General features: G+C 38.4%; 54 protein-coding genes and 1 riboswitch (1 of these 55 running past the window's edge). Of the genes, 31 read left to right on the top strand and 23 right to left on the bottom strand.

What is annotated here, in order from left to right:
* Positions 1 to 218, bottom strand: partial view of a YkgJ family cysteine cluster protein gene (locus DS885_RS10570; protein WP_113819400.1) — the 5' portion only. Its footprint begins 103 nt before the window's first position; the window shows 218 of its 321 coding nt (coding positions 1-218); its start codon is at positions 216 to 218; the stop codon falls past the left edge of the window.
* 75 nt (positions 219 to 293) lie between these two features.
* Positions 294 to 818 carry a ubiquinone anaerobic biosynthesis accessory factor UbiT gene (ubiT, locus tag DS885_RS10565; RefSeq protein WP_309472389.1) on the bottom strand — a complete coding sequence of 175 codons (525 nt, stop codon included), beginning with the start codon at positions 816 to 818 and terminating at the stop codon, positions 294 to 296.
* Between the two features lie 204 nt (positions 819 to 1,022).
* Between ubiT and ubiU the strand changes: the two genes are divergently transcribed.
* Complete coding sequence (gene ubiU, locus DS885_RS10560) at positions 1,023 to 2,018, top strand: ubiquinone anaerobic biosynthesis protein UbiU (protein ID WP_113819398.1); 996 nt, start codon at positions 1,023 to 1,025, stop codon at positions 2,016 to 2,018.
* 15 nt (positions 2,019 to 2,033) lie between these two features.
* Positions 2,034 to 2,918 carry a U32 family peptidase gene (locus DS885_RS10555; RefSeq protein ID WP_113819397.1) on the top strand — a complete coding sequence of 295 codons (885 nt, stop codon included), beginning with the start codon at positions 2,034 to 2,036 and terminating at the stop codon, positions 2,916 to 2,918.
* Positions 2,919 to 2,924: 6 nt separating this feature from the next.
* Here the strand turns inward: DS885_RS10555 and modC are convergent, their stop codons facing one another.
* From modC to moaA, 9 genes are all read right to left on the bottom strand, one after another.
* Positions 2,925 to 3,998: a molybdenum ABC transporter ATP-binding protein gene (gene modC, locus DS885_RS10550; protein WP_113819396.1), complete on the bottom strand. Its 1,074-nt coding sequence runs from the start codon at positions 3,996 to 3,998 to the stop codon at positions 2,925 to 2,927.
* On the bottom strand, positions 3,991 to 4,677 hold the full coding sequence (modB, locus tag DS885_RS10545; protein WP_113819395.1) for a molybdate ABC transporter permease subunit: 687 nt from the start codon (positions 4,675 to 4,677) through the stop codon (positions 3,991 to 3,993). Before modB ends, modC begins: the two co-directional genes overlap by 8 nt.
* Positions 4,677 to 5,399, bottom strand: coding sequence for a molybdate ABC transporter substrate-binding protein (gene modA / locus DS885_RS10540; protein WP_113819394.1), 723 nt, complete (start codon positions 5,397 to 5,399; stop codon positions 4,677 to 4,679). Before modA ends, modB begins: the two co-directional genes overlap by 1 nt.
* An 83-nt stretch (positions 5,400 to 5,482) precedes the next feature.
* A complete protein-coding gene (gene moaE / locus DS885_RS10535) occupies positions 5,483 to 5,932 on the bottom strand; it encodes a molybdopterin synthase catalytic subunit MoaE (protein ID WP_113819393.1) in 450 nt (149 codons plus the stop codon).
* Positions 5,933 to 6,181: a MoaD/ThiS family protein gene (locus tag DS885_RS10530; protein ID WP_113819392.1), complete on the bottom strand. Its 249-nt coding sequence runs from the start codon at positions 6,179 to 6,181 to the stop codon at positions 5,933 to 5,935. It lies immediately after the preceding gene.
* Between the two features lie 11 nt (positions 6,182 to 6,192).
* Positions 6,193 to 6,684, bottom strand: a complete 492-nt coding sequence (moaC, locus tag DS885_RS10525; protein WP_113819391.1) for a cyclic pyranopterin monophosphate synthase MoaC — start codon at positions 6,682 to 6,684, stop codon at positions 6,193 to 6,195.
* Positions 6,684 to 7,202 (bottom strand): molybdenum cofactor biosynthesis protein B, encoded by a 519-nt coding sequence (moaB, locus tag DS885_RS10520; protein ID WP_113819390.1) that lies wholly within the window; start codon positions 7,200 to 7,202, stop codon positions 6,684 to 6,686. Before moaB ends, moaC begins: the two co-directional genes overlap by 1 nt.
* A 79-nt stretch (positions 7,203 to 7,281) precedes the next feature.
* A complete protein-coding gene (mobA, locus tag DS885_RS10515) occupies positions 7,282 to 7,905 on the bottom strand; it encodes a molybdenum cofactor guanylyltransferase (RefSeq protein WP_113819389.1) in 624 nt (207 codons plus the stop codon).
* 100 nt (positions 7,906 to 8,005) lie between these two features.
* Positions 8,006 to 8,983, bottom strand: a complete 978-nt coding sequence (gene moaA, locus DS885_RS10510; RefSeq protein WP_113819388.1) for a GTP 3',8-cyclase MoaA — start codon at positions 8,981 to 8,983, stop codon at positions 8,006 to 8,008.
* Positions 8,974 to 9,127: riboswitch (molybdenum cofactor riboswitch) on the bottom strand. Its footprint overlaps the gene before it by 10 nt.
* Positions 9,128 to 9,294: 167 nt before the next feature.
* Between moaA and DS885_RS10505 the strand changes: the two genes are divergently transcribed.
* The 6 genes from DS885_RS10505 to DS885_RS10480 all read left to right on the top strand — a co-directional run bounded on the left by DS885_RS10505 (position 9,295) and on the right by DS885_RS10480 (position 15,379).
* Positions 9,295 to 10,881 carry a histidine kinase gene (locus tag DS885_RS10505; protein WP_181817758.1) on the top strand — a complete coding sequence of 529 codons (1,587 nt, stop codon included), beginning with the start codon at positions 9,295 to 9,297 and terminating at the stop codon, positions 10,879 to 10,881.
* Positions 10,882 to 10,986: 105 nt separating this feature from the next.
* A complete protein-coding gene (gene narL, locus DS885_RS10500; RefSeq protein ID WP_113819386.1) occupies positions 10,987 to 11,622 on the top strand; it encodes a two-component system response regulator NarL in 636 nt (211 codons plus the stop codon).
* 193 nt (positions 11,623 to 11,815) lie between these two features.
* Entirely contained in the window at positions 11,816 to 13,873 is a 2,058-nt protein-coding gene (gene dinG / locus DS885_RS10495) for an ATP-dependent DNA helicase DinG (RefSeq protein WP_113819385.1), read from the top strand.
* On the top strand, positions 13,874 to 14,662 hold the full coding sequence (locus DS885_RS10490; RefSeq protein WP_113819384.1) for a TSUP family transporter: 789 nt from the start codon (positions 13,874 to 13,876) through the stop codon (positions 14,660 to 14,662).
* Positions 14,641 to 15,204, top strand: a complete 564-nt coding sequence (priC, locus tag DS885_RS10485; protein WP_113819383.1) for a primosomal replication protein PriC — start codon at positions 14,641 to 14,643, stop codon at positions 15,202 to 15,204. The genes DS885_RS10490 and priC overlap by 22 nt, the downstream gene beginning before the upstream one ends.
* Positions 15,197 to 15,379 carry a YbaM family protein gene (locus tag DS885_RS10480; RefSeq protein ID WP_113819382.1) on the top strand — a complete coding sequence of 61 codons (183 nt, stop codon included), beginning with the start codon at positions 15,197 to 15,199 and terminating at the stop codon, positions 15,377 to 15,379. Before priC ends, DS885_RS10480 begins: the two co-directional genes overlap by 8 nt.
* A gap of 112 nt (positions 15,380 to 15,491) precedes the next feature.
* Here DS885_RS10480 and cysS read toward each other — a convergent pair whose 3' ends face one another.
* A complete protein-coding gene (cysS, locus tag DS885_RS10475) occupies positions 15,492 to 16,889 on the bottom strand; it encodes a cysteine--tRNA ligase (protein ID WP_113819381.1) in 1,398 nt (465 codons plus the stop codon).
* A 255-nt stretch (positions 16,890 to 17,144) separates the two neighbouring features.
* On the opposite strand from cysS, the gene DS885_RS10470 reads away from it, so the two are divergent.
* Together DS885_RS10470 and DS885_RS10465 are read left to right on the top strand one after the other, a co-directional pair.
* The gene (locus DS885_RS10470) at positions 17,145 to 17,639 is read left to right on the top strand and encodes a peptidylprolyl isomerase (RefSeq protein WP_113819380.1); all 495 of its coding nucleotides are present in this window, start codon (positions 17,145 to 17,147) and stop codon (positions 17,637 to 17,639) included.
* A gap of 6 nt (positions 17,640 to 17,645) precedes the next feature.
* Positions 17,646 to 18,386 (top strand): UDP-2,3-diacylglucosamine diphosphatase, encoded by a 741-nt coding sequence (locus DS885_RS10465; protein WP_113819379.1) that lies wholly within the window; start codon positions 17,646 to 17,648, stop codon positions 18,384 to 18,386.
* An 80-nt stretch (positions 18,387 to 18,466) separates the two neighbouring features.
* On the opposite strand, the gene DS885_RS10460 is transcribed toward DS885_RS10465, so the two are convergent.
* From DS885_RS10460 to proQ, 3 genes are all read right to left on the bottom strand, one after another.
* Complete coding sequence (locus DS885_RS10460) at positions 18,467 to 20,125, bottom strand: AMP-binding protein (protein ID WP_113819378.1); 1,659 nt, start codon at positions 20,123 to 20,125, stop codon at positions 18,467 to 18,469.
* Positions 20,126 to 20,193: 68 nt separating this feature from the next.
* The gene (gene prc, locus DS885_RS10455) at positions 20,194 to 22,188 is read right to left on the bottom strand and encodes a carboxy terminal-processing peptidase (protein WP_113819377.1); all 1,995 of its coding nucleotides are present in this window, start codon (positions 22,186 to 22,188) and stop codon (positions 20,194 to 20,196) included.
* A 12-nt stretch (positions 22,189 to 22,200) separates the two neighbouring features.
* Positions 22,201 to 22,830: an RNA chaperone ProQ gene (gene proQ, locus DS885_RS10450; RefSeq protein WP_113819376.1), complete on the bottom strand. Its 630-nt coding sequence runs from the start codon at positions 22,828 to 22,830 to the stop codon at positions 22,201 to 22,203.
* 266 nt (positions 22,831 to 23,096) lie between these two features.
* On the opposite strand from proQ, the gene trhP reads away from it, so the two are divergent.
* From trhP to tpiA, 11 genes are all read left to right on the top strand, one after another.
* The gene (trhP, locus tag DS885_RS10445; RefSeq protein WP_113819375.1) at positions 23,097 to 24,440 is read left to right on the top strand and encodes a prephenate-dependent tRNA uridine(34) hydroxylase TrhP; all 1,344 of its coding nucleotides are present in this window, start codon (positions 23,097 to 23,099) and stop codon (positions 24,438 to 24,440) included.
* Position 24,441: 1 nt separating this feature from the next.
* Positions 24,442 to 24,690: a YfhL family 4Fe-4S dicluster ferredoxin gene (locus tag DS885_RS10440; RefSeq protein ID WP_113819374.1), complete on the top strand. Its 249-nt coding sequence runs from the start codon at positions 24,442 to 24,444 to the stop codon at positions 24,688 to 24,690.
* 2 nt (positions 24,691 to 24,692) lie between these two features.
* Complete coding sequence (locus DS885_RS10435; protein WP_113819373.1) at positions 24,693 to 26,021, top strand: MATE family efflux transporter; 1,329 nt, start codon at positions 24,693 to 24,695, stop codon at positions 26,019 to 26,021.
* 124 nt (positions 26,022 to 26,145) lie between these two features.
* The gene (locus DS885_RS10430) at positions 26,146 to 27,750 is read left to right on the top strand and encodes an ABC transporter substrate-binding protein (RefSeq protein WP_113819372.1); all 1,605 of its coding nucleotides are present in this window, start codon (positions 26,146 to 26,148) and stop codon (positions 27,748 to 27,750) included.
* 1 nt (position 27,751) lies between these two features.
* The gene (locus tag DS885_RS10425; protein ID WP_113819371.1) at positions 27,752 to 28,726 is read left to right on the top strand and encodes an ABC transporter permease subunit; all 975 of its coding nucleotides are present in this window, start codon (positions 27,752 to 27,754) and stop codon (positions 28,724 to 28,726) included.
* Positions 28,716 to 29,606 (top strand): ABC transporter permease subunit, encoded by an 891-nt coding sequence (locus DS885_RS10420; RefSeq protein ID WP_113819370.1) that lies wholly within the window; start codon positions 28,716 to 28,718, stop codon positions 29,604 to 29,606. Before DS885_RS10425 ends, DS885_RS10420 begins: the two co-directional genes overlap by 11 nt.
* The gene (locus DS885_RS10415) at positions 29,606 to 30,616 is read left to right on the top strand and encodes an oligopeptide/dipeptide ABC transporter ATP-binding protein (RefSeq protein WP_113819369.1); all 1,011 of its coding nucleotides are present in this window, start codon (positions 29,606 to 29,608) and stop codon (positions 30,614 to 30,616) included. Before DS885_RS10420 ends, DS885_RS10415 begins: the two co-directional genes overlap by 1 nt.
* A gap of 2 nt (positions 30,617 to 30,618) precedes the next feature.
* On the top strand, positions 30,619 to 31,398 hold the full coding sequence (locus tag DS885_RS10410) for an ATP-binding cassette domain-containing protein (RefSeq protein WP_113819368.1): 780 nt from the start codon (positions 30,619 to 30,621) through the stop codon (positions 31,396 to 31,398).
* Between the two features lie 377 nt (positions 31,399 to 31,775).
* Positions 31,776 to 33,614 carry an EAL domain-containing protein gene (locus DS885_RS10405; RefSeq protein ID WP_113819367.1) on the top strand — a complete coding sequence of 613 codons (1,839 nt, stop codon included), beginning with the start codon at positions 31,776 to 31,778 and terminating at the stop codon, positions 33,612 to 33,614.
* 103 nt (positions 33,615 to 33,717) lie between these two features.
* On the top strand, positions 33,718 to 34,647 hold the full coding sequence (gene ttcA / locus DS885_RS10400; RefSeq protein ID WP_113819366.1) for a tRNA 2-thiocytidine(32) synthetase TtcA: 930 nt from the start codon (positions 33,718 to 33,720) through the stop codon (positions 34,645 to 34,647).
* A 172-nt stretch (positions 34,648 to 34,819) separates the two neighbouring features.
* The gene (tpiA, locus tag DS885_RS10395) at positions 34,820 to 35,572 is read left to right on the top strand and encodes a triose-phosphate isomerase (protein ID WP_113819365.1); all 753 of its coding nucleotides are present in this window, start codon (positions 34,820 to 34,822) and stop codon (positions 35,570 to 35,572) included.
* A 23-nt stretch (positions 35,573 to 35,595) separates the two neighbouring features.
* Here tpiA and DS885_RS17535 read toward each other — a convergent pair whose 3' ends face one another.
* Complete coding sequence (locus tag DS885_RS17535) at positions 35,596 to 35,760, bottom strand: hypothetical protein (protein WP_181817757.1); 165 nt, start codon at positions 35,758 to 35,760, stop codon at positions 35,596 to 35,598.
* 312 nt (positions 35,761 to 36,072) lie between these two features.
* Here DS885_RS17535 and DS885_RS10385 point away from each other — a divergent pair, with 312 nt between their 5' ends.
* Positions 36,073 to 36,729 (top strand): Bax inhibitor-1/YccA family protein, encoded by a 657-nt coding sequence (locus tag DS885_RS10385; protein ID WP_113819363.1) that lies wholly within the window; start codon positions 36,073 to 36,075, stop codon positions 36,727 to 36,729.
* A 97-nt stretch (positions 36,730 to 36,826) separates the two neighbouring features.
* Positions 36,827 to 37,429, top strand: a complete 603-nt coding sequence (locus DS885_RS10380) for an arylesterase (RefSeq protein ID WP_113819362.1) — start codon at positions 36,827 to 36,829, stop codon at positions 37,427 to 37,429.
* Between the two features lie 30 nt (positions 37,430 to 37,459).
* On the opposite strand, the gene lolE is transcribed toward DS885_RS10380, so the two are convergent.
* From lolE to DS885_RS10365, 3 genes are read right to left on the bottom strand one after another with little or no spacing between them, the layout of a single operon-like run.
* Entirely contained in the window at positions 37,460 to 38,701 is a 1,242-nt protein-coding gene (lolE, locus tag DS885_RS10375) for a lipoprotein-releasing ABC transporter permease subunit LolE (protein ID WP_113819361.1), read from the bottom strand.
* The gene (gene lolD, locus DS885_RS10370) at positions 38,701 to 39,384 is read right to left on the bottom strand and encodes a lipoprotein-releasing ABC transporter ATP-binding protein LolD (RefSeq protein ID WP_113819360.1); all 684 of its coding nucleotides are present in this window, start codon (positions 39,382 to 39,384) and stop codon (positions 38,701 to 38,703) included. Before lolD ends, lolE begins: the two co-directional genes overlap by 1 nt.
* A complete protein-coding gene (locus DS885_RS10365) occupies positions 39,377 to 40,603 on the bottom strand; it encodes a lipoprotein-releasing ABC transporter permease subunit (RefSeq protein WP_113819359.1) in 1,227 nt (408 codons plus the stop codon). Before DS885_RS10365 ends, lolD begins: the two co-directional genes overlap by 8 nt.
* A gap of 204 nt (positions 40,604 to 40,807) precedes the next feature.
* On the opposite strand from DS885_RS10365, the gene DS885_RS10360 reads away from it, so the two are divergent.
* From DS885_RS10360 to DS885_RS10350, 3 genes are all read left to right on the top strand, one after another.
* Positions 40,808 to 41,365 carry a PilZ domain-containing protein gene (locus DS885_RS10360; RefSeq protein ID WP_113819358.1) on the top strand — a complete coding sequence of 186 codons (558 nt, stop codon included), beginning with the start codon at positions 40,808 to 40,810 and terminating at the stop codon, positions 41,363 to 41,365.
* A 91-nt stretch (positions 41,366 to 41,456) separates the two neighbouring features.
* Positions 41,457 to 44,936 carry a transcription-repair coupling factor gene (gene mfd, locus DS885_RS10355; protein ID WP_113819357.1) on the top strand — a complete coding sequence of 1,160 codons (3,480 nt, stop codon included), beginning with the start codon at positions 41,457 to 41,459 and terminating at the stop codon, positions 44,934 to 44,936.
* A 23-nt stretch (positions 44,937 to 44,959) separates the two neighbouring features.
* Positions 44,960 to 45,832: a CsiV family protein gene (locus DS885_RS10350; protein WP_181817756.1), complete on the top strand. Its 873-nt coding sequence runs from the start codon at positions 44,960 to 44,962 to the stop codon at positions 45,830 to 45,832.
* A 98-nt stretch (positions 45,833 to 45,930) separates the two neighbouring features.
* Here DS885_RS10350 and DS885_RS10345 read toward each other — a convergent pair whose 3' ends face one another.
* Genes DS885_RS10345 through rluC form a run of 3 tightly spaced genes read right to left on the bottom strand, consistent with a single transcriptional unit; the run spans position 45,931 to position 48,544 of the window.
* A complete protein-coding gene (locus DS885_RS10345) occupies positions 45,931 to 46,938 on the bottom strand; it encodes a glycosyl transferase family protein (protein WP_258546893.1) in 1,008 nt (335 codons plus the stop codon).
* Between the two features lie 21 nt (positions 46,939 to 46,959).
* Entirely contained in the window at positions 46,960 to 47,604 is a 645-nt protein-coding gene (locus DS885_RS10340) for an HAD family hydrolase (protein ID WP_113819355.1), read from the bottom strand.
* A gap of 1 nt (position 47,605) precedes the next feature.
* Positions 47,606 to 48,544, bottom strand: coding sequence for a 23S rRNA pseudouridine(955/2504/2580) synthase RluC (gene rluC / locus DS885_RS10335; RefSeq protein ID WP_113819354.1), 939 nt, complete (start codon positions 48,542 to 48,544; stop codon positions 47,606 to 47,608).
* A 333-nt stretch (positions 48,545 to 48,877) separates the two neighbouring features.
* Between rluC and rne the strand changes: the two genes are divergently transcribed.
* Positions 48,878 to 51,814 (top strand): ribonuclease E, encoded by a 2,937-nt coding sequence (gene rne, locus DS885_RS10330; RefSeq protein WP_113819353.1) that lies wholly within the window; start codon positions 48,878 to 48,880, stop codon positions 51,812 to 51,814.
* A 182-nt stretch (positions 51,815 to 51,996) separates the two neighbouring features.
* Entirely contained in the window at positions 51,997 to 52,950 is a 954-nt protein-coding gene (trxB, locus tag DS885_RS10325; RefSeq protein ID WP_113819352.1) for a thioredoxin-disulfide reductase, read from the top strand.
* A gap of 88 nt (positions 52,951 to 53,038) precedes the next feature.
* Here trxB and folD read toward each other — a convergent pair whose 3' ends face one another.
* Positions 53,039 to 53,893 carry a bifunctional methylenetetrahydrofolate dehydrogenase/methenyltetrahydrofolate cyclohydrolase FolD gene (gene folD, locus DS885_RS10320; RefSeq protein WP_113819351.1) on the bottom strand — a complete coding sequence of 285 codons (855 nt, stop codon included), beginning with the start codon at positions 53,891 to 53,893 and terminating at the stop codon, positions 53,039 to 53,041.
* A gap of 307 nt (positions 53,894 to 54,200) precedes the next feature.
* Between folD and yccS the strand changes: the two genes are divergently transcribed.
* From yccS to efpL, 3 genes are all read left to right on the top strand, one after another.
* Positions 54,201 to 56,396, top strand: coding sequence for a YccS family putative transporter (yccS, locus tag DS885_RS10315; protein ID WP_113819350.1), 2,196 nt, complete (start codon positions 54,201 to 54,203; stop codon positions 56,394 to 56,396).
* A 93-nt stretch (positions 56,397 to 56,489) separates the two neighbouring features.
* Positions 56,490 to 56,816 carry a TusE/DsrC/DsvC family sulfur relay protein gene (locus tag DS885_RS10310; RefSeq protein WP_113819349.1) on the top strand — a complete coding sequence of 109 codons (327 nt, stop codon included), beginning with the start codon at positions 56,490 to 56,492 and terminating at the stop codon, positions 56,814 to 56,816.
* A gap of 23 nt (positions 56,817 to 56,839) precedes the next feature.
* Positions 56,840 to 57,406: an elongation factor P-like protein EfpL gene (gene efpL, locus DS885_RS10305; RefSeq protein WP_113819348.1), complete on the top strand. Its 567-nt coding sequence runs from the start codon at positions 56,840 to 56,842 to the stop codon at positions 57,404 to 57,406.
* Positions 57,407 to 57,671: the final 265 nt, after the last annotated feature.

Here is a 57,671-nt window from a genome sequence, read left to right as displayed (position 1 = left end):
CGATCGACACAAATACACCAACCATCATCTAATTTTTTCATTGTTTCACCACCCCATTGATCACGATCGATATATTGCTCAGGTACACCTGTCTCGGTAATCAACATCACCTCTAACTGACAGCAAGCAGCATTACATTTAGCACAAGTTAATTCACTTTTATCTATATTGGTCACTGATATCGATTCAGTAGTTGGGATTGAGTTATCGTTTGGCATCTGTCCACTAGGATTGAATATAAAATGTTAAGCCTATAGACCTTAGCGTGTAAAAGATACCCATAATATAATTGTTTATTCTACCGCTGGTATAAAACGATTAGGTGACTTAACTCCCTGTTGCACAAACTCAGAAAATTGTGCAATTAATCTTTGCATAAAAGGTGATAAATTATCAAAATCAATATTGTCTAACAGGTTTTTAACTTCTAATCCCAGTTCAGTGTCTCCCTCAATGTTTAAACGACGTTGAAAAAACAGAGTATCAGGATCTTCTTTGCGCCCTGCAATTAGGATCAGGTCATTAACATTAGCAGTAAAACTTACATCTGATATCCCATCATCTGGTTTTATAATTAGTTGGTCAGTAAAACTGACTTGCCAACGTACCGATAAATCATCGATGCTAATGGTTAGCCACTTACCCTTTAAAAAAGCGAGTTCCCCTTCTTTAATTTCTTCAGAAAATAACTGATTTAATATTAAACTTAGCCCTTTTTGTTGCACATAAAAAGGTATCAAGCGAGAAGGAAACGATAACGCTCTGGGTGCATTTATAACAAGTTGATGGTGTATCTCTTTTTTAAATAAGGCCAACATGATCATTACTCTTAGTCAGTGAGAAGGAGAATGATTACTTTAATCTGTTCCGCTAAAAACAACTTGCTGTACATCAATTAATCATGGTTTATCTGATGACTTTATTATATAGATTATCACTATTAACCCACTAATATATGCCCTACATCAATAAAAACATTCACTTACTGGCTACAATAAGCCATTTAAAAATGGGAGTAAGCGATGGAATTATTATGCCCCGCAGGCAGTTTACCTGCGCTAAAGACAGCTATCGACTGCGGTGCCGATGCAGTTTATATCGGCTTAAAAGATCAAACTAATGCCCGTCATTTTGCAGGCCTTAATTTTAACGCCTCTAAGCTCAGCAAAGGCGCACAGTACGTCGCTGATCACAATAAACACTTACATGTTGCTATCAATACTTTCGCTCACCCTGGCCAAGAGAAACGTTGGTTTAATGCCGTTGACCAATGTGTTGACTTAGGCGCCAATGCAGCGATTATTGCAGATATCTCGACCTTAGATTATGCCACGCAAAAGTACCCAGATTTAGCGCTGCATTTATCAGTGCAAGCATCCGCGACCAATACGGCTGCCATCGATTTTTATCAGCGTAACTTTAATATTAAACGCGTGGTATTGCCGCGTGTTTTATCACTACATCAAGTGAAACAACTAACGCGTAACAGTGATATGTCACTGGAAGTATTTGCCTTTGGTAGTTTATGTATTATGGCTGAAGGCCGATGTTATTTATCCTCTTATTTCACTGGCGAATCACCGAATACCGTTGGTGCTTGTTCACCCGCTAAGTTTGTTCGCTGGCAAGAAACAGCGCAAGGTTTGACCTCTCGTTTAAATAATATCTTAATCGACCGATACCAAGACGATGAAAAAGCCGGTTACCCTACTTTATGTAAAGGCAGATTTAGTGTTGATAACCATCTTTACCATGCCTTAGAAGAGCCAACCAGTTTAAATACCCTGTCGCTTTTACCGGATTTAATTGAGATGGGTATTAGCTCAGTAAAAATTGAAGGACGACAACGAAGCCCCGCTTACGTAGAGCAAATCACCAGCGTCTGGCGAGCAGCTATTGATTGTTACACTCAACACCCTGCTCACTATCAAGTTAAAGCACAATGGAATCAACAATTAGCTAACCTCTCCGAAGGCAATCAAACCACGCTAGGTGCCTATCACCGAAACTGGCAATAAGTGTTAAGGACATATATGAAATTATCATTAGGCCCCATCTTATATTATTGGCCAAAACAGCAAACGATAGATTTTTACCAACAAGCTATAAATAGTGACGCTGATATCATTTACTTGGGTGAAACCGTCTGCAGTAAGCGACGAGAATTAAAAACCAGAGACTGGATTGAATTAGCTAAATCACTGAATAAGCATAATAAAGAGATCGTGTTATCAACCATGGCTTTATTAGAAGCCCCTTCTGAACTCAGTGTGATCAGAAAATTATGTGAAAATGGCGAAGTCAGTATCGAAGCTAACGATTTTGGTGCAATCCAACTATTAACAGAGAAAAAGTTGCCCTTTGTATGCGGCCCCGCTATCAACTGCTATAACGCAAATACGTTAAAGATATTAGTTAATCAAGGCATGCAACGCTGGGTGATGCCCGTTGAGTTATCGAGGGATTGGTTATCTAACATTGTTGAAGATACCCATAAAATGCAGTTTCGAGATCAATTTGAGGTGGAGCTATTTGCTCATGGCCACTTACCCTTAGCTTATTCAGCACGTTGTTTTACCGCTCGCTCTGAAAATAAAGCCAAGGATGATTGTGGTTTAACCTGCATCAATTACCCTCAAGGTCGCATCGCTAGCACTCAAGAAGATCAACAGGTTTTTATACTGAATGGTATCCAAACCCTTTCTGGTTACTGTTACAACTTAATTAATGAGCTGCATAGTATGCAAGGGTTAGTCGATATTATAAGGATCAGCCCCGACTCAACGAGTAGTTTAGCGACAGTCTCAGCGTTCAAAAAACAGATAAATCAATTACCAAACCAACAACAATACTGGCGGCTGGACAGCCTACAATGTAACGGTTATTGGCATAATATTGCCGGCCTAGCGCAGAGCTGATGGATATTAATTAACAATGCTCATGGTTTTAACATGAGCATACACGTGACTGCCTACCGCTAACTGTAATTTGTTAAAAGAGCGTAACGTGATGTATGCATACATATATTGCTCACCTAGCTGTAACGTCAAAATCACCGCTTTTTGCGCATCCATGTGTACCTCTTCCACCGTTACCGATAAACAGTTAAGTAAGGAGCTCCCGACAATAGGTTGTAATGCAACAATCACATCTCGACTGTTTATTTTGACTTGGATCTGCTCGCTATCGGGTTGTGATTCTGCGGAAACATAAAGCGTTTGTAGCTCTAAACACCCCTTGATTAATCCTTCACTCTGATCATAACCTTTTACTGACACATTCAAAATCAAGCCTTGATGTGCAAATTTAATCAATGATAAATCACTGTTTAAAAACAGTTGTTGTGGTTCGCCACTGGCTTCTATTTTGCCATCGTTAACCAACAACATATGACGACTTAAATAAAACAGCTCTTGTTCAGAATGGGTAATATACAAAATAGGGATCTGTTGGCTGATCGCTTTAATAAAGGGTAATAACAACTGCTTACTACCTTGATCTAATGATGAAAGCGGCTCATCCATGACTAATAACTGAGGATCCGTTAATAAAGCACGGGCAATGGCCACTCGCTGTTTTTGTCCACCCGATAATTGTGTTGTTTGATGCGAGAGTAATTCACTAAAACCTAATTTATCAGCTAATTGCTCAATGGAAAAACCAGTATGACCCGCTTTATTCACCGCCAACTGAAGGTTTTGTTGCACATTTAGATGCGGAAATAATCTTGGTTCTTGAAATACCACACCAATACGGCGTTTTTCCGTTGGCAATAACTGTTTTGAGTCAGTAGATAGCCAAGTTTTGTTAGAAAATTGAATGGCACCAGTACAAGGCTCTAAGCCAACTAAACAACGTAATAAGGTAGTTTTTCCTGCCCCCGAATCACCGAAGATAGCGCAAACACCAGACAAGTTAACCTGAGCCTTAAAATGCAGCTCGCTGGTTTGCCCTGTTTGCTTGTGGGTAAATGACTTTTGAATATCAAACTTAAGCATTTAATATCCTCTGTTGACGTTTTTGTAAAAAGCCATAGATCAACACCAACCATGAAACAGAAAAGGCTAGCAACATAAAAGATAATTGATGTGCTTCACTGTACTGTAGGGACTCAACATGGTCGAACAATTGAATTGATAACACCTGTGTTTCGCCTGGAATATTCCCACCAATCATGAGGACCACACCAAATTCACCAATGGTATGTGCAAAGCCTAATGCTCCAGCAATAATAAAACTGGGTAATAGCATGGGAAAGATTATTTTGTATAACCGTTCATACTTTCCATAACCTAAAGTGGCACTTACCTCTAAATAACGTTTATCTAAATGTACAAAGGCACTCTGCAAAGGTTGCACCACAAAAGGCAAAGAGTAAACGACAGAGGCAATCACTAGCCCGGAAAATGAGAAAGCTAATGAGTGCTCATTGAAGCTTAACCACCAACGCCCTAAAAAATGATTGGGAGAAAAGGCTATTAATAGATAAAAACCTAATACAGTTGGCGGTAAAATTAAAGGCAATGCGACTAAGGATTCGACTAAAGGACGGATCTTAGCTTGGCTTCTTGCTAACCACCAGGCTAGCGGTGGTGCAAACAACATTAACAATATAGTTGTAACACTCGCTAGTTTTAAGGTTAGCCAAATAGCTTGTAGATCACCCTCACTGAACACTAGTTATAACCCTGTGAATGAATTAACTGTTGAATCGGCTTCGACTGTAAATAGTCACGAAACAAGTTTGCTTGCTCTGCTTGTGCAGTGCCTAATACCACACCTGCCTGAATAATTGGTTGATGCCATTTAGTAGGGATCAAAAGATAATGTTGTTGTTTTTTTTGCACTAACGCTGCATAAGCCACCAAGCCTGCTTTGACATTATTAGACTCAACAAACTGGTAAGTTTGGCTAATATTACTGCCTTGAATGTATTGTAGATCTTCCCATTTACCTACGGAAGTTAACGCTTGCTGCGCAGCCACTCCGTAAGGTGCAAATTTAGGGTTAGCAATCGCTAAACGACCTGTATAAGCTATAAAATCTTCGATACTCGGATTTGTCTCAGCGGAAGGCATCCAAAAACCTAATCGCCCTTGTGCATAAACAAAAGGTTGATTGTCACCGACTTTGTTAGCCTGTAGCAAAAGATCAACATGCTTTTGATCCGCAGATAAAAACAGATCAAAGGGTGCACCATGTAATATTTGTTGGTACAAGGTTCCTGTTGATGCACTAGATATATTGACGTCAATGTTGTATTCATGACTAAACTGATCAGCGATATCCTGTGCTGATACTTTGAAGTTACTGGCAACAGCAACATTGATCGTCGCTTGACTAGCAACACTAAAACAACTTAAACCAACAAAAATAACAGAAACTAACAACCTAAGCATAATGGAAAAACCTTAATTTATACCCAATCTCTAGGACGAGTATGAATAGAAAAAAACAAAAATTAATTACAAACAAAGCCCAATTATTCAGCCCATTTAGACAATGTTTTTTGATCGCTTTCCCTAGCATCAACCCATTTTGTCTGACCGTTTTCCATGGTCTCTTTTTTCCAAAATGGTGCTTCCGTTTTTAAATAATCCATAATAAATTCACAGGCAGCAAAGGCATCGCCACGATGTTGGCTGGCTATCCCAACAAATACAATTTGGTCTGTAACGCTTAACTGTCCGACACGATGGATCACTGTGCTAGCAATAATATGCCAACGTGCTTTCGCTTTTTCTACAATGTCGACTAAGCACTTCTCAGTCATGCCAGGATAGTGCTCAAGAGATAAATCACTCACTGCTTGGCCATCGTTAATGTCTCTCACTAAACCAGTAAACGTAACGATCGCACCAATTGAAGACTGACAACGTAAACGTTCATGTTCAACCTGTTGATTGAAATCTTGCTGTTGTACACTAATCATTTAACCACCCGTTACCGGTGGAAAGTACGCCACTTCATCACCCGATTTTAAAGTGACATTAGTGTTAACCATGGCTTGATTAACCGCTTTTAAACAAGGTTGTGAGTTTAAAATCGAAGACCATTCTGCTTTGTATTGCGTCAAGTATTGAAAAAGTTGGTCGGTATCTGCAGCTTGTGATGCTTCAACCTGTAAGCTTCTTTCACCTAATTGCTCACTGAGTTTGGCAAAGAATAAAACCGTAATCATTTTACCTCCCCCTATTGACCATGTTGTTGTGAAGAGAAATGCCCGGATTTACCACCGGTTTTTTCAAGTAACTTCACCGCAGAGATAACCATATCTTTTTGAATGGCTTTACACATGTCGTAAATAGTTAAGGCTGCAACCGATGCCGCGGTTAACGCTTCCATCTCAACACCCGTTTTACCTGATAGTTTACATAAGCTTTCAATTCTCACTCGATTTGATTCTGGCTCAGCGGTAATATTTACTTCTACTTTAGTTAAGGCTAACGGGTGACATAACGGGATCAAATCTGACGTTTTTTTCGCCGCCATAATGCCCGCAATACGGGCAGTAGCGAATACGTCACCTTTATGGTGTTGGCCATTAATAATCAAGGATAGCGTTTCTTCTGACATCTCGATATAAGCTTCAGCAATGGCTTGACGGACTGTACCTTCTTTATCTGTCACATCCACCATATTTGCTTTACCGTCTTGGTTAATATGGGTAAAACCGCTAGACATTATTTCGCTCCTACATGTGGCATAAAGTTACAAGGTTTATGCTGAGAATTGATCTGTTCTGCAATAATATTTGTCCAAGCTGTTTTACAAGCCCCCGTTGAACCAGGCATACAGAAAATGACCGTATTATTAGCAAAACCAGCCAGAGCACGACTTTGAATCGTTGATGATCCAATCTCTTGATAAGAAACAGCACGGAATACTTCACCGAAACCTTCAACCTGTTTGTCGAATAACACCGACACTGCTTCTGGCGTAGTATCACGGGCAGTAAAGCCAGTTCCACCTGTCGTTAAAATAACTTCTATTGTTGGGTCTGCAATCCATTGAGAAACCACAGCACGAATTTTATAAGGGTCATCAATGACGATTTTTTTATCGGCCAGTTGGTGCCCGGCTGCTTGTAATGATTCCACTAAATATCCACCTGAAGTATCTGTCGATTCGTCACGTGTATCTGATACGGTTAAAACAGCAATATTAGCGGCAGTAAATGCGTTAGTTGATAGATGGCTCATGATGTTCCTTGTCGTCTACTTAATAGTCTATGTAATGTTCTACTTAATGGTCTACGTAATTAAAATAATATCTATTGTTCTATTTTGTTGGCTTAGCCTGGCTTAATCTTGAATAAGTGGTTAAACAATCTTGCCATTGTTCTGGTGTATTGGTGTTTTCAAAGCGCACTTTATCAGTCTCATTTGCAGATACCCCTTCAATACCAAGGGTTTCAAACAAGCGATATAAAGAACGGTATTTTTTATGTGGAGTTTGCATTATGTTGGTCAAATAGGTTTTTAGCGCCCTATTTAAGGTCAAAATAAGCGGAAAAATAGCCTCTTTATAATATAGACCAGCAGCTTGGGGTTGATGAGATAACCTGTCCAAGTAACGATCAATTAGCTCAGTACAATCCTGCTCCGCTAGCAGTGGCATATCTACGGGAATAATAAACAAGGCATCATAATCAGCCGATAATTGCTCCACACAAGCAGCGATACCTGCCAATGGCCCTAACCCTGCATATTGATCTACAATACAGGGGAAATTAGGGTAATCGCCGCTCACAAAACATTGTTCTATTCCAGCCTGTTTTAATAGCGTAAAGGCATGTACCAAGAGTGTATGTTGATCAAGAGAAAGCATCGCTTTATCCTGTCCCATCCTTGATGACTCACCACCGGCTAATACAATACCAGCTATTTTTAACTTCTCGCTCATGACTTTCTCAATATCCGCGACTACTCACCATCAGTGAATAGCAACCAACTAGCCCAAGGAAAAGTGTGACGTTTTCTTTGGACTGCAAACATACAGCTATTTAACCGCCAATAGAGGCTAAATGAGGTGTCCCACCGGTTAACCCTAAATCCAGAAAATGTGAAGATTTTTTCTCTTTTAAAGCGGCTAAGATGGTGCTTTTAAGTTCTGCTTTATCTTTACTATCTTGTAATAGGTGTCTTAAATCAACACCTTCTTCACCAAATAGACAAAGATGTAAACGTCCCACCGCAGAAACACGTAGACGATTACAATTATCACAGAAATCTTTACTGTAGGGCATAATTAACCCTATCTCACCTGTATAATCAGGGTGAGAAAACACTTCAGCTGGGCCATCATTAATCACACGGGGTTTCTGTTGCCATTGCTGCGCTAATAAGGTTTGTTTAATGGTCTCACCAGACAGGTGATAACGATTAAAAAAATCATTATTATCATCGGTTTGCATTAACTCAATAAAACGCAGTTGTATTGGTTGGGTTTTGATCCAATTAAGGAAGGTATTAAGGTCATTATCATTCAAGCCTTTCATCAACACACTATTGACTTTGACTTGATCAAATCCGGCGTTTACGCACGCGTCGACCCCTTCCATCACTTTATGGAAGATATTCTTACCGGTAATAATATTGAAGGTATTGGCATCTAAGCTATCAACACTGACATTAATGGCACTTAATCCAGCTTGATACCAATCCACGGCATGTTTACTCAGATTAAAACCATTAGTGGTTGTCACCACTTTTTTAATACCAGGTGTCTCGGCGATTTGCTCAATAATACCAGAGAAATCTCTGCGCAAGCTCGGCTCACCGCCTGTGATCCTTACTTTACTGGTACCTAATTCTGCAAAAGCATTGATTAGGTTTTGTATTTCACTTTGTGATAAAAATTGTTTTTGATGGGTCCGTTGGTAACCATCGGGTAAACAATAATTACATTTGAAGTTACACTCATCGGTGATCGATAGACGCAAGTATTCAAACTTTCGATAATATTTATCGACTAATTGCATGGTCAGTTCCTTTCCAAACACGGGAGGCAAACCCATTTCTAAGTTTACCCTTCTTAACCAAACACTTAGTTAAGCGGCTAGTATCACATATTTCACAAAAAACATGTTAAACTTAGTGATAAAAGCTCGGAGCTAAATTATATATAAATGACATCCATTCCCTACTCGGGTCTTTCAATCAACTGGTAACCTTTTATTCTTAACTATCTATGAAGATTAATCTACTATTACACTCACTTTCTATAACAAAAGTGATTTCGACAATCGCTTTACTGATTTTAATACTATCAGGTACACACGTTTTCATTTTTATGACAACGACGCAAAGCCAAAGTAGTAATCATGATGCTATCAAAAGTTTAACAGCACTTCGACATGAAGCTGATAGTTTTATTAATCCCAATCAACTTGATCGACAACAGATTCAACTTACCGCTACCGAATATTCTCCATTAGTGGCTAATCAACTATTACAAAATAAATTTTTTGATGTTAATCAGATACATGAGGCGAATATAGAATTAAGGTTTGAGTTAATAGCGATTCAACAACAACTCGATCAATTATCCGACCAAGCACTAACCTTAAAACTCAAGCAACTGGTCAGCAGTATTGAATATACCATTAACCAATATCGCACATTAATTGATAAAGAGTCTTCAGTTATCTTTGTTTCACAGATTATAATGTTTACCTTTGTTGCACTGAGTGCTCTATTTCTGCTGTTTTACTGCCGACACTGTATTGTTAGACCACTTAATAGGCTCGAAGAAAACGTTTACTCTATCTCTAATCACCACTTTAATGTGGATTTTATTGAGAGTAATAACGAAGTTGGTTTTTTATCAACAGGTTTAAAAAGCATGTCAGAAGAGTTGGAATCATTAATTACTGCCATGCAAAAGAAAGTATTCGATAAAAAAACCGAATTAGAAACAGCCAATGAAAGTATCCAATTCTTATTTACGATTTCACAAACCCTAAGTACAGTGAAGTTAACTCACCCGATCATTATCGAAGCCTTAAATGCCCTCGCGACACAAACTAATTTAAGTAAGTTATGTTTAGAGTTGGTTAATGGCGTGGAAATAGACAGTGATTATGGCTGTGCGACAAGAGATAGTAGAAGTAATAAACGTATCCCGATCATGATTAACGGGGAACCTTTTGGATATTTAAATTATATTCAAGCCACACCTATGTCTGAGAACACTTCTATCATAGTGAGCTTTAGCAGCTTGCTCGCACGTGCTTTATATCAAGAAGAGTACAGCTTACAAGAGCAGAAATTATTGCTAATGGACGAGCGTGGTGTGATTGCTCGTGAATTACATGACTCTATTGCACAAGCATTATCATTCTTGAAAATTCAATGTGCCGTGTTAAATAGACAAATTGATGCTGATAGTGAAAAAAATGACGTTAAAGAATCTGTCAGTAATATTAAAGAAGCGGTCGGTGATGCCTATGTGCAACTGCGCTCACTGCTCTCAACCTTTCGGTTAAACATCAGTGAATCGGACTTTAAAGAAGCAGTATTAGTGATGATTTCGCAACTACAGAAACAAACCACGGCTAAAATTCAATTAGGTGACTTTGAATCAAACTTTCAAACTCATGCAAATCAGCATATACATCTATTGCAAATTATTCGTGAAGCTATGGTTAATGCAATGAAACATGCAAACTGTAGCAATATTATTGTAAACTGTGTCATTATAGATCAAAAAGTTATCATAAGTATTATCGATGATGGCATTGGCATTAAAGAAAAGCCTGGCAAAGATAATCACTACGGCATTGAAATTATGAATCAGCGTGCAGCTGAGCTAAATGCTAAGCTTGAGATTAAAAATTTACCGCTAGGCACTGAAATTAAACTCATATTTGAAATCTAATTTTCACAAAAATCACTTATATTTCATTTTTTTAACTATTTTTAATTTACATTATATTGTTTTCGATTATTGTATTTTAACTATGACTCGATAAAGGAATCGCAAATGAACAATGTATCTACCGTTATTGTTGTTGATGACCACCCGCTAATGCGTAAAGGCGTTACACAACTACTCAGTATTGACCCCAATTTTGTGGTAATAGATGAAGCAACCAACGGCATTGAAGCTGTGAGCATGGTTAAAAAGCAACACCCAGATATGGTACTGCTAGATTTAAACATGAAAGCCGTGTCTGGCTTAGAAACTCTAAAAGCACTTCGCAATGACGGCATTAGCAGCAAAATCGTTATTTTAACGGTATCCGATGCTAAACAGGATGTTATTTCATTAATTAACCAAGGTGCAGATGGTTATCTTTTAAAAGATACTGACCCAGAGATTTTATTAGAAAATTTACACCGTATCCAACAGGGTAAATTAGTAGTAAGCGAAGAGTTAACGGAATACTTAGATTGCTTAGACCAAGAAAATAACATCAGAGAGAAGATCTCGACATTAACGCGTCGTGAAAATCAAATTATGGGTGAAATTTCAAAAGGCTTAAGTAATAAAGAGATTTCAGATAACCTTAATATCTCTGAAGGTACTGTAAAAGTGCACGTTAAAAGCTTGTTGAAAAAGCTTGAAATTAAATCCCGTGTTGAAGCAGCGGTATTGTTTTTAGAACAGCCTAAATAGCTGGCTTTTAAGTTGTTTTAAGTAACTAATTAACCGTTACAACTCCTTCAATATCAAACAATATCGTCATATCATATAGCGATATTGTCGCAGATAGTAAACCTTTATTTTGGTACACTACCAAGTAAAGGTTTTTTGCGTTTAATGCCACCCCACTTTCTGAACCACAACATGAGATACAATAATAATAGCTATGCTTTCAGACTCACTAAAAAAAGAAATTCGTAATAATTACGAACTCATCACCCAAGCTTTGCCGCAATTTAAAGCGCGTAAAGCACAAAACTATTTAGTGGCAGAAATAGCAAAAGTATTAGCAGGCAATTATGATAAATCTCGTCGTATTTTGGTGGCTGAAGCAGGTACAGGCATTGGTAAGTCTCTCGCTTATATTTTAGCGGGGTTACCAGTGGCATTGCGCGCTAATAAAAAACTGATTATCTCAACGGCAACAGTGACACTACAAGAGCAATTAATCACTAAAGATCTGCCCTTCTTTCTCCGTCATAGCGACTATAAATTTACTTTTACGCTTGCCAAAGGTCGGCAGCGTTATTGTTGTGAGCATAAATTACTTAACCAACAGACTGATAATCCAGAACAAACACAATTATTCACTGAAAAACCACAAGTGGGTGATCGCGAGTTATTAGATCGACTTAAAAATGCTTATTTAGATGGTAAATGGGATGGCGATCAAGATAGTTGGCCTAAACCTATTCCACGACGTGTTTGGCAGCAGATTGTCTCCGATAAACATAGTTGTAAAAAAGCCTTGTCGAATCACCGTCAATGCCCTTTTCACCGTGCCCGAGACAATATCAATAAAGCAGATGTGATTGTGGTCAATCATGCTTTGCTATTAGCTGATTTAGAGTTAGGTGGCGGTGTCATATTACCTGAGCCAGATGCCTCCTTTTATGTATTAGATGAAGCACATCACTTGCCAAAAATTGCACGTGACTTCTCTAGCGCCAATGTGAATATAAAAACCAGTCAAGAGTGGCTTAAAAAGATTAAACAAGTTAGTACTCATGTAAATCGTGTGGTACATCGCCAAACGACCATCACACCAGGTATTAACATGCTGGAAAGTGCCAATGAGATGGTCAAAGATTTAAATGATATTGAGCTCTACTTTAGAAATAATCCACCCAATTACAATAAATCCAATCAATACCGCTTTAGCATGGGGGAGGTGCCACAAGGCATTGTTAACTCTCTCATTAGTTTAAAAGAAGAGACTAAAAAATGTTTAAGCGCTGTTAATAAACTATCTAACATCACCTCTGAAGAGTTAAAGGATGACAATATTAAACTCAGTGATGCAGAGCCGTTATTAGTAGAGACAGGCTTTTATATACAGCGCTTAGAGGCACTTTCTGACCTGTGGAAAATGCTATTAAAAGAGCGCAGCTCACACCAAGCACCAATAGCGGCTTGGATAAACAATGAAAATGAAGCTTATACTTTGTGTGCAAATCCTTTAGAAGTCGGTGGTTTATTGGAATATATGTTGTGGTCGCAGGCTGCAGGGGTGATCTTGTGTTCAGCAACACTAACTTCCTTGAATAGTTTTGATTATTTTATGCGCCAAGCAGGTTTAACCCAAAATGATGGCACGCAGTATTTACGTTTAAAATCCCCCTTTGATTATCCGAATATTGAATTACATGTTGCAGCGATGGCAAAAGATCCAACGGAATCAGGTTTTGATAATGAGTTAATTGAGAATATTACTCAGCGTATTGAACAAAAAGAGGGTAACTTAGTGTTGTTTGCCTCCTATTGGCAGATGAATTTAGTGGCCGATAAACTACGTCGCAAATTTCCTAAATCTTTATTGGTACAAGGTGAAACGTCACGAACTAAGATGATTGCAATGCATAAACAGAATTGCGATCAAGGTTTAACCAGTATTTTATTTGGTACAGGTAGTTTAGCTGAAGGTTTAGATCTACCCGGGCATTACCTCACTAACCTTATTATTACTAAACTCCCTTTTGCTGTACCTGACTCTCCAGTAGAAGAAGCTCATGCAGAATGGATAACCTCTAAAGGTGGTAATCCATTTATGCAAATTACTATTCCAGAGGCGAGTAAAAAATTGATTCAATCCTGTGGTCGTTTAATTCGAAAAGAAACTGATACAGGTAAAATTACTTTATTAGATAAACGTGTGATCACTAAGCGTTATGGTAAAAGTCTGATCGATTCCCTTCCTCCCTTTGCTTTAAAGATAGAGAAATAGATGACAGAGTTTGTTTTAGACCCACACAGTTGGATGTTACTCGCCTTTGTTGGATTACTGGCTGGATTTATCGACGCCGTTGTCGGCGGCGGCGGCATGTTAACCGTGCCAACGCTATTGAGTGTTGGTCTGCCCCCTCACCTCACCTTAGGCACTAATAAGCTGTCTGCCAGCTTTGCTTCAGGTACCGCTGCTTTTACCTATTTTCGTAAAAAGCTATTTGATCCCGTCTTTTGGAAGCACTGTTTTTACAGTACCTTAATCGGAGCATTAAGTGGCACCATTGTGGTTAATTACATCTCTACTAGCTTTCTTAATAAGTTTTTACCTGTGGTGATTTTAATCGCCGCAATTTATACTTTGTTAAGCCGCGTCAAAGAGATTGATAACGCAACATTACCTGAGAAAACCACCAAACACAGGTTAACTCAGCGTATTCAAGGTTTTATTTTAGGTTTTTATGACGGAGTTTCTGGGCCAGGAACCGGTGCTTTTTGGGTGATCTCAAATATGCACCTATACCGTTTAAACATTCTGCTTTCTAGCGGCATAGCAAAGGCGATGAACTTTACCAGTAACTTTGTCTCATTACTGACCTTTATCTACTTTGGCCAGGTTAATTGGTTTATCGGCTTAACCATGGGCGCGTGTTTGATGCTTGGCGCCTTTATTGGTGCACATTCAGCTATCTACTTTGGTGCTAAATTTATTCGTCCATTATTTATAATTATTGTCTTAATCATGGCAGTTAACCTAGGATACAATGCATGGTTCAGTCCGTCGATTTAAAACATTTAACCGCGCTTGAGGAACAAGTCAAAGCTTTACATTTACGCTGCCAAGCATGGGATAGTAAAATAACACTGACGGAAAATAAATCGTTTCGCTTTGAAGTACACCTATTCCAACAAAGTAGTTTAACCTTAAGCGGTTATAGTGAACAATTAAATAACACCCTTGCCCATTTACGCTATGTGATCAGTCATAATATGGGTGACACTATCATCAATTATGAGTGTGAGCAGTTTGTTAATCAATTTTCGGCCTTACTTAATATTGTTAATCAATTGGACGCAGGTAAAGCAGAAGGGTTATATAAACGCTATTCAACACAACAGGAAAAAGTGTACCAACAGTTACAACGTCAATACCAGTATGAAAAAAGACTCTTGACCATGATTGATGAAGAAAATACTTTATACGAAGCCGCACCGCTAGCACATAAAGAGATTCATAGAAGTCGTGCTGGTGTGTTAAAAGAACGTTACCAAAAATGTAATGAGTTTACTCAATCCTTAGAATTTAAAATGGATGCCTTAGATAATGACTAAAGAAGTTACCCAAACTACTCCCCCTTTGGCTGACGCCCCTATCGAGATTAAATTAGCAGTGGATCTTATCCAACTGTTGGAAGACACCGATGTTGAATTGGAAACCACCATAGCCGCGTTAGAGATAGTCTTAACAGACTTTAAAAAGAAACGCCCTCAATCGATATCTAAGTAATATCTCTACCTATGAATTCACCATCGTCCGTCTGTTAATAAATAATCGAGCACAAAAAAGGAGAACCTAAGTTCTCCTTTATTAACTAACTGATAGCTACTTTCTTACTTGACTACACTTTACGCCAAGTTGTCCCGTTTGCACCGTCTTCTAACACAACATTTAACGCGGCTAATTTATCACGTGCATCATCAGCACTTGACCAGTCTTTATTTGTTCGTGCTGTATTACGCTGTAAAATAAGTGCTTCAATTTCTGCAGTTTCATCACTTTCACCTGTATTTCCTTGCAAGAATTGCTCAGGTGTTTGTGCTAATAAACCTAATACATTAGCGAAATTAACTAACAAACTTGCTAAAAAAGCAGCCTGTTGTATATCGTTGTTTTTGGTGCGATTTACTTCTTTTGTTAAATCGAATAATACCGCTAGCGCTTCAGGTGTATTAAAGTCATCATCCATCGCTTTAACGAATGCTTGATAGTATTTGCTATCTTTCGTTTGTTGCTCAAATTCATTCAAATCAACTAATTCAATATCACGAATTGCAGTATATAAACGCTCTAAACTTGATCTTGCTTGTTTTAAATTATCTTCAGAATAATTCAATTGACTGCGGTAATGACCTGAAATCAGGAAATAACGTACTGTCTCACTGTCGTATACCTCTAATACATCTTTAATAGTAAAGAAGTTATTTAAGGACTTAGACATTTTCACTTTATCAACTTGTACCATACCTGAATGCATCCAAGTATTAACGTATTGACCATGGTGAGCACAACAAGATTGCGCTATTTCATTCTCATGATGAGGGAAGCTCAGATCTGAGCCGCCTCCATGAATGTCAAAGACTTCACCTAAATGTTTTCGATTCATTGCGGAACATTCAATATGCCATCCTGGACGTCCTTCGCCCCATGGAGATGCCCATGAAGGCTCCCCTTCTTTTGCCATTTTCCACAGAACAAAGTCCAACGGATCATGCTTACTATCTTCTACTTCAACACGAGAGCCTGCTTGCAGCATCTCTAAGTTCTGTCCGCTCAACTGTCCATACTCTGGAAATGAGGACACTGAAAATAAGACATCCCCCGAATCTGCTACATAGGCATGCCCTTTTACAATCAGCTTTTCAACCATTTCAATCACGTCTGGCATGTGGTCCGTAACACGTGGTTCGATATCAGGGCGAATCATATTTAATGCATCAAAATCCGCATGCATTGCATCGGTAAAGCGTGCTGTTAACTGATCACAAGTTTCGCCGTTTTCAGTTGCACGTTTTATAATTTTATCATCAACATCGGTAATATTACGTATAAAGCTTAAATCATAACCACTAAAGCGAAGGTAACGTGCGACAGTGTCAAAGGCAACAAAAGTACGACCATGACCAATATGACAATAATCGTAAATTGTAACACCACATACATACATACCCACTTTGCCAGCAACAAGGGGTTTAAATTCTTCTTTGGTTCGAGTTAGGGTGTTATAGATTTTTAACATTTTCCATCCAATGCGATTACTGTAAAAAAGGTTATTCTAACCTGCCAAAAGGACAAATTCACGCTTTCTCTGAGTTGATTGAAGTAATTAATGAATTTCTGTTGTCAATAAATTAGCTTAAGCACTAAGTCATTAAAATATTAGCTAAAAAACAGCTAATTTAAATAGTGTTTTTAGGTTTCTCAAGTTGCCTGTCTTTTTAATTTAAAGACGTTTAAGGTATGATGAAGCTCTTTTTATAGATAGGATTTAACAATGATTACTTTACACACAAACTTCGGCGATATCACTTTAGAAATGAATGAAGAAAAGGCACCAAATACAGTGGCTAACTTCCTAAATTACGCAAAAAGTGGTTTTTACGATAACACAATCTTTCACCGTGTGATCGACGGATTTATGATCCAAGGTGGTGGTTTTGCACCAAACATGGAAGAAAAAGATAGCCAAAAGCCAATTAAAAATGAAGCAAACAACGGTCTATCAAATGTAAAGTACTCAGTGGCAATGGCTCGTACTATGGAACCGCATTCAGCATCAGCTCAATTCTTCATTAATGTAGGCGATAATAAATTCCTAGACTTTAAATCAGAAACGACTGACGGTTGGGGTTACTGTGTATTTGCTAACGTCGTCGCTGGTGAAGACGTGGTAGACAAAATCAAAGGGGTAGCAACAGGTAATTCTCACTTTGTACACCAAGATGTACCACTTGAAGATGTTGTTATCACTAAAGTTACAGTAGCTTAGATTATTATGCGCACTTTATTCATTGCTGACTTGCATTTAAGCGAAGATCATCGACACATTACAGACGCCCTATTTGGTTTTCTTGATAAAGAAGCAACCAATGCTGAAACCCTCTATATTTTAGGGGATATGTTTGAAGTTTGGATTGGAGACGATGAACATACACCATTAATGGATGAAGTTGCGCAAAAGCTCACTAGCTTTGCTAAAAAGAATAATTGCAAAATTTACTATATTCACGGTAATCGAGATTTTATGCTTGGTAAGCGTTATGCCAAACAAGCATCAATGACACTATTACCAGAGCATACTGAAATTGATTTGTATGGTACCAAAACCTTAATCATGCACGGTGATACTTTATGTCTTTTTGATAAGAATTATCAGCGTCTGCGTAAGGTGATCCATAACCCTTTCTTACAGTTTATTTTTAACTGCTTACCATTGAGTTTACGTAAACGTATTGGTTGGAAAATTCGCACTGCAAGTCAATCAAAAAAGCAATATAAAAATAATAATATGATGGGTGTGACTGAACAGGAAGTAATTCGTTTAATGGAATACCATGGTGTTCAGCAATTAATTCATGGGCATACACATCAAGCCTTTAACCATCAACTTGAAGTCAATGGTCAATCAGGTAATCGCTTTGATGTTGGAGATTGGTATACAAATCTAAGCTTTGTAGAGGCTAACCCCGAGGGCACTGAATTGGTTGTATTACCTATTGATTATTACCATCAATAAATTTCTTCGATTAAAATAAGTTTGTTACAGAAATTATATTGAATAAGCGATGTTAATAGCTCAGTTAATTGAGCTCATCGTCACTCTTTTAATAGACGCCTTAATACTTTACCTACATTATTTTTAGGTAAGTCATCCACTATTTTTATAGTTTTAGGCTGTTTATAACCCGTTAAATAATCACGACAATGCGTCTTTATCTCATCAATGGACAATTGTAGATTATTAATAACAACAAATAAGGTAACCGCTTCATTGCCATCTTTATCTTTTTCGCCAACCACTGCAGCTTCAAAAACCCCCTCTAATTTCAGTACAGCTTCTTCAATCTCATTAGGATAGACATTAAAACCAGACACTAAAATCATGTCCTTTTTACGGTCAACGATACGCAATAGCCCCTCATTATCGAACAATCCAATATCACCCGTTTTAAACCAACCTTGATCAAAAGCAGCGGCAGTTTCGGTAGCATTATTCCAATATTCACTCATGACTTGCGGGCCTTTGACTTGCACTTCACCTACGCAGTTCTGTTGTTCAACTATATGATTAAATTCATTCACCAGGCGCACATCAGTACTAGGCATTGGTAGGCCTACTGCCCCCGTATGTTTAGATAAATTATAAGGGTTTACACTAACGATAGCAGTTGTTTCAGTTAGTCCATAACCTTCGATAATGGTATTACCTGTGATATTTTTCCAATCTTCAGCTATTTTATGCTGTGTTGGCATTCCTCCAGCAATTGTAAATTTAAGATGGGAAAAGTCTACATTCACGATTTTAGAGTGGTGGAGTAATGCATTGAATAAAGTGTTTACACCAGTAATTGAAGTAAACTGATACTTACATAAGGTATCAATAAAAGCATCGATATCTCTTGGGTTCTCAATTAAGAGGTTGGAATCTCCTCTCTTTAGAAAAAAGAAACAATTAACATTTAAGGCAAATGCATGATACATAGGCAATGCTGTTACTAATAACTCTGTTCCTTGAGATAAGCAAGCGCCAAATGTCTCTTCAACTTGAGCAAGACTACTTGCCATATTACGATGGCTCATAGCAACACCTTTGGGCCTCCCCGTTGTTCCACCTGTATATAAAATAAAAGCGGTATCATTAATGCTAATCATAGGACGAGTATATTGGCCTTTCTCACCTATTTTTAATGCAGCATGATAATCACAGGTGTTACTTAGTGTAAACTTAGGCACCATACGTTTAATATAAGCCACCGTAAAGTTAACGACTTTTCGTTTCAATGATGGCAATCCATCACCAATTTTAGTCAGTACAACGTGTTCAATATTCGTTTCTTGAATAATACTTTGTAGGGTATGAGCAAAGTTCTCAGCAATAAAAATAGCCTTTGCACCGGAGTCATTTAACTGATGCTTTAATTCAAAAGGAGTGGATAAAGGATTGACAGTAACAACGATTAACCCCGCCCTTAATATACCGAGTAAAGTAATCGGATATTGTAATAAGTTAGGCATCATCACAGCGACACGGTCACCTTTTTTTAAGCTAGTTACATGCTGTAAGTAGCTAGCTATATGACGAGATTTTTCCTCTAATTCAGAAAAAGTTAATTCATGCCCCATATTGATAAACGCTGTATGCTCTAGATAGCGTTCAAAGGTGTCTTCGACCATATCAACCAGGTTGATTAATGTGCTTTCATTAATTTCAGCACTGACGCCGGGGGGATATTTATTAAGCCAAGGCTTATACATGAGTCATTCCTACAGACATAAAAAAGCCGACTAAACAGTCGGCTTTTAAAATTATTTTTAAACCGACATTACAGGTTGGCATAATCCAAAGTGATATGCCCTGCTTCAATCAAAAATGCGTCCAAAGGTTCAAAATCATCGGGTACATCATCTAATGATTTAACCGTTTTAAGACCTGCACGTTTTAGGCGCTCATTAGTGCGAATAAGGTTTTTAGCTTTATTCTTTTCACGTTCAGCAACACGCTCTTTTTCCATTAAAGAAACACTCTTATCATCTTTTTCAAGTTGATACTCTTTAATATCTTCAGCTAAATAAGTGAACTCTACTTCTTTTTTAATACGTTGTTGATGTTCTTGTTCTAATGTATCTATCGCTTTTTGTAGATCACCTACTTTACTGTATTTAGCCGATTTAATATTGTCCCAAGGTAAAGCATTTTTCGCTAAACTTTCACCTGTATCTTTAGGATCGATAGCTGTTGGGAATGCAATATCAGGCACTACACCTTTGTTTTGTGTGCTGCCACCGTTGATTCGGTAGAATTTCGCGATAGTGTATTGCACTGAACCAACTGCATCTTGGTCAGTATCATAGTAGCGAGCGATACGACGATGTTGCTGGACCGTCCCTTTCCCGTAGCTTTGCTCACCAATAATAATTGCGCGACCGTAATCTTGTAACGCCGCAGCAAAGATCTCAGAAGCAGAGGCACTATTACGATTAATTAAAATAGTAAGTGGTCCGTCGTAGGACACATCTTCATCATCATCAAATTGTACGGAAATCTCTTGACGGCTATCCCTCACTTGTACAACAGGCCCGGTTTTAATAAATAGACCTGTTAATAAAGTTGCTTCACTTAACGCACCACCACCGTTATTACGAAGGTCAATCACGATGCCTTTAACATCTTTCTTCGCTAACGATGATAATTCACGTTCAACATCTTTACTTAAGTTGATGTAAAAACTTGGAATAGTGATCACACCGATATTTTTACCGTCAATCACTTCAACAGAAGATTTTGCTTCTCTGTCTTCAAGGTGAATCTCTTCACGAACAATCTTGATAACTTTATTTACGTCACCTGTTTTGCCCGATAAAATTTGTAGTTGAACCGTGGTGCCTTTTGGTCCTTTGATCAACTCGACTATGTCATCTAAACGCCAGCCAACAACATCTACGATTTTCTCACCTTCTTGGCCAACACCAATAATTTTATCGTCTTTTGCTAATAGTTTAGATTTTTCAGCCGGACCGCCTGGTACAAGGCTACGCACGATAGTGTAATCATCTTCAAGCTGAAGCACTGCGCCAATCCCTTCTAATGACAGGTTCATTTCCATTTTGAAACGTTCTGCATTACGTGGTGATAAGTAACTTGTGTGTGGCTCAATAGTGTAAGCATATGCATTCATGAAAGTTTGGAATACATCTTCGCTTTCAGTTTGCGTTAGGTATTTTAATGAGTAGTTATAACGTTTAGTTAATAACGTTTTAATTTCAGGCCACTCTTTACCAGATAGTTTTAATGTTAATGCATCAGACTTAACACGAGCTTGCCATAACGCATCTAATTCATTTTTATCTTTTGGCCAATCTGCATCAGTACGATCATATTGATAAGATTGCTCTGTATCAAAAGTGATCTCTTTATCCAATAAAGAAAGTGCGTAGGTAAAACGTTCGAATCGACGAGTTAGGTTTAACTGGTAAATTGCGTAGATAGAATCTAACTGACCAAACTTCAAATTATCATCGAAGCTGTATTGGTAAGCTTTCATCTCATCGATATCACTTTGCATAAAGATTTGTTTATTAAAATCTAATTGCTCAATGTAACGGTCAAAGACTTTTTTTGATAATTCATCATTAAGAGGAATATATTTGTAATGAGAGCGACTGAATAAGTCACTCACTCTTTTCGCCACTTTTGCATGTTGAGATTCTTGATGAAGCTGTGGAATCTCGTCTAGTGTTGTACTATCAGAGGCGGCAAAGGTGATCCCAACAAAACATAACTGGGATAAAATTAATACATGACGAAAGAGTTTTTTCATTAAAAAGACCTTTTATACGATTAAATGCTTAGCTTTCACTTTCACAACCATTCCTGAATCTAGTTGCACTTGAACTTCTTCTTTTAAGATTTCTACTACTGTAGCAGAGACGGGAGACTTACCTAGCAAGACTTTGACTGGCTGAGACACTTTTAGTTCATTGTGATTAGCTTCTTTGTATTGGCTTAAATCAATCTCAGGTTTTTTAGCGGCTTTTTTTGGTGCTTCTTTTTTACGGTTTGGAATAGCCACTTTTTTAGCTGCACGATTTGGCGTTTTAGCCGCATCGTTTTTCTTTTTATTTGCGAATGCTTTTTCTTTACTTTCTTTTAGTGACTGTTGAGCATGGTCAGCATGTTCTTGTGATACTTCATCACCTTCAACACCGTCTAAATCAACACGCTTAGCACCTGCTTTAACGCAGTGTAGGTAGCGCCAGCTCATTGTGTATTGACGTAATGCACCACGTAATTGTGTTTTGCTTACACGAGGTTCATCTTCTAAACGAGCCGCTAATTCTTGAAACACACCAATTTTTAATGGTTTTGCAGACTCAGATGCAGCAATAAAGCAAGCTGGAAACTGTTCTGTTAAGAAGGCAATGATTTGTTTGTTATTTGTAAACTTTTCTGTGTTTTCCATGTAAAACCTAATATTTAAAAACGATGTTGAAAGATAGCCAGAGTAAATCTCTGATTATCATTAAGAAAATTATTCAGTAGTATAATGATGCGTTTATTAAATGTGAAACGAATTATCGCTCTAGCCGCTTATTCCAGCTAATTTAATGATATTTATTATGAATAGTTAATGTTTATCCACTTCTTCTACCCCTTTTTTGTAAAAACAAGTAGAATCTCCACATTATTTATAAGTTATTTTGTTTGATTTTTAACCTAGAGGGACCGATGAAACCTGAACTATTATCGCCAGCAGGCTCTTTAAAAAACATGCGTTACGCTTTTGCATATGGTGCAGATGCAGTTTACGCCGGTCAACCCCGTTACTCTTTACGTGTTCGTAATAATGAATTTAATCTTGAAAAATTACAAATTGGTATTAACGAAGCACATGCTCAAGGTAAAAAATTATACGTTGTATGTAATATACAACCACATAACTCTAAATTAAAAACCTTTATTCGCGATATGAAACCTGTGGTTGATTTAAAACCAGATGCATTGATCATGTCTGATCCAGGTTTAATCATGATGGTACGTGAAGTATTCCCTGATATGCCAATCCATTTAAGTGTGCAGGCTAACGCAGTAAATTGGGCGACGGTTAAATTCTGGTATAAACAAGGGATTGAACGTGTGATCCTATCTCGTGAGCTTTCACTGGATGAAATTGAAGATATCCGTTTTCACTGTCCAGAAATAGAAATAGAAGTATTTGTACATGGCGCGTTATGTATGGCCTATTCAGGCCGCTGCCTATTATCAGGCTACATCAATAAACGAGATCCGAACCAAGGAACTTGTACTAACTCTTGTCGCTGGAAATACGATGCCCATGAAGCAACACAAAATGAAACCGGCGATGTAGTCGCGATTCAACCTGTTGAACCCACTTTAGGAGAAGGTCAACCTACGGATCAAATGTTCCTTCTACAGGATCAAGGCCGCCCCGGTGAATATATGCCTGCTTATGAAGATGAGCATGGTACTTACATTATGAACTCTAAAGATTTGCGTGCAATTCAACATGTTGAGCGCTTATTAAAGATGGGCGTACACTCTTTGAAAATTGAAGGCCGTACCAAAAGTTTTTATTACTGCGCACGTACCGCACAAATTTATCGTAAAGCCATGGATGATGCGATTGCTGGTAAACCTTTTGACCCTTTATTAATGTCATCCTTAGAAAATTTAGCACACCGTGGATACACTGAAGGTTTTTTAAGCCGACACACACATGATAAATATCAAAATTACGATTTTGGTTATTCTATGAGTGAGACTCAACAATTTGTTGGTGAGATAATCGGTCGTGATAATAATGGTTTGGCTGAAGTGAACGTTAAAAACAAATTCTTAGTGGGTGATAAGTTAGAATTAATGACACCGCAGGGTAATATCAACTTTAAGCTTGAAGCATTGCAAAACCGTAAAGGCGAACTAGTAGATGTTGCACCAGGCTCTGGTCACACGTTATTTATGCCGATTCCTAAAGAGATAGATTTAAACCATGGTTTATTAATGCGTAACTTAACTCAGGGTAATGATACCCGTCAGCCGCACAGTAAATAATATGGCATTATTAATCGAAGAAACGTGTATCAACTGCGATATGTGTGATCCCGAATGTCCTAACGAAGCGATCACATTTGGCGCAGAGATATACGAAATCAATCCCGATTTGTGTACCGAATGCGTGGGCTTTTACGAAAAAGCAACCTGTGTTGCAGTTTGCCCAATAAATTGCATTATTACTGACCCACAGCATATTGAGACACAAGAGCAATTACTTGATAAATTTGCAAATTTACATGTTAGTTAAGCATGCCCTTAACCGCTAAATTTACACAAGGTGATGTCTCCCATCACATTATAAAAATGGCACTGACCAACGTAGTTGGGTTAAGTGTCTTTTTTATTGTGGATTTAATCGATATCTACTTCATCAGTTTATTAAAACAGCCGCATTTACTTTCGGCCATTGCTTACGCAGCTGCTATTTTATTTTTTACCACCTCTTTTACCATTGCCATGATGATTGCTAACTCTGCAGTTGTTGCGCGGCAAATTGGCCAAAAACAATATCAATCCGCTCAACATAGCGCAATGGCCAGTTATTTGATCACTATTATTATCAGTCTGCTGTTAAGTCTCTTAGTGTTTTGTAACGCTAAAATGTTACTACAAATGATCGGTGCCGAAGGCCTAGTTTTAGAGGCCGCTTATGACTACCTTACTATTACTATTATCACCTTCCCTATCGTTGCATTGGGTATGCAAGCTATTGCCACTTTACGCGCTTTAGGTAAGGCAAAAGTCGCTATGCTCTGTACCCTTTCAGCTGGTGTAGTGAATCTATTATTAGATCCACTTTTTATATTTTATTTTGATTTAGATATTAAAGGCGCAGCATTTGCGTCGTTACTTGCACGCGCTACTATGGTTGGGTTAGCTATCTATTATCTGTTCACTAAAGCAAACTTTATTCCTCAAATAGATATCCAGCGAATTAAACATGCCATGCCTGATATCACTAAGGTCGCGATTCCTGTCTGTATTACCCAGTTAGCCACACCACTTACCCATCTCTATGTGACTTATGAGATTGCAAAATTAGGCACAGATATTGTTGCAGCATGGGCAGTGATCAGTCGTTTAATCCCTGTGATATTCATGATCCTGTTTGCTATGCCAGGTGCGATTGGACCTATCATCAGTCAAAATATGGGAGCACAACAATTTGCTCGCGTTAAATCAACCCTAAACCACGCCTTAAACTTTATTATTCGTTATGTTTTAGTAGTGGCTTTACTACTTTCCTTTGCTCAAGAGTGGGTAGTGATGTTGTTTAATGCTAAAGGGGAAACAGCTAGTTTATTGCGTTTTTTCTGCCAATATATCTGCATTAGTTTTATTTTTGTGGCGATGAACCTGGTTGCCATGTCCTTTTTGAATAATGTTGGGCACCCAAAACTAGCCACCTTACTTAATATTGGAAAAATGACACTAGGCACTATCCCTTTTGTAAGTATCGGTGCTTATTATTACGGCGCACATGGCATACTTGTTGGGCAAGCACTAGGCAGCGTTAGCTTTGCTTTGATAGCAGTTATATTGTGCTATCAAATTCAACGTAAGTTAGATTATAATTAGCTGATATCAGTGAGATTGATTTTAGTAAATAATTGAATTAACTTATTAAATATTAAGTTACCCTGATATTGTTTATCCTATACCGATGAGCACTATAATTATCATAATGGAATAAAATAATGCTATGCGTTTAATTTGCTTATTGTCTTTGATTGCTACCCTAAGTGGTTGTTACCAAAACAAAACATTAACACAAAATACGCTTATCTATTGTACTGATAGTCAACCGACATCATTCAATCCGCAAATAAGTGACGACATAGCCAGTTTAGATGCCACTACACATCAATTGTTTAGTCGTTTGGTAAAAATAGATCCTAATACCAATGAGTTTATTCCCGATTTAGCCACCAGCTGGCAACAAAGTGAAGATAAATTGCGCTATCGTTTTACTTTGCGTGAGAATGTGAGCTTTCATCAAACCGATTATTTTACCCCTAGCCGTTATTTTAATGCTGACGATGTACTGTTTAGCTTTAATCGTATGTTTGATCATCAGCACCCTTACCATATTATCAACAACAAAACGGTGAATTATTTCTATAACCACCCTTTCACTGAATTATTATCTTCTATTAACAAAATTGATGATCACACCGTTGAGTTTGTTTTATCAAAACCAGATGTGACATTACTTGCTAATCTAGCTGCGCACTATGCCGTCATACATTCGGCGGAATATGCAGAGCAACTAATGACACAAGGTCAACCAGAACAGATCGACTTTAAACCTATCGGCACAGGGCCATTCTCTTTTAAAAGTTATGATAGTAATGGCACCATTCGTTATCAAAAAAACCAGCAGTATTGGCACTCATTGGGTAATATAGACGACCTTATCTTCTTCACTAATCCCAGTGCAACTAAACGTTATGCAAAGCTCTTATCAGGTGAATGTGATGCCATCTCTTACCCTGCTGCGAGTCAATTAGAGACCATTAGCCAAAATAAAAATATTAGCTTAAATAGCAAATCAACAGCTAATATTTCCTTACTTGCATTTAATACTAAAGCTGAAAAAGTCGCAGCGCCTCAAATCCGACGCGCATTAGCTAAAGCAATCGATACAGAAACTATTTTACAAGCCGTCTATTTTCAGAGCGCAACACAAACCGACACGCTATTAAGTAAGCAGTCATGGGCATTAAAACCACGCTTTAATGAGACACTATTTAATCCAGAACAAGCTAAAAAAGAGTTAATCACTGCACAATATGATTTTTCTCAAACGCTACAGATAGTATTGCCCGATGGCGCTAATGTATTTAACCCAAACTTCCATAAAACAGCGGAATTAATTCAAGCTAATTTATTAGCCATTGGTGTGCAAAGTAAGATTGTCAGCGTGAACGATAATGGTTTACAGGAGCATCTCAACAGGGGTGATTATGATATGTACCTAACTGGGATTAATGTCCATATAAAAGACCCTGACAGTATTTTTAGACCACTATTGAGCTGTCACTCAACCCCAGAAACAGGTAATACTAGTTACTGGTGTGATGCAAAAACACAAGCGTTACTGGATAAATCATTAACTGAGAGTAACTTTGCTCAACGCATTAGAAATTATTACCAAATACAAGACCAAATCCAAGAGCAAAGACCTTATCTGCCCATCGCACATGTTTTAAGATTAGATGCAATTGCTAAAACAATTTTAAACGTAGAAGTTAATCCATTAACCGGTATTAACTTTCAAAATGCCATTAAACAAGATCTGAATTAATATGCTGTCATTCTTAATAAGACGTTTAAATCTATTAGTCATCACGGCGTTTATTTTAACGATACTCGCCTTTGCCATTGATCGTACCATTTTAATACATCACCAAACGAAAGCACCTATCGCGCAAGATTATATTCTTCAATATTTTGCTTATTTATGGGATCTATTAAGTGCAAATATTGGTCACTCTGCATTAAACCATCAACCATTATTACAACGAGGTTTAACCTTCTTTGCTTCAACTTTAGAACTGTGTTTTGTTGCACTATTGTTCTCATCGATCATCGCCATTCCATTGGGTTTATTAGCAGGATTATTCCGTAATACTAAATTAGATTACGCGATCATGACTATCGCTATTATAGGATTAGCCTTGCCGGTATTTTGGGTCGGTGTGATGGCCGGATTATTACCAAGTGTATGGGGGGATATATTACCCGTGGATGGTAATATGAGTTTAGTTTACGACGTACCAGTAGTCACTGGGTTTTTATTAATAGATACCTTATTTGTTACCCCGCAATATGGCCTGTTTGCATTTTTTGACCGCGTTGCACACTTAATATTACCTGCGGCGGTATTGTCCTTCTTTCTAATTGCTGAAATTGTCCGTTTAACACGGCACTCAATGACCATGGTGATGCGCAGTAATTACATTCAAACCGCTTATGCTAAAGGTTTCTCTCGTACCAAAATTGTATTTGTACATGCTTTAAATAACGCCCTGCCGCCAATTATTCCGCAGCTACGATTACAACTCAGCACCATACTCTCTTTTGCCATGACCATTGAGATTGTATTTAATTTAAACGGTATAGGCACCTGGCTCTACAACTCCTTAAAATCAGGAGATTATCACGCGTTACCTGCTGGCATGTTAATTATCACTGGGTTTATTTTAATATTTAGTATTGCTATTGAAATCATGATGGTGATTATTAGCCCGATTAGAAGAGGTTCGTTATATGCTAATTAATAACGGCTTTAATGAAGATAAAATTCAATCGCCACTGCGTTATATTTGGTCTATTTTTAAGAGCAAAAGCATTGCAGTATTGGCTATGTGGGCCATTGTCATTTTAATTTTTATCTCACTATTTGCATCCTGGATAGTACCTCACCCACCATTATTACAAGATCCTGAACAGATGTTGTTACCACCTTATTGGGTTGAAGGTGGCACGATTGACCATGTGTTGGGCACTGATGAACTAGGTCGCGATACCCTATCTCGCTTGTTTCATGGTGTACAATATACTTTAGGCGGCGCGTTAATCATTACCTTTTTCGTTTCTCTTATTGGTATGACGATTGGTGCGGGTGCGGCCTTAACAAAAGGGGTAAAAGCCAGTATTTTACATCATCTATTGGATGCCCTATTAGCTATCCCGTCATTACTATCTGCGCTGATATTAATTACTTTTTTTGGCCCGAGTTATATCAACTGTTTGATCGCCATTGCACTGTCTTTATTACCACAGTTTATTAGAGCCAGCTTTTTAGCCATAGAACAAGAGTTAAATAAACAATATATTATTGCTTTACAACTAGATGGGGCTGCAAAAACGCGATTATTTAGATATGGTATTTTACCTAACATTCTTGAGCCTACTATCACTATCTTAAACCGTCTATTTACTATGGCGATTATAGAGATCGCAACTTTAGGGTTTTTAGGCTTTGGGGCGCAATTACCGCAAACAGAACTAGGAGCCTTAATCGCCAATAGCATGGAGTTAATTTATTTATCACCTTGGTTAGTGGCTTTTCCTGGTCTGGCTATCTTTATTATCATCATTATCGTCAATGTCTTTGCAGAAGGTTTACGTCACGCAGTGATCGAGGGGGAAGAATAATGGCTTTATTAGATATTAGAAACCTCAGTATTGATATCGAAACCGCTCAAGGCAAGATTCGTGTGATTGATAAAGCAACATTGAATATTGTTGATGGCTCGATTCATGGCTTAATCGGTGAATCAGGTTCAGGAAAAACCTTAATAGCGAAAGCAATTTTAGGTTTGCACAGCAGTAACTGGACCGTTACTGCTGACCGTATGTTCCTGGATAAAACCGATCTCACTAAGCTTTCTGTCAAAGAGCGACGGAATATACTAGGCACTGAAATATCAGTGATCTTTCAAGAGCCAAGTTCTTACTTAGACCCAAGTCAACGGATACGTAAACAGATAGAATCGGTATTGCCTAAAAAAACTTGGCAACAACGTTTTAGACCAATTCTCAGTAAAATTAAGCGGGTCAGTGTGCCTTCAAGGCGCTTACAAATAAAAGAGCTATTGCATAAAGTAGGTATACAGAATGATGTCGCGGTATTAAAAAGTTTTCCACATCAATTGTCTGAGGGTGTTTGCCAAAAGGTGATGATAGCGATGGCGATTGCCAATAATCCACGATTGATCATTGCCGATGAACCGACAACAGCCATGGAGGCTGTGACACAATCGCAAATATATCGTTTGTTATATAAACTTAATCAACTGAACAACACAACGCTATTAATTTTGAGTAACAACTTTGCCAATACCAGCAGTATTTCTGATTACATGACCCTAGTCTATTGCGGGCAGAGTGTAGAGTCAGGCTCCTATAAACAGATTATGGGCTCAGCAATGCACCCTTATACACAAGCGATGCTTAAAACCATGATTAATAATGAAGAGTTTCATGAGCATAAAGCACAGCTTTATACCTTACCGGGTAATATTCCCTCATCAAACCAATTACCCATCGGTTGTCGACTCGGTCCAAGGTGTCCTAAGGCTCAAAAGATATGCGTTAAGAATCCAACCTTAACCATAAAAAAAGGTCATAGTTACCGTTGCCATTACCCTAGTAAATTGAGTTAGTTATGTCGTCATTATTGAAAGTAACCGATCTATGTAAAAGCTTTAAGCAACCCTATGGTCTTTTTAGTAGTCGCGAAAAAGTAGCCTTTGGACCAGTGAGTTTTACTTTAGAAAAAGGTGAAACGTTAGCCGTGGTTGGCGAAAGTGGATCAGGAAAAAGTGCATTAGTACGAACCATTGCAGGTGTACTCAAGGCAAGCTCTGGTGATATCTATATCAATGGCGAATCTATTTGTACATTAAGTTCCCATAAACGCTGCGTAGCAGTGCGTATGATATTCCAAGATCCAAGCAGTTCACTGAACCCTAAGATGACAGTGGGAAAAATACTTAACGCGCCTATTGAGTTAAATACTAACCTAGATGCTAAACAACGTTATCAACGTATTTTAGATACATTAAAATTAGTGGGTCTATTACCCGATTACTTAGCTTTTTACCCCGAAATGTTATCGGGTATGCAGAAGCATCAGGTGGCTATCGCTCGGGCGATGATCCTAAATCCAGATATTATTTTAGTGGATGAAATCTTAACCACTTTGGATATTTCTCTTCGCTTTAAAATTGTTAATCTATTATTAAAAATTCAACAAGCAAAAGGCCTTAGTTACATATTTGTTGCTCATAATATGCACCTTGTAAAGCATATGAGTGACCAAATTATGGTGTTACATCAAGGCAAAATTGTCGAAAAAGGGCCTGCTGAAGAGGTCTGTGAACGCCCACAACATGAACAAACTAAATATTTACTCTTAACTCACCAACCTGATTACCGTAAATAATCACAAATCTGAACAGTTGCATTCTTTAAACAATTAAAAGGCAGTTACCCTGTTACTGCCGTGTCTATACTCGCAATGACCCCCTTCCCCCCTTTAATAGCATCTACCATAGTCATTTCAGTCTCTTTAGGTGTTAAAACGACCAAGGTTCAAATAACCCAATTGATGTAACAATTAATCAACAAAAAACTAAATAATGATTTAAAATTGCTATATAATTAAAAAATTAATTATTAATCATATCATTGTTGGAATGTGATGCTGTTCATCCATTCTCTTATTCGAATCAAGTATATGCAGCAAATAGTCATTTTAAGCCTATACTTAATCGTAAAGAAAATGAGTATTTCAATAGGTAAGACCAAAGGAGTTGAAAGATGAACAACCTTGGACGGAATTTTTGGGTATCTAATTTTCTTATTATATTGATCATTATTGCATTAGTGTTTGTTATTAAAGCTTTATTTAACCCAATCCTCTCCAAACAACAGCAGCAATACGGTCTAGATAAGCGACTTGCAGTGTTAAATGACATCACCTCTGAAGCAGATTTAAAACATAAAATCGAAATCAATAACTTTAGTTATATTAAGGTAACCAATGACCGTTTATCGGCACCACTGACCTACATAGAGCAAAAAGAAGCGCAATTATTCCGTAAAATATTACCTATCTCTCCCTCGACACAACACTCTATTTCTACAAACCAAGTTATTGAATACTCAGTCAAAAATTTGGAATACTCTACGCTATATCAACATATCATCTTGTTAATTGTAGCGGCTTTAGTGATCACTACCCTGTTCTGCAACCTACTTTATTTAACCTTGTTTAGAAAAAATGAACAGTTATTGATTGAAGAAACACTAGATGACAGTGATGTAAAATCTATCTTTACCATAGCGGCTAAGGCAATTAAGCAAAAAATCAGGAACTTAAAGTCTGATGTTTCTGATAAAGAGATGAGAATAAACAAGTTAAGCAATCAGGCCAATCGAGACAGTCTCACTGAGTTAAATAATCGTCATGCTTTTCGCTCTGAACTAACTGAGCTATTATCCAGTGACAACAACCAAGATCATGCCATCTTATCTGTGATTAGAATTTTCGAATTATCAACGGTTAATGCCAGTCGCGGTTTTCAACAAGGTGATCACTACTTACTTAATGTTGCCAAAATTATTAAGCAAGTTGCATTAAATTATGCCAACACACAGGTTTTCCGTATTAGTGGGTCAGACTTTGCCGTTATTGCACATAACATGACCACTACTGATGCACACAAATTCAGTGATGAATTAAAATTTAAATTTGACCAATACCAGGCCACCCATAACCTTGAAAGTGTAGCTTTTAATGGTATGACGCGAGTTTCAGCTAAACAGTTACCAGAGCATGTGTTAGCAAGAGCTGATATTGCCCTGGCCAAAGCACAAATAGCTGGACCCAATGCATGGGCGCTTGAAGAGCACAGTGAGTTCCAATTAGGAGAGCAACATTGGCGAGCCGTGATCAACGAAGTGATTGAGAAACGCTCATTTACTTTTTTACAGCAGCCGGTGCAAGCTATTCATCGTAATATGAAAGGGTATCAAGAGATTTATACCCGCTTTTTAGGCGAAAACGATAACATCATTCCAGCCAGTACTATTTTCTCAATGGCACAACGCATCGATATGATTGTGAAACTTGAGCAATTAATTATTGAACGCACTATTGCCAATTACCGACAAAAAAGTGATTTTAATACGCATTGGGGCATTAACGTCAGTTATGCCTGTATCCAAAACAGCGCCTTTCTTATTTGGTTAGAACGTTTGCTCTTAAAAGAGTCTGATATTGCCGGTTCATTAGTATTTGAAGTGCATGAAAAGCCGCTAGATAACCACCTTACCGCCAGCAAACGCTTTTTTGACATGTTAAAACGTGCGGGCAGTCGATCTGCCATCTGTCGATTCGGTAAAGGTATCTGTTCATTCCGTCTGTTTAAAGAGTTAAAACCTGACTACATTAAGATTGACTCTAGTTTAATTGTGGATATCGAACATGACAGCACTAACCAGCAATTTATTCGCATGATCATAGATGTTGCTCATCGCATGGAATGTCAAGTAGTCGCCGAAGGGATTGAACGACTTGAGCAAAAACATATCCTAGAGCATATGTATATTGATGGCATACAAGGTTTCTTAATTGCTCGCCCTACCCCACTATAAAGGCTAAAACACAAAGGGCGAATAGTCAGTTCAGCCCTTTACATCTACACTTCTCTTTTTATACAATGCGCGTGCTTTTAACTCTCCCTAAACAAGGCTTACAATGACGCAGCAACTTTCAGAAAAAGAACAATTTAAACTCAAAAAATTAAACAAAGTGTTGCGTAGACAAACGGGTCAAGCGATCGCAGATTACAACATGATTGAAGATGGCGATAAGGTCATGGTTTGTGTATCGGGCGGAAAGGATAGTTACACACTTTTAGAGATGCTGAGTCAGCTTAAGGCCGTTGCGCCAATTAACTTTGATATCATCGCCGTTAACTTAGACCAAAAGCAACCGGGCTTCCCTGAACACATCCTACCTGAATACCTATCTAAATTAGGTGTTGATTACAAAATTGTCGAGCAAGATACTTATAGCATAGTCACAGAAAAGTTAGAGCCAGGCAAAACTACCTGTAGCCTATGTTCTCGTTTACGCCGAGGCATCCTATATAATACCGCAAAAGAAATTGGTGCAACAAAAATTGCTTTAGGGCATCACCGTGACGATATGCTCGCTACTATGATGCTTAACCTATTTTTTGCAGGAAAAATGAAATCAATGCCAGCAAAATTAGTCTCGGACAATGGAGAACATCTTGTGATCCGCCCTCTGGCTTATTGTAAAGAGAAAGATATTGAAGCCTTTGCAACATTACAGAGGTTCCCAATTATTCCTTGTAATCTATGTGGTTCTCAACCAAATTTACAACGAAAATTAACTGAAGAGATGCTCAGTGAGTGGGATCAAAAATTTCCAGGCCGCTTAGAAACCATGTTTACCGCAATGCAGAATGTGGTGCCATCGCATTTAGCAGACACTGCGCTATTTGACTTTAAGTCGATTAATAATCAATCTGGCGTGATTGATGGTGGCGATATTGCCTTTGATAAAGAGTCCTTCTCTAATCCGACTCACAGTGAAGAAAATACAGACAATGAGTTCTATCAACAGCAACCCGCAGTGCAATTTACCCAAGTAAACTAAGACTTTATTGATTGAACACAATAAAAATGGGAGTTTCAGTCAAGCCTTACTTGTATTTACAGTTGATAACAGATAATTTACTGGGATAGATCACAAAATGGTAAGTGAAGTGATTTTTAATTACCAAAATGTCTGAAAAGCATACAATTTTAATAAACTAACGGAGTTAAACATGAGAACACCTCTTGTAATGGGTAACTGGAAACTGAACGGTACTAAAGAGTCAGTTGCAACATTAATCAAAGGCATTGAAGGCGCAGCTGATGCAGCGAGCAATGTTGAAGTTGCAGTATGCCCACCGGCTATCTTCATTGAGCAAGTTGCTAACTTAACAGCAAACAACAGCATTGAATTTGGTGGTCAAGATGTAAGCACAAACGTTTCTGGCGCATTCACAGGTGAAACTTCACCAGTAATGGTTAAAGAGTTTGGTGCTAAATACAGCTTAGTTGGTCACTCTGAGCGTCGTCAATACCACAACGAAACAGATGCAGTTGTTGCAGCTAAATTTGTTGCTATTCAAGAAAATGGTCTAGTACCTGTTCTTTGTATCGGTGAGACACTAGAAGAGCGTGAAACTGATAAAACTTTTGCTGTTGTTGAAGCACAACTAAAAGCAGTAATCGACGTTGCTGGTATTGCTGCAATTGAAAACTCAGTAATCGCATATGAGCCAGTATGGGCTATCGGTACAGGTAAAGTTGCAACTTCTGAGCAAGCACAAGAAGTTCATGCACATATCCGTTCATGGTTAAATGCACAAAGCGAAGTAGTAGCGGAGAAAGTACAAATCCTTTACGGCGGTAGTGTTAAAGCAAACAGTGCAAAAGAGCTATTCGCTCAAGCTGATATCGACGGTGGTTTAGTTGGTGGTGCTGCACTAATCATTGAAGAATTTGTTGGTATCATCGAAGGCGCTAAATAAGCCCTTTCTAAATACTAATACTATCAAGGCACTTCGGTGCCTTTTTTATGACTCCTCAACAATATTTCTAGTATTGTCATTGGTTTACTACCCTCTTCACCATAACTGACCCCTGTAGCAACCCCATCAATTAACTGTTCTGAATTACCTGTTAAAATAATTGCAGCCTTAGTTAAATATTTAATCAATAGGACCTTAATACCAACCACACTAAGTAACTGAACAATTTTTATTTGTTAAAATAACTTATTACTTCGCTGTAATTTTCGTAAATAGAACAATTGTTTAACTTAAATTACGCCTTGAACTAAGTCATTTTTCCTGCGCAAAATTGTGATCACTTACTTAATATCATTGTTATTACCACAAACACTATATTTTTTATAATTACTATTACCTTGCTCACACTCTGTTAACTAAATTGATACGAAAATACTACACATGCTAAATCCAAGTGTTATGATGTTTATTAATTATTATTTAATCAACTGGAGTAAATTATGAATTCTTCAATTAACACTCATACTGGTAGTGCTGGAGTTTCAATCAATAAAGTATTAAAAAATACTTATATGTTGTTAGGCATGACACTTGCGTTTAGTGCAGTAACTGCAACTATTGCAACAATGGCAGGCATTGGTCCAATGATGTCATTAGTATTAATGCTAGTTGGCTTCGGTTTGTTGTTTGTTGTTTCAAAAACGGCTGACTCAAGTAAAGGTCTTTTCTGGGTATTTATGTTTACTGGTGTGATGGGTGCGTCACTGGGTAATATGTTAAATCACTACCTGGCAATGGCTAACGGTCCTGCACTTATCATGCAAGCATTAGGTACAACAGCGATTATCTTCTTTGCTTTATCTGCATATGTACTAACTACACGTAAAGACTTCTCATTCATGGGCGGCTTCTTAATGGCTGGTATGATTGCTGTCGTGGTGGCAATGATTGCTAACATCTTCCTACAAATTCCATTAATGCAATTAGTGATCAGCAGTGTTGTGGTTATGATCATGTCAGGATTAATACTGGTTGATACAAGCCGTATTATCAATGGCGGTGAAACAAACTACATTCGTGCAACGGTTTCATTATACTTAAACATCTTTAATATCTTTGTTCACCTATTGAGCATCCTAGGTATTTTAGACGATTAATAAAACTAAGAATGATGATAGCGCACTTTTTAGTGCGCTTTTTTTTGCCTACAATTTATATTCATCATTGACCCCTTGCTATTGCCGAGCCAAACCCATGAAAATATACCTTTGTTTATTGTTTATTACCCTACTAACGGCCTGTAGCGATTCCGTCACGTTAACTCCCCTTAACCAGCAACAACCTATCCTAGCTTTTGGTGATAGCTTAACCTCTGGGCGTGGCGCTGAAAAACAGCAAAGTTACCCAGTACAATTAGGTTTGTTATTAGATAAGCAAGTTATCAATGCAGGTGTGAATGGAGAAACCAGTCAACAAGGGCTTAAACGTTTACCTAAACTATTAGACCAATACCAACCGCAATTATTGATCCTTTGCCATGGTGGTAACGATATTTTACAAAATAGAAATTTAGATAAGATGCAGGACAATCTAGCACAGATGATAGAGATGGCACAGGATAGAGGCATTGAAGTGGTGTTATTATCAGTACCAGAAGCGAGTATCTTTTTACCTGATATTGAGCAGTACCAGACATTAGCTAAAGAATATCAGATTCCACTTGGCAATGACATTATGCGGGATGTATTAAAGAAACCTGCTTTACACAGCGATACTGTACATCCAAATGCACAAGGATACCGACTCATTGCACAGGGAGTGTATGACTTACTAACAGAGTACGGTGCGTTAGATTAACGCACCTTATCTCGTATTAAGCGAGTGAGTTTAATGGCTATAACCTAACTCTTTAGCTGGCTCAATATTACTCGCAGTCCAAGCTGGATAAACCGTCGCCACTACACTCATTACAAAAGCGACGACAGTGATCACCATTACCTGTTGATAATCGATTTGTGAAGGTAAGTAATCGATAAAATAGATATCACCCGATAAGAACTTACGGCCAATTAAACTTTCAATCGCAGCAAAAATACTGCTTAAATTTAACGATAGGTAAATCCCTAATAACCCACCAAATAAACTGCCCATCAAACCATTGAACGCACCTTGCACCATGAAAATAGCACGTAATGACCATTTATTAGCGCCCATGGTTTTTAAGATAGCAATATCACCTCGCTTCTCATTCACTGCCATCACTAAAGTTGATACGATATTAAAGCAAGCAACCGCAACCACTAATAATAAAATCACATACATTAATGACTTAACCATCTGAATATCTTGATATAAGTAACCTTGACTAGTGATCCAGCTTTTCACATACATATAAACAGGAATGTTATAAGCCACTTCACGTACTAAAGTTTGTGCTTGTAATACATCATCCACTTTAAAAGCGATGCCCGTTGCATGCTGTACATTCAAAATCTGTTTGGCTTTATTGATATGAATAAAGCCTAAGGTGGTATCAACTTGACCACCCATTTTAAAAGTCCCAGTGAGTGTAAATGCAAATTTGCGTGGGGCCTTTAATTTAACAGAGCTAGGTTGAGGTAATAATAAAGTCACCGTATCACCCACAGCGAGATTAAGCTGTTTAGCCACGGGCTCACCCAAGATAATACTATTATCCGCAGTGGATAATAGCTCCCAGCCTCCCTGCTTAATATACTTCTCAACGGCTGTTACTTGCGTTTCAGTGTCAGGATCTATTGCACGCATTTGCAGTGCTTTCATATGTATATTATTTTGCAACAAAGCATTCATCACAATATAAGGGCTCGCGCCTGCTATACCAGGATGTTCTCTGACTTGGGATAAAATTGCTTTCTCATTTTTGAAATCGCCCTCTACTACCTCTAGTTCCGCATGAGGAATGACCGACAGTAGTTGATCTCTTAGGGCTTTTTCAAAACCATTCATGGTAGAAAGGCCAACAATTAATACTGCGACCCCTAAAATAATGCCAAAAATAGAGGCCATTGAGATAAACGACACAAATTTGTTTTTATGCTTGGCTTTGCTATAACGTAAACCAACAAATAACGATAAAGGTCTAAACATTATTGCGTATCCTGTAAGATGCCGTTACTCATATACAACTGTCGATCTAACTTATTAGCCAACTGTTGATCATGCGTGACCACAATAAAAGCGGTGCCCAACTCGGCATTTAACTCTTTTAACAATTGATAGACAGACTCAGCACTTTTTGCATCTAAGTTACCGGTTGGTTCATCGGCTAACACCAAAGACGGTTTGTTAATCAATGCTCTTGCAATAGCAACACGTTGTCTTTCGCCACCAGAAAGCTCTGAAGGACGATGAGCAACACGCTCACTTAAACCGACACGGGTTAATAGCTCTAAGGCTTTTTGTTGTGCAACTTTAATCGGCTCACCAGCAATCAACAACGGCATGGCAACATTCTCTAACGCTGTAAATTCAGATAACAAATGATGAAACTGATAAACAAAACCTAACTCTTGATTACGCCATTTTGCTTGCTGTTTTGCTGATAACTTATGAATGTTTTTACCATTAAAAATAACTTCACCCGTTGAAGGTGCATCCAGAGCACCTAATAAATGTAATAAAGTACTTTTACCTGACCCTGATGTCCCAACAATTGCTAATAACTCACCTGGCTCAACGGCCAAGTTAATACCTTGCAACACTGACGTAGCTAAACGCCCTTCTTGGTATACTTTGCTTAAATCCTGACAAACTACTATTGAATTACTCATATCTTAATGCCTCAACTGGGCTAACTTTACCGGCTCTGTAAGCTGGGTATAAAGTTGCTAATAAACTTAAAAACATTGCACCCAACATGATGGATACTATTTGGACAGGCTCATGTACAACGGGCAGCAGACGTGTACCGCCAGACGCATTGGCTAATAGATGCAACCCTAAAAAAGACATGATTTCATTAATATACGTACTTAATAACAAGCCTAATCCAGTGCCAATTAATGCCCCAACAATGCCACTAAATGCACCTTGAATAATAAAGATTAAATTAATGGTATTGGCGTTGATGCCTAGGGTTTTTAATATCGCTACTTCAGCACTTTTATCGGTCACCACCATCACAGAAGAAGATAGAATATTAAATGCAGCCACCGCAATAATTAAACAAAGCAGCAACCAGATCATATTCTTTTCCATTTTTACTGCTGCAAATAACTCACCGTGTGTACTGCGCCAATCAATGATCATCTCATCTTCTGCTAAAGTAGGCGGCGTCCAAGTCTCTACTGCAAAAGGTTCTGTGAAATAGAAGCGTAAGTCTGTTACCTGATCGGTTTGAATACGAATTAAACGAGCGGCATCTTCAGCACGCATCAAGACTAAGTATTTATCTACATCAGAGCCCACATCAAACATTCCAGCCACGGTAAAATTTCGCTGGCTAGGCACCTGACCTAAAGGTGTATAACGCACACCACGGGTTGAGGTAATTCTCACTTTATCACCAATGGTCACCCCTAACATACGCGCCAATTGGTCACCAATAATAATGTTATATTCACTCGCTACCAGTTTATCTAAACTGCCCACGACAATATTACTTTTAACTGTGTCACTGGCGTACTTATCGGGGTAAACCCCCTCAATTTTAACGCCTTGCAATCCGGTCTTACTTTGTAAAATGGCTTCAGCATTGATCATAGGTTCAACATCAATGATTAAAGGATCAACGGGAAGTTGATCTATACGCTGTTGCCAATTCGTAATGGTGTTATCTTGGTTGGTTAATTTTGCTTGAGGAATTGAGCCTAAGATACGATCTTTTAATTCCGCTTCGAAGCCATTCATCACAGAAAGCACTGTGATCAACGCCAGCACACCGAGAATAATGCCACCAGTGGAGAATAAAGAAACAAAGGACACAAATTGGTTATTACGCTTGGACTTGGTATAACGTAAACCAATGAAAACACTTAAAGGATAAAACATAGTTACCTTTTATAATAATTATCTAAGACAGATTGGATAAGAACAAGGTGCACTAAAAGCACCGTTAATCTCACTAAATGTAGCCTTAACTTATTGATTACATTTTAATGCCGGTCATTCTAATGTATCTTTATTCGCTAAGACAGACAAAACTCCTAATATAAGGTGTTTCGCCACCACTTAATCACTGCTTGGTTTGTAGATATGAATAATAATGAATACTTTTTAGTAGAACACACACTTTCAATCAACTTAAAGTCAATTGATAAAACGCAGCTTCCTGCCAATCAACTGGCCTTTGAGCAAGAGATCCCAGGTCCATTTCGTATGGCCAGTGATTTAGCACAAGCCGACGCAAACATTCTCGCTCCGTTAAAGTTAAATAACGAAACCAGCAAAGCATTATGGCAATACTTACAAGCTCAAAATCAAAAAATAAATACTCTATTGAGCTATGTATTAACCCAGCAAGATGAAGAAAAATCACGTCATCAAAGTATAAAGTTTAGTGCTGGAAACTTAATCATAAAAAACAATAACACATTGAAAGAAGAAGATATTGTTAGGTTAAAAATATTTTTACCTGAAGAATCATCTGCCATTTATTGTTATGCTACGGTCAGCGAATTAAACGCCGAGCAGTGTACATTAACTTACACGCTTATTCGAGACCAAGATCGAGAGTTATTGATTCGAGCGAGTTTACATATACAATCTCAACAGCTAAAAGATAGAGCTAAATTACGTGAATCAAAGCAATAACCTGTACTAGGTTAAACTGATACCCTGACTCTATAGTGCAATTTTCGCACACACTTTACTAAGCAACTAAACAGATAAAATAAGTCAAAACATGAACAATTTACTCGACATACAAACATTAAAATCCACCACCGATACTCAGCAACTTGCTAACTTAGTCGGTAGTAGCCAAAGTTTAGTGATTAGCCAATGCGCACAAAACAACCCACAAAAGTCGCCGTTAATTGTCATCGTTAATGACACACCCAGTGCCATTAAGTTGCATCAGGAGTTATTATTTTTTGCTGAAAACAAGTTCGAAGTAAACCTATTTCCTGATTGGGAAACCTTACCCTACGACCATTTTTCTCCACATCAAGATATTATCTCAACGCGTATTGAAACCTTATATCAATTACCTTCAATGAAAGAAGGCATTTTGATTGTGCCTGTGACTACCCTGCTATTGAGATTAGCGCCGCCTAGTTATTTAAAACAAAATACTTTAGTGGTGAAAACTGGCCAACAATTAGACTTGCAACTACTACGAGAGCAGTTACAGGAGGCGGGTTATTACGCCGTTGACCAAGTACAAGAACATGGCGAGTTTTGTGCACGAGGTTCGTTATTAGATATTTACCCAATGGCCAGCGATACCCCATACCGCATCGACTTTTTTGATGACGAAGTAGACTCTATTCGCCCTTTCGATACAGAAACACAACGCTCTCTGCCAACCATTCAACAGATAAAAATGTTACCTGCTCATGAATTTGCAACAGATAAACAGGCGATAGAAAACTTTAAACAAGCATATCAAGATAAATTTCCAGCAAAAATTTGTACCAGCAACGATTCTATCTATCAGCAAATTTCACAAACTAATTTACCCGCTGGTATCGAATATTATCTACCGCTATTTTTTAATGAGACAGCGACCCTATTTGATTATTTTCCTCAGCAAAGCCGTTTGTGCATTGTCGGCGATATCAATACCGCTATCGATGATTTCTGGAAAACCATTACCCATCGTTTTGATGAACGTGGTGTTGATTTATTACGTCCATTATTGCAGCCGATTGAGTTATATCTGCGTCAAGAGCAATGCTTTAAGCGTATTAATGAGTTTCCTAAATACCAGTTGCAAGATACCTCTTTTGCCGCGCCTAAGGCAGGTAAAAGTAATTTACCACTGACCACCTTGCCTGATATTAGAATTAACCATAAAGATAAAAATCCACTAGCAAATATCAGTGATTTTATTGACAGTTTCGATGGCACCATCTTGTTAAGTGCTGAGTCAGCAGGCCGTAAGGAAGCTCTACTAGAACTGCTGAGCCCACTTAAATTATCGATAAAATCAGTTAATCACTTAAGTGAGTGTCAACCCAAAAAACAAAAAGTACATATTACCGTCAGTCGTGTTGAACATAGTTTTATGATCATCGACTCAGCTTTTGCTTTTATCACTGAAACTGAGTTATTGGGCAATAAAATAACCCAAAGACGACATCAAAATAAAGATAATAACGGAGAGGAAAACTCTGAGCATATTGTCCGTAACCTAGCTGAATTAAAAGTAGGCCAACCTGTGGTTCATATCGACCATGGTGTTGCACGTTATTTAGGGTTACAAACCATTGAAGTATCAGGCAGTATTAATGAGTTTGTTACCTTAGAATATCTTCGTGGTGACAAATTATATGTGCCCGTGACCTCATTACATTTAATCAGCCGTTACAGTGGCAGTGATGTGGAAACGGCACCTATCAGCAAACTAGGTAACGATACCTGGGCCAAAGCGAAAAAACGTGCCGCTGAAAAAGTACGAGATGTCGCTGCCGAATTACTGGAAATTTATGCTCAACGCGCCGCTAAAAAAGGCTTTAGATATAAGCTAAACAAAGAGCATTATGCCTTATTCAGTAATGACTTCCCCTACCAAGAAACCCATGACCAAGCGCTGTCTATTAACGCTGTAATTTCAGATATGTGTTCATCACAACCTATGGATAGACTAGTTTGTGGTGATGTGGGCTTTGGTAAAACAGAAGTGGCAATGCGTGCTGCCTTTATGGCAACTGATAATGCACGTCAAGTTGCGTTACTAGTACCAACCACACTTCTTGCACAGCAACATTTTGAAAACTTCCGTGATCGCTTTGCTAATTGGCCAGTAAGAATTGAAGTGTTATCTCGCTTTAAAACCGCCAAAGAGCAGAAGCTTATTTTACAAGATGCCGCCGATGGAAAAGTAGATATTCTAATTGGTACTCATAAGCTATTAAGTGATGGTATTAATTTCGCCGATTTAGGTTTATTAATTATTGATGAAGAGCATCGTTTTGGTGTACGTCAAAAAGAAAAAATTAAACGTCTGCGTGCACAAATCGATATATTAACCCTGACTGCAACGCCTATTCCGCGAACATTAAATATGTCCATGAATGGCATGCGTGATTTGTCTATCATCGCATCGCCACCAGCTAAACGTTTAGCGGTAAAAACATTTGTAGAGCAACGTACCGATCAAACTATCAGTGATGCAATCACACGTGAAATCATGCGTGGTGGTCAAGTCTACTTTTTACATAATAACGTTGAAACTATCGAAAAAGCAGCGGCAGATTTACAAACATTATTACCACAAGCCAGAGTTGCCATTGCCCATGGGCAAATGAATGAACAACAGCTTGAACGTGTTATGTCTGATTTTTATCATCAGCGTCAAAATGTCCTAGTCTGTACCACCATCATTGAGACCGGTATTGATATTCCTACTGCCAATACCATTATCATCAATCGTGCTGATCACTTAGGGTTAGCGCAATTACACCAATTACGTGGTCGTGTGGGTCGCTCGCATCATCAGGCTTATGCATATTTATTAACACCAACACCTAAACTAATGACTAAAGATGCTAAAAAGCGCCTGCAAGCTATTGGCTCATTAGACACCTTAGGGGCAGGTTTTACACTGGCAACTCACGATTTAGAAATACGTGGCGCCGGGGAGTTATTGGGTGATGAGCAATCAGGTCAAATTACCAGTATCGGCTTTAACTTGTATATGGATATGTTAAATCAGGCGGTTGATGCATTACGCAATGGTCAAGAGCCTAGTCTAGAGCACCTATTATCAACGCAAGCAGAAGTTGAATTAAGAATTCCGGCACTGATACCTGATGATTATATTCCAGATGTGAATATGCGTTTATCTTTGTACAAGCGTATTGCAAATAGTAAAAATAATAATGAACTTAATGAGATACAAGTAGAACTAATTGATCGCTTTGGTTTATTACCTGACTCAACTAAAAACTTAGTGGCTGTCACCGCAATAAAACAAAGATGTTCAAAACTAGGTATTGCTCGCATTGAAGCCCATGCATTGGGTGGCGCAGTAACCTTCACTGAACATACAAAGGTTGATCCCATGTTTCTCGTTTCATTACTGCAAACACAAACAAATACCTTTAAACTTGACGGGCCAAGTAAATTGAAATTCAGTATCGCATTGGAAAATAGTGCAGAACGTCTAAACTGGTTGAAACAGCTACTTGATAGTTTTAAATTAAATCTTATTAAATAAAATCAAATAAAAAGGATAGCCTTTTGAATTTACGTTATATTTTACCATTATTTTTTGCAGCAACTTGTTCCTTGAATGCCCAAGCAGCAGGTGACCGCTGGTTTGACGTGGAGATATTAGTCTTTAAACGCAATGTTGATGTACAAGATAATAGTGAACAACTAGATCAAAATAATGTTTATTTAAAACAGCGCCAACGTCTAGAAGTGATCAAAGCCGCACCAGCGACCAGCTGTTTAGATGGGCAGCCTTGTTTACACCAACAAAATCCTGTGCGTTTAACCGATGCACAAATGGTGAAAGGTGGACATAGATTACAACGCTTAAATGGCTTGATGCTTAATGAGCAATTAAAAAGATTAAACAACCACCAACTTTTCACACCACTACTCCATACAGCATGGCGTATGCCAATACAAAATAAACAAAATGCATTACCTATTCATCTATTTGCAGGTAAAAACTATGCATTAGCCATGGAGCAAGCGGGTTTATCTTCTAATTCAAGCAATACATCAACACAACCAGATCAATCAATGGATGTATTAGCAGCGTTACAGAAGAAAGAGATCTTACAAGATTTGTATGAAATTGATGGGAATCTACTAATCTATGTAGAGCGTTACCTGCATATTGATAGCCAATTGATTGTGCGTACTGAAACTGAGAAATCAGTCTCATCGCCATTATCAGTGCGCGGATCAGAAACTAAAGCAGTGGAGCAAGACGGTGTAGTGCAAATCGTTAATCAAGAGCCTGTTCAGCGAAATGTGCGTACAGAAAAAGCCATTACTGAAACTTTATTTGATCAATCAACCCGTTTGCGTAGTGAAGAGATACACTATTTTGACCATCCACTATTTGGCATGATCATTCAAATTAGAAAAATTAAATAAAACAGATCACGCACTTTCAGCTTAATTATTTAAGCGATAAGCCGCAATCAAAAAAGGAAGCTATTTAGCTTCCTTTTTAGTGTAAATTTAAATCCACCCTAAATAGCTCTGGTTTCCCATAACTGTTTGGCTTTTTGTAATGCTTCATCCTGCGAGCATTCAGGTTGCATCTGTTTCAGTACCATGGCCATGGTGGTGATCACGGCAGCATCACCATAGGCATCTTCAATCTCTTTATTCCATACTTTTAATAAGTATTCAGCAGATACTTCAGTATGTGCTCCGGAGAAGTCTTCGAGATAAGTAGGCCAATCCTGTTCGATATAACGTGTTTGTCCATCTACTTGTGTCACTCCACAAGCTAAGGTAGAGACACGCGGATTCACTTCACTCTCACCACCCTCACCTTTGAAAGCGATAATACTATGTTCATTGTTTAACAATGCCGCTTCAGCGTGTATTTTCTCGTAACTTTTATGGAAAACACCGTGAATACTATAAGGCGCATTCGTTGGGTTAACGCTGCGTGCTACGGTATTCAAAGGCGTACGTAAACCAACTTGTTCACGCAGAGCTAATAACTCGATTAGTTCTGGGCAATATGCCGATAACGGTACATACACTAGTGCATTTTGTTCTAAGGCTAGTTTAGCCTGCTCTGGACTATCCGCTACTTCAATACCTAATAATGGACAAGCAGATTCCACTTGGTACTTGATCAAATCAACGGTCATATGACCATGTAAAAATATCTTAATACCATTCGCAGCTAATACTTTTGCCGCCAGTAATAACCAAGGTGGCTGTCTTTTTTTACCTGCAAAGCAAGGCCAATCCAGATCAGCGGGTAACGTTTGCCATTGCTCAGATACTTTTCCACGTAAAGCTTCAATATAACCTGCCGCTTCTTCTGGTGTTTCACAACGTACACGTTGCAGCATAAGTAACACAGCCAATTGCAAAATCGTGGCATCACCGTTTAAATAATCACTTAATGCTTGTTTTGCTTCTGCCATGGTTAGAGGACGACGCCCTTTTTCACCACGCCCCGTTAATTTTATATATTCACTAAACAACACTTTATCTTTCAAAGCTGACTCTTTCACAATAAATCCTTCATAAATGACTTAAATATAACTATCCAACTCAGTGGCAAGGCAATCCAAAATGGCTTTAGGTTTAGCTTGCATCAACTGTGTTGAATTATGCACACCATAACTTACACCCAAACTATCGATGCCCGCATTAGCAGCCATCTCTAGATCATAGATAGAATCACCAATCATCAAAGCTTGTTCAGCAGGGATCGCTAATTTGTCTAATAACATTTTAATCATTAATGGGTCTGGTTTGGAGTGTGCTTCATCAGCACAAACAGTGCCACTAAATAGATGCGCAGTATTGGTTTTAGCAATCATACGATCCAATCCTACTCTTCCCTTACCGGTTGCAACGGCTAATTGATAACCGCGTTGCTGTATGTTAACCAGCATATCTGCAATGCCATCGTAGAAAGGCGTTTCAATATGCTGATTCGCATGATAGCGGTCGCGATAGGCGTCCACTAATTGCTGCTGTTTAATGAAGGGTAAATCAGGAAATAACTGTTGCGTAGCTGTTAACAGGCTTAAACCGATAATATCTTTGATTGCGGCTTCACTTGGTACGGCAATATCGATTTGTTTGGTAGCCTGTTGCATACACAACACAATTTTATCTAGGGAGTCCATTAAAGTGCCATCCCAATCAAAAATAATTAACTGGTATTTCATATTAACTGCGCTGTAACTTGGTTAATAAAGTCTCTAAACGAGGACAAAGTGGCGCACTAACAGTCATTTTTTTCTCTAATACCGGATGGTAAAAGGTAATATGAGCAGCATGCAGGAAAAGTCGATTTAATCCTAATGCAGTCATTTTACTATCAAAAGTACTGTCACCGTAACGTTCATCACAGGCGATATTATGGCCTTTACAGGCACTGTGCACACGAATTTGGTGAGTTCGTCCAGTAACTGGACTCGCTTCCACTAAGGTAGCGCCTTCATAACGTTGCACAATTTTAAAATGTGTTTCCGAGGGTTTACCCAATGGGCTAACTTTAACCACAGAATCTTGGGCATTCTTTAATAAAGGTTCACGTACTAATCGGTCTTTTTTGTCCCATTGACCTTTAACTAACGCGAAATACTGTTTTTTCATGGTTTTCTGACGTAACTGCTCGTGCAGTGCACGTAACATACTGCGTTTTTTTGCAATTAATAGACAGCCAGATGTTGCTTTATCTAAACGGTGAGCTAATTCTAAGAAGCGTGAATCTGGACGTAAGGCACGCAAGCCTTCAATCGCTCCAAAATTTAGACCACTACCGCCGTGTACTGCTAAACCAGAAGGTTTGTTTAAAATAATTAAAGCGTCATCTTCATAGACAATAGCGGACTCTAAATTTTTAATGCTGTTGAGTTTAGGTGAAGGTAATGCATTTTCCGGATCAACTTTTACAGGTGGGATGCGCACGGTGTCGCCAACCTGCAATTTGTAATCGGGTTTAATGCGTTTTTTATTAACACGAACTTCTCCCTTACGCACAATTCGATAGATCATGCTTTTAGGCACGCCCTTCAAATGTAAGCGAAGAAAGTTGTCGATTCGTTGTTGTGCATTTTCTTGAGCGATGTCAATAATGCGTACTGAGTGATTTATCTGTTCCATTCGTTAAGTTTATCATGCCTGATCGCATAATATGCAAAAACTTTGTTGCTTGTAAGTAGATATAAATGCGACAATAACAGAGTTAATGCCTCGCAATTCCTTCTCTATAAAATTGCTAGTAGGCATGGCTATTATGAAAGCAAATCAAATGATTAGAATGTAACGCTGATGTGTTGAATTATTTTTGATTTAACGCTTTTTTTGTATCCGCTTTTTAACGCACCTCTGAATACTTCCAGTCGAGAGATTGTATAACCAGACATGAGGTCAAGCATGCAAAAAAACAGTTAGTACATATAGAAAATAACGAAAAAATACTACAAGAGTTCACAAATGAAAAGAATGTTAATCAACGCAACTCAAGCAGAAGAGTTACGTGTAGCCCTAGTTGATGGGCAAAAGCTGTATGATCTTGATATTGAAAGTCCTGGTCACGAACAAAAGAAAGCAAATATTTATAAGGGTAAAATCACACGTGTAGAAGCAAGTTTAGAAGCTGCATTTGTTGACTATGGCGCAGAACGTCACGGTTTTTTACCGCTTAAAGAGATTGCTCGAAACTACTTCCCAGAAGGATACTCATTCAAAGGCCGCCCTAACATTAAGGATGTAATTAAAGAAGGCCAAGAAGTAATTATTCAAATTGAAAAAGAAGAACGTGGTAACAAAGGCGCAGCCCTAACCACATTCATTAGTTTGGCTGGTAGCTACCTAGTATTAATGCCAAACAACCCACGTGCTGGCGGCATTTCACGTCGTATCGAAGGAGATGACCGCACTGAACTAAAAGCCGCTTTATCGAACTTAACTCTGCCTAAAGGCATGGGGTTAATCGTACGTACTGCCGGTGTTGGTAAATCAGCAGAAGAATTAGAATGGGATTTAAATGTACTGGTTAATCATTGGCAAGCCATTGATCAAGCATCACAAACTAAAGCCGCTCCTTTCTTAATCCACCGTGAAAGTAATGTTATTGTACGTTCAATTCGTGACTACTTACGTCGCGATATCGGTGAAATCGTTATCGACCACGCTAAAACATTTGAATTAGCAAAAAGTCATATCGAAATGGTACGCCCAGACTATGTTAACCGTCTTAAACTGTACCAAGGTGAAATCCCACTATTTACTCACTACCAAGTTGAAAGCCAAATTGAATCTGCTTTCCAACGTGAAGTGCGCTTACCATCAGGTGGTTCAATTGTTATCGATCCAACTGAAGCATTAACGTCTATCGACATTAACTCTGCACGTGCAACGCGCGGTGGTGATATCGAAGAAACTGCCTTTAATACTAATTTAGAAGCCGCAGAAGAGATTGCACGCCAATTACGTTTACGTGATTTAGGTGGTTTAGTGGTGATCGATTTCATCGATATGACCCCTGCTCGCCATCAACGTGAAGTTGAAAACAGAATGCGTGAATCAGTACGTCAAGATAGAGCACGCATCCAACTAGGCCGCATATCTCGCTTTGGTTTAATGGAGATGTCTCGTCAGCGTATTCGCCCTTCTTTAGGTGAATCAGCTTCTCGAGTATGTCCGCGCTGTCACGGCCAAGGTACTATTCGTGATAATGATTCATTATCTTTAGCAATTCTTCGTTTAATTGAAGAAGAAGGCTTAAAAGAAAACACTGCACAAATTCAAGCACGTGTACCGGTAGCAGTTGCTGCTTACCTGCTTAATGAAAAACGTAAAGCAGTGGCTAAAATTGAAAACCGTCATGGTTGTGAAGTTTACATTGTACCTGATGCCAACCTACTAACGCCGCACTTTGAAGTGAAGCGTACACGTAAAGATGGTAAAGAAGATATCAACTATGATGCACTTGAAAAGCAACATACAGTTTATATTCCAAACAGTGCGCAAAAAGAGCATGAAGAGCTTGAAGAGCCGTTACTAAATGGCTTTAGTGCACCTAAGAAAGAGGCTGCGCCAAAAGCACAAACTCAAGAAAAAGTAGCCGCTAAACCAGTGGAGCAAAAGCCTTCTTTTGTTGCTAACTTGATCCAATCAATTGTTAAATTCTTTAGTGGTGAGCCAAAGGTTGAAGTTGAGAAAGAGCCTGAGCCACAGCCACAACCAAAGAAAGAGACAACTCGAAATACTCGTAATAACAAGAGTAATCAAAACCGTAACCGTCAACGCAATAACCGCAATGACAAATCGGGTGAGCAATCGAATGAACGTCGTAACAACCGTAAATCAGCTGATCGCAAACCAACAGCACAAGCTAAAAAATACGATAACGAAGATAAAGCATCTCAAGATAACAATCAGAAAGGCAATAACCAAGAAGTCATCGTAGCACGCCGTAAACGTCGTAATATGCGTAAGAAGGTACGTGTACAACAGCCAGAAAATGCGGCTGAAACAAACACAACACCTGAAAAACCTAACGTTAATAACGATGCGCCTGTTAAAGCAGCTGAGCCGAAAAAGCCAAAAGCTAAAAACAAGCCTAAAAAATCGCCTGAAGCAAACAAAGAAGCTAAAAAGCAACAGGCACCAGTGAGTGAGCAGAAAGCAAATGAAGTAAAAGCTGAAGAAACCACAGCAAATACTGAAGAAGCTTATACTCCTGTTGAGATCCCACAACGTCGTTCACGTTACCTGCGTAACAATGGTCAACGTAACAAACGCGATCAACAAAACGATCCAGCTAAAGAAGCAATTACTTCTCGTTACCCTGAGGCTGAAACAGAGCAAGTTGAAGCACCAAAAGTGCAATCAGCAGCGCCAGTAGCAGAAACCGTTGATAACATTGCGCCGGCTGAAGCACCGCAACAAGAAGCTGAAAAGCTACAAAAAAGTGTTGAATCTTCTCCAGTGAGCCCTGCTGAGAAAATTTTACCACTGAAAGAAAAAGCGGTAGCGGCTGCACCAGTTGCGTCTGAAATAGTTGAAGAGTCAGCTAAACCTGTTGAGACTGTGGTTGTAGAAGAAGAGCTAGAGCCTGTGATTGTGACACCAGAAGTGAAGCTTGAAGCAGCGCCTGAAGCAGTTGAAACAGCAAAAGCAGAAGTGACAGAAACGCCAGTTGAAGCATCAGTAATAAGCACAGCTAAAACAGGTACAGTGAGCATCGCTAAAGGACTATCAACGTCAGCAATGGTTAAAACGATTTCTGAGCCTTTAGATTTATCTAAAGAGATCAAGATCGTTGCTGCAACTGAACGCCAAGCGATTGTAAAAGCATCACAACAAGCGGGAAGCTCATTTGCGAGTAACCGTTCAAGCAGTGACATGGTAAAAACATCGTTATAATAAATCGTTATAATCAGTAGATAATAACTATTAGTAAAAACGGATATTCCTATGGAATATCCGTTTTTTTTACTGCAGTTTGTCCCTCAACAGTTTAGAATCAATCACAATTATCAACAGTCACACTCAACAGCTTTATTAGCTTAATAGCTCCAGTGAGTCGTATTATTCAAGGTAACAATATGAGCGAAGTAAGACATAACAAATTGTTAATTTTAGGTTCAGGCCCTGCAGGTTACACAGCAGCAGTATATGCAGCTCGTGCCAACCTTAAACCAGTATTAATTACAGGTATGCAACAAGGTGGACAATTAACAACAACTACCGAAGTTGAAAACTGGCCAGGCGGCGCAGCTGACATGACAGGCCCAGGTCTAATGGAAAGCATGAAAGAGCACGCTTTACGTTTTGATACAGAGATTATTTTTGATCACATCAATGAAGTTGAGTTAACTAAACCACCTTTCACTTTAAAAGGTGATACCGGTACTTATACTTGTGATGCATTAATTATTGCAACAGGTGCATCGGCACGTTACTTAGGATTAGATTCTGAAGAAGCGTTTAAAGGACGTGGTGTTTCTGCTTGTGCCACCTGTGATGGTTTCTTCTACCGTAACCAAAAAGTAGCGGTTGTTGGTGGTGGTAATACTGCTGTTGAAGAAGCGCTATATCTATCAAACATTGCCTCTGAGGTACACCTTGTACACCGTCGTACTGAATTCCGTTCAGAAAAGATTCTATTAGATCGCCTGAACGAAAAAGTAAAAAATGGCAATATCGTTTTACATACTGACCGTACATTAGACGAAGTATTAGGCGATGATATGGGCGTAACGGGCTTACGTATTAAAGATACCTTATCAGACAAGACTGAAGAGCTAGATGTAATGGGTGTATTCATTGCAATCGGTCATAAACCAAATACCGATATGTTCGAAGGTCAGTTAGAGATGAACCACGGCTACCTAAAAGTACAAACAGGTAGCGAAGGTAATGCAACTCAAACCACTATTCCTGGGGTATTCGCTGCGGGTGATGTATCTGATCACATCTACCGTCAAGCAATTACTTCTGCAGGAACAGGTTGTATGGCCGCACTTGATGCAGAAAGATACCTCGATAACTTAAAATAGTAATCTACTATTGTAGTGTTGATACAAAAAAGACTGCCTAGGCAGTCTTTTTTATTGGCAAATCAAAATTTAATTAAACCATTAAATCTTAAGAATGAAATTCATTACAGGCAAACAGTGTATTTTCAATCAAGGTTGCTACTGTCATTGGGCCAACACCACCTGGAACAGGTGAAATATACGCAGCTCTCTCTTTAGCTGTTTCAAAATCAACATCACCAGTAATTTTACCATTGTCTAAACGGTTAATACCCACATCAAGTACGATTGCGCCTTCTTTTACCCACTCGCCAGGAATAAAGTTAGCTTTACCACGCGCCACCACTAAAATGTCAGCTTGACGAACATGATCTTCTAAATCAGTTGTAAAACGATGACACGTTGTGGTTGTACAGCCCGCGAGCAATAATTCTAACGTCATTGGACGACCAACAATATTGGATGCACCTACCACCACTGCATGTTTACCATGAAGGTCAACATCAATAGATTCCAACATAGTGATCATGCCACGAGGTGTACAAGAGCGTAACTTAGGAATACGCTGAGCTAAACGCCCTACATTATAAGGATGGAAACCATCCACATCTTTACTTGGTTGAATCTGCTCGATAACCAGCGTTTCATCCAATGACTTAGGCAATGGAAATTGCACTAAAATACCGTCAATGCTGTCATCTGCATTAAGTTGGTCAATCAAAGCCAGTAATTCATCTTGTGTAGTGGTATCTGCTAGGTCAAACGCTTTAGAGGTGAAGCCTACTTTTTCACAAGTACGACGTTTACTTTGAACATATATTTGCGAAGCAGGATCGCCTCCCACTAAGACAACAGCTAAACCTGGAGCGCGAAGGCCCTTTGCTATACGTGCTTTCACACCCTCAGTCACTTTATCAGTAACCTTAGCCGCAATCGCTTTACCATCAATGATTTGTGCAGACATCAAGCAATACTCTTTGTAGTTGAGAAATTGTCGCTATTGTCGCAAAACTCAATTAAGAAGTCACATCAAAGATGTAAAATTTAACAACTTAAAACGTGCTCTTTTAGCCTAAATTAGGTTTATGATTGATTGTGCTTTTAGTATTCCATTCACAATCAGTTAATGTCTATAATACGCCGCCTGAAATGGCGGTGATAAGCAGTGATATATCCCCCTTAAACGGTTAAATTTAACTCTGTTAATTTTTCTGATTAGTATAAACTAACTATGTCATTATTTTCTTTACTACTCCCATGAGAAGTCTCGCATGCAACACTCTTTTACATTAATGCTCAGGCGCCTAATTACCGATTCCAATACACATTCTGGCTTTAGAATTGTAATAGCAATGGCTTGCGTATTTGTACCTGCTATTTTCGACCTACAATTTGGTTTTTTTAAACAATCAAGCTTAGCGATATCACTGTCTTTATGTTTAGGCGTGCTCGCATCCGCTATTGTAGAAGTCGATGAAAACACTAAAGACAGACAAAAATTTATCGCAACCGTGATAGCTTGCTTCTTTATTGCTTCCTCTAGTGTTGAATTACTCTTACCTTACCCTCTATTATTTGCCGTGGGTTTAGGGACATCGACCTTTGCTTTTATGATGTTAGCCAGTTTAGGCATGCACTATAGCCGTATTGGATTCGGTGCAATTTTGATTGCCATCTATACCTTGATTGGCCATCAACCAGAAGCTGCTTGGTTTGAGTCTCCCCTTTTATTAGCGCTGGGTGCATTGTGGTATGGTTTATTCGCTATCGCTTGGTCACATTTAAGCCCTAACCGAACACTACGTGAACAATTGGCTCAGTTATTTTATGCACTAAGTCGCTACCAACTACAAAAGTCTGAGTTGTTTGATACACAAAAAGGGAATTCACGACAAGCTATTACTGATACAAGACAAAAACTTGCCGTGTTAAATATTAGTATTGTAGCCCGCTTGGCTGCTTCTAAAGACATGGTTAAAGGCCAATATCAAGCAAATAGACGCCAACAAGAGTTAGCACGACTCAATCAATATTATCTTGTTGCAGAACAAATACATGAACGGATTAGTGCTAGTCAATACCTATATAGTCAACTAGAACATACCTTCGGTCGTAGTCAGATTTTAGAAGGGTTTCATCAGTTGTTATTGCAACTAAGCAGCGATTGCCACCAAGTCGGCAGCTGCATCAAAGATAAGAAACCTTATCTGCATAGCAAGCGTTTGAAATGGACAGTACAAGCCTTGTCAGATCAGCTTTTATTATTAAAGCAAAAATTGCAATTATTTGATAATAACCAAGAAGCGATGCAAGCATTGCAAGCTATCTATGACAATTTAAACGGAATTGATGCACTATTAGTCTCGTTAACCAAGATTAAATCGCAACAAAACCCGATTATTGTAGACACTGAACAACCAATACCCCATTCATTTTGGCACGTGTTATACAAAGCATACCAACAAAAAACACCGGTTTATAAACATGCGGTGCGAATTAGTGTGTCCTTAGTGATCGCCTTTGCGATTCAAGCAAAATTTAATCTTAATAACGGATATTGGATCCTACCAACGGTATTATTTGTTTGCCAGCCCAGTTTTAGTGAAACCCGAAAACGACTGATGTTAAGAAGTTTTGGTACTTTATTAGGCATATTGCTCAGCTTCCCTATCTTTTATTTTTTACAAGGCATCGTTTCACAAAGTGTATTAATGGTCTTAGCTGCTTTTTTATTTATTACCTATGTAAAAACCAACTATGGGCTAGCGGTTATCTTTATCACTATCATGGTGATGATTTTAACTAATCTATTAGCCCCTTCTGGCGTGGCTTTCTTATATGCTCGAATTTATGAAACCTTAATTGGTTGTGCCCTAAGTTTTGCGGCTGTCAGTGTGATCTATCCCGATTGGCAATTTAAACGTTTCCCAGGCTTAGTTAATAATCACCTGTTAAAAACTAGCCGCTACTTTAAACAAGTGGCGCAGCAATATCAGTTTGGGCGAAGTGAAAGTATCATTTTCCGACAAACACGTTTTGCGGCTTTTCAATCTGACTCTGCCTTAACAAATGCTTGGCAAAGTATGTTGTTTGAACCTAATTCAAAGCAACACTTAAAAAAAGAGGTTTATGGACTAGTTAACCGATGTGATGCGTTGTGTTGCTATATCGCGGCTTTATCATCGCACCGTCATAAAATTGAATCAGAAACAGAGCTAGCCGTATTATCAGCTTTGTTTGAAGCGACCTCTCAACAAATTTTGTATACCTACCGCCCGGAATTAAGAGCGCAAACGGAACATGCGATTGAAATTGATACCTTCGAACAGCATAAAGAAAATATGTCCGATGAAGCAAAATTGATCGTTGAGCAACTTAAACTGATCGCCTTTTCCGCCATGGATATACAGTTATTATTAAAGAAGATTGAAGATACTAGTGAGAAAAAGCGACTCATTGCACAGTAGACAGGCTTAACTGTGCTTTTAGGATAGGCAACTTACAACTTTTATTATAGAATTTTGCAGCAATCAAGCGCCCACCGACAAGAGGAAGACAACTTGCTTTTTAATGGTCAAGACATTGCAACTGATGCGCAAGGCTACTTACTAGATTCCACACAATGGGATCTTGCTTTAGCGGAATCAATTGCAACGATAGAAACAATTACAATGACAGATGAACACTGGCAAGTGGTTCACTTTGTTCGCGAGTTTTATGAGGAGTTTAACACCTCTCCGGCGATTAGAGCCTTAGTCAAAGCGATGCAAAATAAATACGGTAAAGATAAGATAAGCAGTCGTTATCTCTATAAATTATTCCCCGATGGCCCTGCAAAGCAAGCCACCAAAATAGCCGGTTTACCAAAACCAGCTAGATGTATATAAGTACTTAATAAAGGAAAGATAAGATGCCTAAGGCAAGTGATATCAAGAAAAATACAGCGATTGAATTTAACAACAGCGTTTACATCATTAAAGATATCGAACGCTCTGTTCCACAAGGCCGTGCTGGAGGTAGTTTATACCGCATGCGTATGTACGATGTGGTAACAGGTGCAAAAACTGATGAAACATTCAAAGACAGCGACATGCTTTCTTTAGCTGACTTAATCCGTCGTAATGTGATGTTTTCTTACATCGACGGTGAAGAGTATGTATTCATGGATAATGAAGACTACACGCCATACAACTTAAACAAAGAAAGCATCGCTGATGAAGTGTTATTCATTGATGAAAACACACAAGGTTTACAAGTTGTTATCGTTGATGGCGCACCAGTGGGTGTTGAATTACCAACAAGTGTTGATTTAGTCATCACTGAAACTGACCCATCAATCAAAGGTGGTTCTGCAACGGCGCGTACTAAACCTGCAATTTTAACAACAGGTTTAACAGTACAAGTTCCTGAGCACATTTCAACGGGTGATAAAATCCGAGTGAACACCACTGAAAAGAAATTCATGGGTCGAGCTTAATCTATACCCGTAACAGCTAAAAACAATAAAGCCGATATAAATTATCGGCTTTATTTTTGGCTAAATGGCTGCGCATCACTTTATTGTTAACTATAAATTATACCAATTGTATTAAATAACTGATCTAAATTTTGCGCCGGAAAAATGGCTTAGTTTGAGGCGTAAGTTGATGTAAATGGTTGTTCCCTATACGAAACTTACAACGAAAAAATAAGTTGTTTTAACAAGTAAAATAGATCAGTTACTTACTATGATTGGTATAAGT

Source organism: Psychromonas sp. B3M02, assembly GCF_003318165.1.
In the GTDB taxonomy this organism is placed as follows: domain Bacteria; phylum Pseudomonadota; class Gammaproteobacteria; order Enterobacterales; family Psychromonadaceae; genus Psychromonas.
Note: the sequence above shows the minus strand (reverse complement) of the source record. Positions and strands in the feature narration are given on the sequence as shown.

Excerpts from the sequence above, each read along its gene's own strand:
- ubiT (WP_309472389.1), bottom strand. The coding sequence starts at position 818 with ATGTTGGCCTTATTTAAAAAAGAGATACACCATCAACTTGTTATAAAT.
- ubiU (WP_113819398.1), top strand. The coding sequence starts at position 1,023 with ATGGAATTATTATGCCCCGCAGGCAGTTTACCTGCGCTAAAGACAGCT.
- DS885_RS10555 (WP_113819397.1), top strand. The coding sequence starts at position 2,034 with ATGAAATTATCATTAGGCCCCATCTTATATTATTGGCCAAAACAGCAA.
- modC (WP_113819396.1), bottom strand. The coding sequence starts at position 3,998 with ATGCTTAAGTTTGATATTCAAAAGTCATTTACCCACAAGCAAACAGGG.
- modA (WP_113819394.1), bottom strand. The coding sequence starts at position 5,399 with ATGCTTAGGTTGTTAGTTTCTGTTATTTTTGTTGGTTTAAGTTGTTTT.
- moaE (WP_113819393.1), bottom strand. The coding sequence starts at position 5,932 with ATGATTAGTGTACAACAGCAAGATTTCAATCAACAGGTTGAACATGAA.
- DS885_RS10530 (WP_113819392.1), bottom strand. The coding sequence starts at position 6,181 with ATGATTACGGTTTTATTCTTTGCCAAACTCAGTGAGCAATTAGGTGAA.
- moaC (WP_113819391.1), bottom strand. The coding sequence starts at position 6,684 with ATGTCTAGCGGTTTTACCCATATTAACCAAGACGGTAAAGCAAATATG.
- moaB (WP_113819390.1), bottom strand. The coding sequence starts at position 7,202 with ATGAGCCATCTATCAACTAACGCATTTACTGCCGCTAATATTGCTGTT.
- mobA (WP_113819389.1), bottom strand. The coding sequence starts at position 7,905 with ATGAGCGAGAAGTTAAAAATAGCTGGTATTGTATTAGCCGGTGGTGAG.
- moaA (WP_113819388.1), bottom strand. The coding sequence starts at position 8,983 with ATGCAATTAGTCGATAAATATTATCGAAAGTTTGAATACTTGCGTCTA.
- DS885_RS10505 (WP_181817758.1), top strand. The coding sequence starts at position 9,295 with ATGACAACGACGCAAAGCCAAAGTAGTAATCATGATGCTATCAAAAGT.
- narL (WP_113819386.1), top strand. The coding sequence starts at position 10,987 with ATGAACAATGTATCTACCGTTATTGTTGTTGATGACCACCCGCTAATG.
- dinG (WP_113819385.1), top strand. The coding sequence starts at position 11,816 with ATGCTTTCAGACTCACTAAAAAAAGAAATTCGTAATAATTACGAACTC.
- DS885_RS10490 (WP_113819384.1), top strand. The coding sequence starts at position 13,874 with ATGACAGAGTTTGTTTTAGACCCACACAGTTGGATGTTACTCGCCTTT.
- priC (WP_113819383.1), top strand. The coding sequence starts at position 14,641 with ATGGTTCAGTCCGTCGATTTAAAACATTTAACCGCGCTTGAGGAACAA.
- DS885_RS10480 (WP_113819382.1), top strand. The coding sequence starts at position 15,197 with ATGACTAAAGAAGTTACCCAAACTACTCCCCCTTTGGCTGACGCCCCT.
- cysS (WP_113819381.1), bottom strand. The coding sequence starts at position 16,889 with ATGTTAAAAATCTATAACACCCTAACTCGAACCAAAGAAGAATTTAAA.
- DS885_RS10470 (WP_113819380.1), top strand. The coding sequence starts at position 17,145 with ATGATTACTTTACACACAAACTTCGGCGATATCACTTTAGAAATGAAT.
- DS885_RS10465 (WP_113819379.1), top strand. The coding sequence starts at position 17,646 with ATGCGCACTTTATTCATTGCTGACTTGCATTTAAGCGAAGATCATCGA.
- DS885_RS10460 (WP_113819378.1), bottom strand. The coding sequence starts at position 20,125 with ATGTATAAGCCTTGGCTTAATAAATATCCCCCCGGCGTCAGTGCTGAA.
- prc (WP_113819377.1), bottom strand. The coding sequence starts at position 22,188 with ATGAAAAAACTCTTTCGTCATGTATTAATTTTATCCCAGTTATGTTTT.
- proQ (WP_113819376.1), bottom strand. The coding sequence starts at position 22,830 with ATGGAAAACACAGAAAAGTTTACAAATAACAAACAAATCATTGCCTTC.
- trhP (WP_113819375.1), top strand. The coding sequence starts at position 23,097 with ATGAAACCTGAACTATTATCGCCAGCAGGCTCTTTAAAAAACATGCGT.
- DS885_RS10440 (WP_113819374.1), top strand. The coding sequence starts at position 24,442 with ATGGCATTATTAATCGAAGAAACGTGTATCAACTGCGATATGTGTGAT.
- DS885_RS10435 (WP_113819373.1), top strand. The coding sequence starts at position 24,693 with ATGCCCTTAACCGCTAAATTTACACAAGGTGATGTCTCCCATCACATT.
- DS885_RS10430 (WP_113819372.1), top strand. The coding sequence starts at position 26,146 with ATGCGTTTAATTTGCTTATTGTCTTTGATTGCTACCCTAAGTGGTTGT.
- DS885_RS10425 (WP_113819371.1), top strand. The coding sequence starts at position 27,752 with ATGCTGTCATTCTTAATAAGACGTTTAAATCTATTAGTCATCACGGCG.
- DS885_RS10420 (WP_113819370.1), top strand. The coding sequence starts at position 28,716 with ATGCTAATTAATAACGGCTTTAATGAAGATAAAATTCAATCGCCACTG.
- DS885_RS10415 (WP_113819369.1), top strand. The coding sequence starts at position 29,606 with ATGGCTTTATTAGATATTAGAAACCTCAGTATTGATATCGAAACCGCT.
- DS885_RS10410 (WP_113819368.1), top strand. The coding sequence starts at position 30,619 with ATGTCGTCATTATTGAAAGTAACCGATCTATGTAAAAGCTTTAAGCAA.
- DS885_RS10405 (WP_113819367.1), top strand. The coding sequence starts at position 31,776 with ATGAACAACCTTGGACGGAATTTTTGGGTATCTAATTTTCTTATTATA.
- ttcA (WP_113819366.1), top strand. The coding sequence starts at position 33,718 with ATGACGCAGCAACTTTCAGAAAAAGAACAATTTAAACTCAAAAAATTA.
- tpiA (WP_113819365.1), top strand. The coding sequence starts at position 34,820 with ATGAGAACACCTCTTGTAATGGGTAACTGGAAACTGAACGGTACTAAA.
- DS885_RS10385 (WP_113819363.1), top strand. The coding sequence starts at position 36,073 with ATGAATTCTTCAATTAACACTCATACTGGTAGTGCTGGAGTTTCAATC.
- DS885_RS10380 (WP_113819362.1), top strand. The coding sequence starts at position 36,827 with ATGAAAATATACCTTTGTTTATTGTTTATTACCCTACTAACGGCCTGT.
- lolE (WP_113819361.1), bottom strand. The coding sequence starts at position 38,701 with ATGTTTAGACCTTTATCGTTATTTGTTGGTTTACGTTATAGCAAAGCC.
- lolD (WP_113819360.1), bottom strand. The coding sequence starts at position 39,384 with ATGAGTAATTCAATAGTAGTTTGTCAGGATTTAAGCAAAGTATACCAA.
- DS885_RS10365 (WP_113819359.1), bottom strand. The coding sequence starts at position 40,603 with ATGTTTTATCCTTTAAGTGTTTTCATTGGTTTACGTTATACCAAGTCC.
- DS885_RS10360 (WP_113819358.1), top strand. The coding sequence starts at position 40,808 with ATGAATAATAATGAATACTTTTTAGTAGAACACACACTTTCAATCAAC.
- mfd (WP_113819357.1), top strand. The coding sequence starts at position 41,457 with ATGAACAATTTACTCGACATACAAACATTAAAATCCACCACCGATACT.
- DS885_RS10340 (WP_113819355.1), bottom strand. The coding sequence starts at position 47,604 with ATGAAATACCAGTTAATTATTTTTGATTGGGATGGCACTTTAATGGAC.
- rluC (WP_113819354.1), bottom strand. The coding sequence starts at position 48,544 with ATGGAACAGATAAATCACTCAGTACGCATTATTGACATCGCTCAAGAA.
- rne (WP_113819353.1), top strand. The coding sequence starts at position 48,878 with ATGAAAAGAATGTTAATCAACGCAACTCAAGCAGAAGAGTTACGTGTA.
- trxB (WP_113819352.1), top strand. The coding sequence starts at position 51,997 with ATGAGCGAAGTAAGACATAACAAATTGTTAATTTTAGGTTCAGGCCCT.
- folD (WP_113819351.1), bottom strand. The coding sequence starts at position 53,893 with ATGTCTGCACAAATCATTGATGGTAAAGCGATTGCGGCTAAGGTTACT.
- yccS (WP_113819350.1), top strand. The coding sequence starts at position 54,201 with ATGCAACACTCTTTTACATTAATGCTCAGGCGCCTAATTACCGATTCC.
- efpL (WP_113819348.1), top strand. The coding sequence starts at position 56,840 with ATGCCTAAGGCAAGTGATATCAAGAAAAATACAGCGATTGAATTTAAC.